The organism is Polaribacter batillariae (assembly GCF_017498485.1).
GTDB lineage: Bacteria > Bacteroidota > Bacteroidia > Flavobacteriales > Flavobacteriaceae > Polaribacter > Polaribacter batillariae.
The window spans coordinates 403701-460974 of record NZ_CP071795.1 but is presented as its reverse complement, the minus strand read 5'-3'; the positions used below and the strand labels follow the sequence as shown (position 1 = coordinate 460974).

Here is a 57274-nt window from a genome sequence, read left to right as displayed (position 1 = left end):
TGGGTCTTTCAGAATAGGTAAAAACATGTAAATAAGAAATGTCTAAGTTGTTTAAATAATTATAAGTTTCTAGAAAAAGTTCGTCTGTTTCACCAGGAAAACCTACAATTACATCTACGCCAATACACGCATTTGGCATAACTTCTTTAATCTTAGCAACTCTATCTGTATAAGTTTTACGCAAATATCTTCGTTTCATTTTCTTTAACAACTCGTCGCTTCCAGACTGCAATGGAATATGAAAATGTGGTACAAAAGAATTCGATTTCGAAACAAAATCTATGGTTTCGTCTTTTAATAAATTGGGTTCTATTGATGATATTCTAAGTCTATGAATTCCATTGACTTTATCTAATGCTTTTACCAACTCTAAAAAGGTGTGTTCGTGTTTTTTGTTACCAAATTCGCCTTTTCCGTAATCGCCAATATTTACACCTGTTAAAACAATTTCTTTAATTCCTTTGGATGCTATTTCTTTGGCATTGGTAATTACATTTTCTAAAGTATCGCTTCTAGAAATTCCTCTTGCCAATGGAATGGTACAATAGGTGCATTTGTAATCGCAACCATCTTGTACTTTTAAAAATGCGCGAGTTCTGTCGCCAATAGAGTAGGAGCCTACGTAAAAATCGGCATTAGAAATTTCGCAAGAATAGACTTCGCCAACATCATTTTTTGTTAAATCGTTAATATAGCTGGTCACGTTAAATTTTTCTGTAGCTCCTAAAACCAAGTCAACACCATTTACATTAGCTAATTCTTCTGGTTTTAATTGCGCATAACAACCCACAGCAATTAAAAATGCTTCATCGTTTTTCTTTATAGCGTTTTTTACAATCGATTTAAAACGCTTGTCTGCATTATCTGTAACAGAACAGGTATTTATCACGTAAACATCTGCTTTTGTATCGAAATTTACACGTTCGAAACCTTCGTTTACAAAATTACGAGCAATGGTAGAAGTTTCCGAAAAATTTAATTTGCATCCTAAAGTGTAAAAAGCAACTTTTTTTTTTGCATTCATTCTTGTACATTTAGCACTGACAAAAGTACGATTTTATTCATGATTTTTGAAACAGAAAGGTTAATTGTTAGAAAGCTAATTATTGATGATTTAGAAGGCTTTCACGAGTTAGAAAGCAATTCTAATGTATTAAAATATGCTACAGGAGAAGTAAAAAACTTTCTTGATAATAAAAAAGAACTTAACGATTTGCTTAAAAAGTACGATAAAAAAAATAACAATTTTTGGATTTATGCAGTCGAAAACAAACTTCGTAAAGAATTTGTAGGTACAGTTGCTTTGGTAAAAGATGGAGCAGATGATGAAATTGGTTATCGTTTTTTAGAAAAATATTGGAATAATGGTTTTGGGTTAGAAATTTGCAAAGGTTTGATCTCTTATTGTAAAAAATTAAAAAAACCTAAAATAATTGGTTATGTGGTTGATAACAATATAGCATCTGCAAAAATCTTAAAGAAATGTAATTTTATAGTTGTTGATGAGTTTGTGAACGATAACAATTTAAAAGAAACAAAATACCAATTAATTTTATGATGGTAAACCACTTAACTCCAACTTATTATGCTGTAATTTTCTCAACTATTTTAACTGAAGATATTTCTGGATATGTGGAAATGTCTAAGAAAATGGAACTTTTAGCAAAACAGCAAAAAGGGTATTTAGGACTAGAATCTGCAAGAAACGAAATAGGAATTACAGTTTCTTACTGGCAAACTTTAGAAGATATTGTCGCATGGAAAAACAACATCGAACACACAGAAGCTAGAGGTTTAGGAAGAGAAAAATGGTACAAAAAATACCAGCTACGAATTTGTAAAGTAGAACGAGAATATGGGTTTGAAAAGAACTTAGAGGTTTAATTTTTTACCATGTTTATACCAGTTATTGTTTGAAATTATTGGAAAAGAAATTGATGATTTTTTTCTTTCTAACGTGAGTTCGATATAACATTCGTAATATCTATTTAAAAACCAGTATATTATCATTTCGAACGAAACGCAGTGTAGTTGAGAAATCTTATGCTTAGTCTAAGATTTCTCCATGAGGTCGAAATGGTCGTTTTTTTAAAGAAGAAAAGCCATAACTATTTGATAAACAGTGTTTTTTAAATCGAACTCACGTTTATATAAAGAAGAAAAAGAAAGCATAGCCTTAGCTACGGTTTTTTTTATTTTGAAATAGAAACCTGAGTTCGATTAAAATTTAGGCATTTTTTTCTAGTAAAAAAGATAGATTTTCAGTAAATTAAAGTATTGAATTTCAATTTATTAATCTAAAAATCTATCTATGATAATCTACTCTAAAATTACTGAAATTTTCTGTCTTGTTGATGAATTTTGTAAAGAATATGACCAAATAGTCAGTAAACACCTTTTAGGCAATCCATCAAAACGTCCCAGTGTTATGTCAAATAGCGAGGTAATTACCATTACCATTTTGTTTCAGCTTAGTGGTTTTAGGACCTTTAAACACTTTTACGTGTATTACTTGCAAAAGCATATGCAAGATGATTTCCCAGCTACAGTTTCATACAATAGATTTACAGAACTCATGCAGCAAAACCTCATGCCAATGACTTTATTTTTAAAGACATGTTGTTTAGGTAATTCTACGGGTATTTCTTTTGTAGATTCTACACCTGTTAGAGTTTGCAGCCCCAAACGAATTAAGAATAATAAAGTATTTAAAGGCATTGCAACCACTGGAAAATCCACTATAGGATGGTTCCATGGCTTTAAATTGCATATCGTTATAAATGATAAAGGTGAAATCCTAAACTTCTGCATAACCCAAGCTAATGTTGATGATAGAACGCCATTAAAAAAGAAGTCTTTTTTAGATAAAATTTATGGTAAGTTATATGCGGACAAAGGTTATGTTGGAAAAGATTTAATGCAGTTACTTTTTGCTGATGGATTGCATTTAATTACTCATATTAAAAACAATATGAAGAATTCTTTAATGACAATGAGTGATAAAATTTTACTGCGTAAACGCTCTGTTATTGAAACCGTAAATGACGAACTCAAAAATATTTGTCAAATTGAACATTCTAGACATAGAAGTTTTACTAATTTCTTGTCAAACATAATCGCAGGTCTTATTGCATATAGCTTTTTACCAAAAAAACCTGCTATAAAATATCAGACTGTAAAGTCTAATCAGTTGACAATTTATTAATCGAACTCAGGTTAGAAAGGAAAAAAAGGCGATTTATTACAGGATTTTCAAATGGTAAATGGTATAATTATTTCCAATTAATTTTTGCTTGAATAGGAAAGTGGTCAGAAAATTTTTCGGAAAAAGATTTAAATTGATTTACAATCGCATTTTCGTCCGTTAAAATAAAATCGATTCTCATAGGAAACCAATAATTAAATGTTTTCCCTAAACCTTGGCCTGCCTCTGTAAAGGCATCTTTTTTACTCTTTGTAATTTGGTTGTACACCCAAGAATAAGCAGTGTTGTTAAAATCGCCACAAATAATTTTTTTGCCTTTCCATTGTTGTTCGTGCGTTAAAAATAAGTTGGTTTGTTCGACTTGTTTTTTAAAAGAATTGGTTACTCTTTTTAGTAATTTCTCAGAATTTTCTTGTCCAAAATTTTCTTCATTCGGTTTAATTCTTAACGACTCTAAATGCAAATTATACACACGAATGGTGTCTTTTTGCTTTACAACATCAGCATAAATAATATTATTAGAGGTGTTTTTAAAATCTAAAGATCCAGAGTTTACAATTTTATATTTCGAATAAATTGCCATTCCGAATTTTCCTTTGTCGTTTTTTCTTTTGATAAATTTATAAGGATAAGAAAGAAGTATTTTTGTAGATTGATAATATTCTTGAATTGCTAAAATATCGGGGTCTTTATCTTTAATGAAAGTAAAACCAGTATTTTCGGTTTCGGCATCATTTTTTTTGTTGGTAAATAAATCAAATGCTTTTACATTGTAACTCATTACTTTTACATCGCTGTTTAAAGACGAGCTTCTACTTGAAATTTTATAAAAAGGTGGTGAAGAAAACCAGCCAATTATTAAAACAAATGCAGATAAAAAGGCTTGTTTTTTCAATTTAATTAACCAATAAACAAAGAAAACAAGGTTTATAATAATTAAAACAGGCACAAAAAGACTTAAAACTGCAAAAAACGGAATTGTACTTGGAGAAATAAAGGGCAACAAATAAGATAGTAACAATAAAGTTGCTAGCAGCGAATTTAATAAATAGAAAATCTTGTCTATAAAGGATAAGTTTTTCATGTTATCTTTTGCCTTGTTTAAATAAAAATTCTTTTTCAGATTTGGTTAACGTGTCGTAACCAGATTTGCTAATCTTATCTAAAATTGCATCAATTTGTTGTTGGTTTGGGGTATTATTTTTTGATTTTTGTTGTTTTTTATTTCCAGATTTATGAACCGTTTTTAAAGGCTTTTCTTTCTTTTCGAACCAAGAAGAAATGCTACCCCAAAGATTTAGTTCTTTATTACTTGCTTTATAAACGTATAAAAAACCAAACAAACTGCCACCTAAATGCGCAAAATTACCACCAGCATTGTCGCCAATTAAACCTAAAATATCGAAACCCACCCAAATTGCTGCCAAATGCCAAACCTTTATAAAACCGATTAAAGGAATTTTTAATTGATAATTAGGCATATAAGTAGCAATTCCTATAAAAATGGCTGAAATTCCTGCGGAAGCTCCAACTAAATAAGAAGATTTTCCTTCGAAAATCGGAAAATAATTTTGACTAAAAACATACAATATTCCGCCAGAAAGAGTTCCTAATAAATAGAAATTTAACAATTGTTTTTGTGTAAAATATTGGATAAATAAATTACCGATAAAATAAAGCGCTATTAAATTAAATAAAATATGAATAAAACCTCCGTGCAAAAAACCATAAGAAATAATGGTCCAAGGTTTTATAAATAAAGTGTTGTAGTCGTCATCTAAAGAAAACCATTCTACAATAAAATTACCTTCATTATTATACAATCCTTGTAAAATACTAATTAGTAATGTGATAACAAAAACAGCAATATTAATATAGATAAGTTTTTCTACAATATTGCCACCTTTATAACGCGATTTTATGTCGTTTATAATACTCATTAATTTATTTTAAATTGATTTTTTTTCCAATACCAAGCGATTAAACCTCCAACAATAGCACCACCTAAGTGTGCAAAGTGAGCTACATTAATACCAAAAACAGAAGACCAACCAAAAATTCCAGATAACATTTCATAACCTAATAGAACAGGAATAAAATATTTTGCAGCAATAGGAATTGGTAGAAAAATTAAGGCAAGTTTAGAGTCAGGAAAATTAATTCCAAAAGCAGCTAATAATCCCATAATAGCACCAGAAGCCCCAACACTTTTAGTATAAAATATTGTTGTTAGTGTATCTAAACCTTGAGATGATAATATATTTTCCCAACCTGTGTTGTATTTTCCCTCATTTAAAATTGATAAAACTTCTAATTTATTAAACCCATTAGCAACTAATTTTTCAACTAAAGAATTAAATTGATAAAAATCGATAGCCCATGGTAATAATACAGCGCCTAGACCTGCAGAAAAATAGAAAAACAAGAATTTTTTCTTTCCCCATTTTTGTTCTAAAGGAGTACCAAACATCCACAAACCAAACATATTCATTATAATATGTAAATAAAAAGTAGGATGATGCATAAACATATGAGTAAATACTTGCCAAACTTTAAAATGATCGTTTTCTGGAAACCAAATTGCCAATTGGTCATAAAGGTTTAACCCAACTACTTTTACAGCAATAAAGAAAATAACATTAATTATTATTAGATGTTTAATTGTATCTGTAATTCTGTTATTCATTTTTAACTATTAAATAAATGATCAATTTCGTGTAATGTTAATGTTTTAAATGTTGCTTTTCCAAAAGGCGAAATGGTTGGTTCTTTACAAGAAAACAAGTCGTTAACCAAACCTTCTTGCTCTTTTTCCGATAATAATGTACCTGTTTTTATAGATAATGTTTTGGCAAACGATTTCGCCATCACATCAAAATGACTAAAACTGGCATCTGGAACTTCTAAATCGATGTCGTTTAACAATTCTTCTAAAATGATGGTAATTTTACTTTCGGTTACTGAAACCGGAATTCCTTTGATGGTTACACTCTCTTTTGTAAATTCATCAAACGAAAAACCTGCATTTTCTAACTCGTTTTTAATGGTATAAATCATTTCTATTTCTGCCGAAGAAAATGCAATTTTTACAGGAAACAATAATTGCTGGCTATTGGCCTCTTTAATGGTAATACTTTCTAAAAATTGTTCGTACAACACACGTTGATGCGCCAAAGTCTGGTTGATTAAAACCACACCAGATTTTATAGAACTCAACACATATTTACGCTGTATTTGAAATGTTTTTTGCGTTTTTGCTTCCTCTTGATGTTCGAATAAATTTTCTTGAGGTGTTTTTTCTTCAGTTTCTACAGATGTATATAAAGATTGCCAACTTTGGTTTGTTTTTTCTTTTTTGTACGGAAAGCGAATACCTTCCTGTTTTTCTTCTTTAAAAGGATTAAAATCGGGATCTACAGAAATTTTAGGAACACTGGCTGTTTTTCCATTCGATTTAAAATGGTAGGGTACATCTAAATTCGCATCTCTATTAAAATCTAAAACAGGTGCTACGTTATACTGACCTAAACTGTGTTTTACAGTCGCTCTTAACATGGCATACAAAGCTTTTTCGTTATCGAACTTAATTTCTGTTTTTGTAGGATGAATGTTAATATCTATAGAACTTGTAGGAACGGTTAAATATAAAAAATAGGAGGGATGTGAGCCTTGTTCTAACAAACCATCGAATGCATTTACAACAGCGTGGTTTAAATAAGAACTTTTTATAAATCGATCGTTTACGAAGAAAAATTGTTCTCCGCGTTTTCGTTTAGAAAACTCTGGTTTTGCTACAAAACCATCAATTTTAAGAATGTCTGTATTTTCGTTAATAGGAACTAGTTTTTCGTTCATTTTGGCACCAAAAACGGCTACAATTCTTTTTCTTAGGTTGCTATTTTTTAGATGATATATTTCATTATTATTATGGTGTAACAAAAAAGTAATATTTGGGTGTGCCAAAGCAACTCTTTGAAATTCGTCGATAATATGCCGGGTTTCTACGGTATCTGATTTTAAAAAATTACGTCTTGCAGGAATGTTATAAAACAGATTTTTAACGGCTAAACTTGTGCCTTCACTTGTAGAAATAAAATCTTGAGAAACAACTTTGCTTCCTTCAATTTTAATACATGTGCCTAATTCTTCGTTTTTCTGTTTTGTTTTTAACTCTACATGTGCAATGGCTGCAATAGAAGCTAATGCTTCTCCACGAAAGCCTTTGGTGCATAAGTTAAATAAATCTTCTGCTTTTTGGATTTTAGAGGTTGCATGTCTTTCAAAACACATTCTAGCATCTGTGGCACTCATTCCTTTACCATTGTCTATTACTTGAATTAACGTTTTGCCAGCATCTTTAAGTAATAATGTAATGTTTGTTGCACCAGCATCTATGGCATTTTCTAACAATTCTTTTACAACAGAAGCTGGGCGTTGTACGACTTCTCCTGCAGCAATTTGGTTGGCAACATGGTCTGGTAAAAGTTGAATAATGTCTGACATTAATTTCTTTTAAATATAGATAAATCGAAATCGATGATGTATAAAAAAATGAATACTAAAACTGCAATAATTATTAAAAGTGTTTTGTTTACGCTTTTGTCAGAATTTTTTAAATCTTCCATAGCATCACTAAACTTGCCTTTAATTCCTTTATTTTTACCTGCAGTTTTTCTAAATCGATCTAGTTTATGCTCGATTTTAAAAGGGTTTCCTTCTCCTTTATAATAACGAGGTTGATAATCAAATTTTTTGTTTGTACGTTTTAAAAATCCCATAGTTTTAGAAATAATTGGTGAATATAGATTTTCTGATAAATCAATTTTTGTACCAATTTTAAAGCATTTCAAATTTAAAGAAATTAAAGGAATTTCTCAAAGAATGAAGCCAAAAGTATTCTTAAATTATTTGTGACGATTTAAATGCAAAGGCACTAAGTTTTTTCGCAGAGTTGGCAAAGCAATATTTTATAGAACCCCCTTCTGCAAGGTTTTTTTTAACCTTGTAGGTATCAATAAAAACCAAATAACACCTATAAGGTTAGAAAAAACTTGCAGGAGAGTAAAATTTAAAAACCGATGTTTTCTTTACTTCTTCCTATGTTTCTTAGAGCCGCCATTTTTACTGCTGCAACAGCACATTCAATTCCTTTATTACCTAATTTACCACCAGATCTTTCTAGAGATTGCTGTTTGGTATTGTCTGTTAAGACACAAAAAATAACAGGAACGTCGTATTTGATATTTAAATCTACAATACCTTGTGTTACACCTTCACAAACAAAATCGAAATGTTTGGTTTCTCCTTGAATAACATTTCCAATGGCAATAATGGCATCTACTTGTTGCGATAGAATCATTTTTTTGCAACCAAAAACCAATTCGAAACTTCCAGGAACGTTCCAAGAAATTATATTTTCTTTTAAAGCACCACAGTCTATTAAAGTTTCAATTGCACCTTTTTGAAGGTTTTTTGTGATTTCTGGATTCCATTCAGAAACAACCATCCCAAATCGAAAAGAATTCGCATTTGGGATGGTTGCTTTATCGTAATAAGATAAATTGGTTGTAGCCATAATTTTTAGTTTTCAGTTTTCAGTTGCAGTTTACAGTAAGTTTACTGCTTACTGAGACTGTACACTGCATACTATTTACCAGCGTATTTTGCTGCGTAAATAAATTTCTCTACGTCTCTACCTTGGTCGGAATTTGGGTAGTTTTCTTTAATTTTTGTGAATAAAGATTCAGCTTTATCGAACTTCTTTAACTGCATTGCTGTTTGACCCGCTTTGTATAAATATAAAGGTGTTGTAAATGCGTTTTCTTTTTTATTGGCTGCTTTTTCGTAATAATCTAAAGCATCTTCTAGTTGATCGATATCTGCAAAAGCATCTCCAATAGCTCCTAAAGATACTGGGCCTAATAAGGCATCATCTGAATCGAATTTATTTAAATATTCAATTGCTTTTTCGTAGTTTTTCATTTGTAAATACGAAACACCAGCATAGTAGTTGGCTAAGTTTCCTGCATCAGTTCCACTATATTTTTGAGCGATGTCTAAAAAACCATATTTACCATCTACACCTTCTAAACCTAAATTTAATAGAGAATCGATTCCAGAACCTGCAGTTGCAGCTTCGTCGAAATATTTTCTTGGAAATGCCAATTCGTTAGAAGCTTCTAACTCGTTTGGTTCTACAATGTATTTATTATATCCTAAATAAGCTAAGAAAATAACAACAACAGCAACTAAAGAGTAAAACAACGGTTTGCTGTTTTTTTCTATCCATTGCTCGGATTTCGACGCAGTTTCATCTAAAGTATTAAATACTTCTGCAGTTGTACTCTCCATATTGTCAACATTTTGTTGCTCTTTTTTTCCTTCTGGTTTATATTTCTTCTTGTATGTTGCCATATTTACTTAAAAAATTAGTGGCGACAAAAATAGTTTTTTTAATTGGATTTTAAAAGGCAATAATTCGCAAAATTTTCAATAATTTGCAATTCGTTTTTAAGAACATTTTTTATTTATGTATTTACAGAAACTTTCTTTAGTGAATTTTAAAAATATCGAGTCGCAATCTTTTGATTTTCAACAGAAAATTAATTGTTTTGTGGGTAATAATGGTGTTGGCAAAACCAATGTTTTAGATGCCATTTATTACCTTTCTTTTGCGAAAAGCTACTTTAATTCGGTCGCAATTCAAAATATTAGACATGGAGAAGGTTTTTTTATGATAGAAGGAGATTATCTTTTAAACGATAGAAACGAGAAAATTGTTTGTAGCTTAAAAAAAGGACAAAAGAAAGTGCTCAAACGAAACGGAAAAAGTTACGACAAATTTTCGGAGCACATAGGGCAATTACCATTGGTTATTATTTCTCCAGCAGATAGAGATTTGGTAACAGAAGGTAGTGATACGAGAAGAAAGTTTATAGATGGTGTAATTTCTCAACAAAATAAAAAATATTTACAAGATTTAATTGCTTATAATAAAGTGTTAAGTCAGCGAAATGCGTTGTTAAAATATTTTGCAGCCAATAGAACATTCGATGCTTTAAATTTAAGTGTTTACGATACGCAATTGGCAGACTATGGTTCTAGAATTTACGAAGTTAGAAAAGCTTTCTTAGAAGAATTTATACCTATTTTTAATGAAAAATATCAAATTATTTCTGCGGATAAAGAACGTGTGAATTTGATTTATAAGAGCCAGTTACACGATTTTTCGATGCAAGATTTAATGCAAAAATCTTTAGAAAAAGATAAAATTTTACAATACACAACATCAGGCATTCATAAAGACGATTTAAGTTTTGAAATAGGAGCGTATCCAATTAAAAAATTTGGTTCACAAGGGCAACAAAAGTCGTATTTAATTGCACTCAAGTTGGCTCAGTTCGAGTTTATAAAGCAACAGTCGAATGTAATACCTATTTTGTTGTTGGACGATATTTTTGATAAATTAGATGAAAATAGGGTGTTGCAAATTATAGAATTGGTAAATAACGACGAATTCGGACAAATTTTTATTACAGATACACATGCAGAAAGAACAGAAAATATTGTAAAACAGAGTAACAAACCGTATCAAATTTTTAAACTTTAGTTAAAAGTTAGAGGTTTTTTCTCACAAAGTTCTAAGGCAATTTTATACTCAATACTCAATACTCAATACTCAGTACTAAAAACTAATTCATGTCAAAAAGAGAGAACGATTCTTTTTCGGTAAAAGATTTAATGCAGCATTTTATTAAAGAGAATAATTTAAGCAAAGGAATGCAAAAAATTAGAGTAGAAGAAGCTTGGACAAAAATGATGGGACCAGGAGTTGCCATCCATACTACCTCTGTAAAACTGCAAAATAAAACGTTAATAATTAGTTTAACGTCTTCTGTTTTACGAGAAGAATTAGGCTATGGAAAAGAAAAAATTATAAAATTGATGAATGAAGAATTGGGAGATGAACTTGTAGAAAAATTATTGCTGGTTTAGGTAATTTTATCAAAAAATAGTTTGGTAAAAATAATCGGGAGTATTCTTATAATAATTGTTGGACAATATAAAAGAACGAAAATATAGTTCTATAATAAGTGGAACTTTTTTACTGTATTTGCAGTAAATTATTTGAACTTTAAATTTACTAAACAAAAGAAAGCTTTTAAAACTTGAAAAAAAGAATCAAGGAAATAAAAAGCTGTCTGAAGCAATTAAGAAACTAATTGAAGATATTGAAAAGGCAGAATGGAAAAATCCTCTTGAAATAAAAGAAGCTAGACCTGACGCTGATAATGTTCATTCGGAAGGCTTCTATTTCTTTAACATTAGTATTCACAGGACAATGATTTTAATCGTATTTGACGATTTAGAAGCTACAATTGTTTGGACAGGAAATCATCAAGAATATGATAAAACATTTAAAGGAAATAAAAAAACAGTAGAAAAATGGTTGAAAAACCACAATTTGATTTAATTATGGAAAAATTTTCAATTCAAAATATAGAAAAAATTAGCTCTTTGAATAGTGAGTTAGAAGTTGAAAAAGCAACCAATTTATTCCTAAAATTGAGAGTTTTAGCTAAAGAAAATAAATCTTATCAAGTTTTGAGAAAACACTTATCAAAATTAATAAAAGATTATGAAGATAAGAATTGGCCAAGCAGTGAGAATATTACTAATGAACAAATTAAGGAAAGTGATTTAGCAGAACAAATTGTACAAGCGGAAAGTAATTTTTACTCTAAAAGAAAGGAGATTATTCGTAAAAAACTAAAAGAAAGCGGTTTAAACCAAACTGACTTGGCGAAAATTTTAGGTCATAGAAAAGGCTATGTTTCTGAATTAATAAACGGAATAAGACCATTTTCGAAAGAAGATTTGATAATTATAAATCGTTTATTCAAAATTGAACTTGAAAATTTAATTCCAACTTTTATAAAAGAAGAAAAAGTTTTACACATAAGAAAAACTTTAAAATCAATTCCAAAAAACCGAATTAAATTAACGAAAAAGGATTTAAATTTAGAAAATTATATTGCCCAACAAAGCCGTGTATAATGCTAGTTCAAGCCTACTTACGAAAATTCTTACGGATTTTCTATTCGGTTTATATTTGCTAAATTAGGTGCTTAAAACACGCCACTAATCATACACAAATTCGTTGTTATTAATACAAAAAAACTTTGCGAATTAAATAGTTCGTAACAACTTTGTAATTACAAATATAGAGTTGTGGAAACAGCAATTATTAAAATCAAAAATTCTAAAGGTCTGCGTTTAAGCAAGACTATTTTTGGAAAAATATAATATAAAAGTAATTGCTTTTCTGCTATCCTTATTAATAAATTAAAAAATTGAAAGTCATAGCATTTTTATCCTGCTGTTTTCCATACATAAAGACGTTGCCAATAAGCTAAAAAACATTACCGATTGAAAAATATTGAATATAAAAATGAAAAATTTGTATCTTTGATAAAATATTTAAATATATGGATATTCAAACGCGAAAAATAGAGTTTATACAAGATTTTCTTAAAGTTAAAAGTGAGGATTTAATTTCTAGACTTGAAGCCATATTAAGAAAAGAAGATTACTCATCAAATCCAGATGAATTTAAACCAATGACTGTTGAGGAGTTCAATAATCGAATTGATAAGTCTATGGAAGACTCTGAAAACGGAAGATTAATAAGTGCTGGTGACTTAAAATCCAAAATCGAAGAATGGAATTAACTATTTTTTGGACTGAATTTAGCGAAAAAGAGTTAGAAAATATTTTTAAATATTACAAGAAAAAAGCGAGCGTTACCGTTGCAAAAAAAATTGTTAATGCAATTTACGAAGAAACTCTGAAGTTAAAACAACAACCAAAAATTGGACAAACTGAAGAACTTCTTAAACAACGAAAACAAGAGTTTAGGTATTTAGTTTATAAAAATTACAAAGTAATTTATTGGATAAACGAAAGTGAAAATAGGGTTGAAATTAATGACGTTTTTGATACGAGACAAAATCCTCCAAAAATAAAACGAACTAAATAAAGCCAGTTGCCAAGTCGTATATAATTTATTGTTGGTATATTAGAGAATTAGAAAAAATCCTTCAAATCTCAGCTTCTGTTTTAGTCAATAATTATCAACTTGCACCAAAAGACAAAGGGTAAAATGCTTATCTGTTTTAAAACGAAAATTACGTATTAGTAATCTATTGTTAAGGTTATTTTTCTTTCTTTTTAGGTGCTCTTTTTGCGTCTTTTAAAGCTTGCATTAGCATCCATTCTATTTGTCCGTTAGTAGAACGAAATTCATCTGAAGCCCATTTTTCAATGGCTTTTATCATATCTTCGTTAACTCGCAACGCGAAAGCTTTCTTTTTTGCCATGTTATTTTTTTACAAATTGAACAATTGTTTCAATGAGTTTTTTTGAAATAGGATATGCTGCTGAATAGTAAGACTTCATATTGTCTTCGTCTTTTTCAATTGTTTTTAAAACATGATTCATGTTTTTAATAATTACCAATTCAGCTTTTTTGTTTGCTTCATTTAAACGTTTTGCATCTTCAACACTTACTTGTAAATCTTTATCGCCATTTATAATTAATGTAGGAATTTCTATTTTTTTTATTTCTTCAATAGGATTTAACTGCATCCAAGATAATAGAAAAGGTTGATTTGGTTTTGCAAACACACTTATTAAAAATGGGTTTACAACTGAAATTTTACCATTAACCCTTAAAGAATCAAATTGTTCTTGTGCTGCTTCAGCCAAAGTTGGGTTGTTTTTACCAATTTGTTTTACAATAGTTTTATCTATAGCTTCTCCAGTACCAGCAATAGAAATGTATTTATCTACATTTTCTAAAGCGAACATTGCTATTAAAGAACCTTGGCTATGACCAACTAAAATGATTTTTGTAAAACGTTTGTCATTTTTAAAATGGTTGATTATTTCTTGAACATCAAAAACAAAATCTTTTATTTGAGTATCTTTTAAAAACTCTTTGTTTTTAGTATTGGCTGTTCTTTTATCATAACTAAAAAAAGCAATATTATTTTTATTTACAGCGTCTCTAAATTGTTTTATATAATTCGCTTTTACAGGTGTACCAGTTTGATTTCCATTTCTATCTACATTTCCAGAACCATGCACCCAAATAATTAAAGGTGTTTTTTCTTCAGAAAAAGTTAAAGTTCCAGGTAATTGAATTACTTGATTATTAATGGTAATTTCTTCGGATTTTATTTGTGCATTCGAAACAAAAACACCTAAAATGGATATCGCTAAATATGTTATAATTCTAATCATTATTTATATATTTTTTTAAAACCTGAGTTGCTTCTTCTTTTTTTTGAGTTCCAATTAATAATTTTTTTCCATTTTTTAACTCTAATTGAATGCCAATATCACCAGAAACATTTATACATTTTCCTTTTCCTTTGTTCCAAAAAGCACCACCTTTTAAGCCCCAACCACCATATTCTCCTATTGGATCGTAAATTCTTACAGTAGCTTTTTCAATTTCATTCCATTTGATAATTTTATAATTAAAATGAAAAGGTAAAAATTGATAATGAATTCCAACTTCATCAATTCTGGTTTTTAGTTTGAATAGAAAGATGAATCCTACAGAAAAAACAATTGCTAAAATGGTTACAATAAATTCTATGGAACTCATATTAGAGTTTTCATTAAAAAACTCTTTTCCCATAACGTATAAAGGAACAATTAAACTCACTGCCATTAATACAATTAGCCATGTTTGGGTAAAACGTTGCTCTTCTATAAAAACTTTCATTTTATCTGTTTTTATCTCTTTCTAGTACAAATAGTATTCCAATTGGTTGGCATTTCTTTTAAAGCCCAACCTTCTCTGGCATATTGATTTAATAAATCTTCCAATTTTTGAACTCGATTTCTAATTCTTATTTTAAGGTAACTACTTTGTATTCTTTTACTTTTTATATTTAGTATCAAATTAGAGACTTCTTCTAATGTTGAAATGACAGTTATATTTTTTATTTTTGCTAACTGCTAACTGTAATTAATGACTCAAAGTTCCAGCATTTACAACAGGTGAGGCTTCTTTGTCACCGCATAAAATAACTAATAAATTACTAACCATGGCAGCTTTACGCTCTTCATCTAACTCTACAATTTGTTTTTTATTCAATTCTTCCAAAGCCATTTCTACCATTTCTACTGCACCTTGCACAATTTTATGTCTTGCAGCAACAATTGCAGTTGCTTGCTGTCTTTTTAACATGGCAGAAGCAATTTCGTTAGCGTACGCTAAATAACCAATTCTTGCTTCTAAAACTTCAATTCCAGCGATTGTTAAACGTTCGTCAATTTCTTTTTCTAAGGCTTCAGAAACTTCGTTAACGCTAGAACGTAGTGTAATATCTTCATCATGACCTTCATCAGCAAAATTGTCATAAGGATACATACTTGCCAATTTACGAACAGCAGCATCTGTTTGTACGCGTACAAAATTCTCGTAATTATCTACATCAAAAGCGGCTTTGTAGGTATTTGTAACTCTCCAAACTAAAATGGTAGAAATCATAATTGGATTTCCTAATTTGTCGTTTACTTTTAAACGCTCGCTATCGAAATTGCTTGCTCTTAAAGAAATCGTTTTTTTTCTGTATAAAGGATTTGCCCAGTATAAACCGTTGTCTTTTATCGTTCCAACGTATTTTCCAAATAATAAAATAACTTTAGAAGTATTTGGGTTTACGAGAATAAACCCAAAGAAACCAATAAAACCGACCAAAGTAGCCAATAGATAAAGAGGGTTTTCGGTTTTAATAACCATAATTATTCCTCCAAAAAATAATACAGTAATAATTACTAACATTAAGTAACCGTTTGCAAGTTTGATAATTTTCTCTGCTTTCATGTGTAGTTGATTTAAAATGATATTAATTTGATATCATAAAGATATAAATAATTTTTTGATATTTCCAAATAATGATGTATTTATTTTTATAACTTCGCACAGAATTATAAATATTTTTACTAATGAAACTTAAAATCGCAGTTCTATTGTCTTTCCTTTTCTTTTCGAAACCAGCTACAGAAGAAACTTTCTTTTGGGGGCAAAATGGCCATAGAGCCACTGGAAAAATTGCCGAAAAATATTTAAAAAGAAGAGCAAAAAAGAAAATAGACAAATTGTTAAAAGGCGAGAGCTTGGCTTTTGTATCTACATTTGCAGATGAAATAAAGTCCGATAGAAAATACAGCGAATTTTTTCCATGGCATTATGTAAATATGGATTTAAACCAAACATATGCAGAAGCAGAGAAAAATCCGAAAGGCGATTTAGTAACCGGAATAAAAAAGTGCATTGCAGTTTTAAAGGATAAAAAAAGTTCAGATAAAGACAGAGCATTTTATTTAAAATTGTTGATTCATTTTGTAGGCGATTTACATCAGCCTATGCATATTGGGCAAAAAGAAGACAAAGGAGGAAATACCATTCAAGTTCAATGGTTTGGAAAAGGAACCAATTTGCACGCAGTTTGGGACACAAAAATGATTGAAGAATGGAATATGAGTTATTTAGAATTGGCAGACAACGCAAAAGATTTATCTAAAAAACAAATTAAAGCCATAGAAAAAGGAACTATTGAAGATTGGGTAAACGAAGTGCATGTGTTAACCAGAGAAATTTATAAATCTGTTAAAGTAGGCGAAAATTTACGTTATAGATATTCTTACGACCATTTTAAAACCGTAAGAAATCAATTACAAGTAGGGGGAATTCGATTGGCAAAAATATTGAATGATATTTTTTGCTAGATAGCACTCTTTTTAAATCCCCTTTAATTCTTATTTCGACTCTGCTCAATACAAGCTCCAGAAAAAAATACTCTACTCTGCGAATCTTTTTGTAGTTTTCTGTGAAACTTCGTGGAAAACCCACACAACACTTGTGAAGCCGTGAAATTCGTGTTTAAATCTCATCTACCACTTTATTTGTTAAGGATGCGTTAAATACTAACAACTTATTTAATTTATTCGTAATTTTAATAAATGAAGTGGAAAGTATTATTTGTAGGTCTTTTTGTAGCGATGTCTTTTTCTTGCAAGAAAGAAAGTGTGGCAAAAAAAGAAGTTGAAAAAGAAACTGTTGTACAAGAAAATAAAATAACAGTAAAATCTTACAATTATAGTGAGCTAAAACCTTTGTTAGAAAAAAAGGACGATAAAATTTACGTTATTAATTTTTGGGCAACTTGGTGTGGCCCTTGTGTAAAGGAATTGCCATACTTCGAAAAATTGGGTAAGCAATATGCAGGTAAAAATGTAGAGGTTATTTTAGTGAGTTTAGATTTTCCGAAACAAGCAGAAAAAAAACTAATTCCTTTTATTCAAAAGAAAAATTTACAATCAGAAGTAATTTTATTAGACGATGTAAACGAAGATGTTTGGATAAAAGCAATTGACAAAAACTGGTCTGGAGCCATACCAGCCACCTTAATTTATAGTAAAAATAAGAGAATGTTTTACGAACAGTCTTTTAAATACGAAACGTTAGAAAAAGAAGTACAAACCTTTTTAAATCCTTAGAAAAAATGAAATTTACAAAAGCAATAATAGTACTGTATGTATTTGCTTTAACGGCATTTACCATAAAAACTGATAAAAAAGACGGTTATAAAGTAGGAGATAAAATTGAAGATTTTCGATTAAAAAATATCGATAATAAAATGGTTTCTTTGTCAGATTACACGTCTGCAAAAGGTTTTATAATCATTTTTACCTGTAATACTTGTCCGTATTCCGTAGCAAACGAAGATAGAATTATTGCTTTAGACCAAAAATACAAAAAAGCAGGCTTTCCAGTAATTGCGATTAACCCTAATGACCCTACAGCAGTTTCTGGTGATAGTTTCGAAAAAATGAAAGAAAGAGCAACCGAAAAAGGATTTACGTTTCCGTATTTATTTGACGACGGGCAAAAAGTGTATCCAAAATTCGGAGCCACAAAAACTCCGCATGTTTACATTGTGACTAAAAAAGACATGAAAGTACAATACATTGGTGCGATTGATAACAGTTCTAGAAATCCAGATGCAGTTACAGAAAAATATGTAGAAAATGCTGTGGATGCTTTATTAGCTGGAAAAAAAGTAGAAAAAACAGAAACACGTGCTATTGGTTGTTCTATTAAGGTGCAGTAGAAAACTTTTTCAAAATAAAAAAAAATCTCAAGCTAAAACTTGAGATTTTTTTATATAATGACTTTGTATAGAGTTGGTTACGATGTTTAAGCACTAAGTTTAGAAAATAAATTAAGATAGAAAATCCGTGAGGACTTCAGTAAATTGGCAAGAACTAGCAATTAATTATGCATGTTCTCCCACCAGTTATTTTATCATTATTAAATTATATTCGTCAATTTTCTTTTTAAGAGCAGGACAAATAGGTTTGTTCATCTTCCTCTCTTTCACTCCCATTTTATTTAAAATCAATATTTCTGCTAAATCTCCTGCAACATAAGAAGCGTCGCAAACATTAGCCACTCTTGTTTGTTTACCATTAGGATGAACTTGACAAAATGAATGCACTCTTTCGTGAATTAGAGTATTTAAGATTGAATATTTGTCTCTTTTTAATTTCCACTTATTTAATTTAGTCTTTTCAACACATTTAGTTGTTACTGCTGTTGTTGAAGACCAAGGATTGAATTTACGCCATAAAAAAACAGCGTTTTTATCATAACCTCCTTTTGTTTCGTATTTATCTATTAACCAATGTGTATTAGATTGATAATCGTTTAAATCTTCTTTGATAAAGCTTGTTCTTCCTTCGCTCCAATCAATATCATTAGTAACTTCTAATTCTAATAATATTTTTTTAAAGAAAGGATTATTAATCACATCTTCTTGTAAACTAATAGCATTTTTTACAGTTTTATTTTCTATTCCTTTTGTTACTGAACAATTATATAATGTGAGCGAAAGAAGTAATAGTAATATTGCAAAAGTATTTCTCATAATTTATTTTTTGAACTCTACGTTATCTATAAAGTTAATTTCATCTTCATTTGGCAGAAGTAATTTCTCAACAAATTCAGTCTTAACTTCTGAATTGAATATATCCAGACCCTTTATTTCGGAATTTCTTAATGTAAGAAAATCATCAATATCTGCGATGTCTATTTTTGATTTAGCTATGTTTATAGATGGTTGTTTTAAAATATCTGTTTTATTAGGGATAGGAATTCTTTGATAAGAAAGTCCAAATCGCATATCTAGTGAATAGTCTTCGGTGCTTGTGTATAAATTTCCATTGACACTTAACCCATATGCTCCTCCTTTTGCTTTTACTTCAAATTTTTTATATTTCTTCCTAATTATATTTTTTTGAACCATTCCTGTTACCACAAGAAGGTGGCAGATTTCTGGATCATTAATTATATTTTCATTTTGTTGAATCCACATTCTCATACCAGTTAAATAATTAGGATCTTGAATTTTTAAAAGCCCAACAGCTTGGTCATACACAATTACACTAAATAGAGATTCGTTATCTAGTTTTGAGTTTAAAAAGTTTAGAAAACCAACTTCAAGGCTTAATTTTTTATCTACTATAAAAGATTTTGTTTTTAAAGGTTGTCTAATTTTAGAATTTTCGTTTACTGTAACGCCAGGTATTGGAAAAGCAGAAAATTCTGCATATCCATTGTTAACATTATTGTTACATTTACCATCTTTACTCCTTACTTCTATTACTCGACCTAATAAAGAATAAGGGTCTCCAATGAAAGAGTCGTCTTCAATAAAAATTTGATTTCTTTTAATTTGAAGTAATTTATTTGCTTCTTCAATTGCTGGTGGTGTTTCAGTTTTTGCAACTGATTCATTCATTACGTCATTAATATGTTTTGTAGATTTTTGTCCCATAATATTATTTTTTAACCTGAGTTCGATTAAAATTTAGGCATTTTTTTCTAGTAAAAAAGATAGATTTTCAGTAAATTAAAGTATTGAATTTCAATTTATTAATCTAAAAATCTATCTATGATAATCTACTCTAAAATTACTGAAATTTTCTGTCTTGTTGATGAATTTTGTAAAGAATATGACCAAATAGTCAGTAAACACCTTTTAGGCAATCCATCAAAACGTCCCAGTGTTATGTCAAATAGCGAGGTAATTACCATTACCATTTTGTTTCAGCTTAGTGGTTTTAGGACCTTTAAACACTTTTACGTGTATTACTTGCAAAAGCATATGCAAGATGATTTCCCAGCTACAGTTTCATACAATAGATTTACAGAACTCATGCAGCAAAACCTCATGCCAATGACTTTATTTTTAAAGACATGTTGTTTAGGTAATTCTACGGGTATTTCTTTTGTAGATTCTACACCTGTTAGAGTTTGCAGCCCCAAACGAATTAAGAATAATAAAGTATTTAAAGGCATTGCAACCACTGGAAAATCCACTATAGGATGGTTCCATGGCTTTAAATTGCATATCGTTATAAATGATAAAGGTGAAATCCTAAACTTCTGCATAACCCAAGCTAATGTTGATGATAGAACGCCATTAAAAAAGAAGTCTTTTTTAGATAAAATTTATGGTAAGTTATATGCGGACAAAGGTTATGTTGGAAAAGATTTAATGCAGTTACTTTTTGCTGATGGATTGCATTTAATTACTCATATTAAAAACAATATGAAGAATTCTTTAATGACAATGAGTGATAAAATTTTACTGCGTAAACGCTCTGTTATTGAAACCGTAAATGACGAACTCAAAAATATTTGTCAAATTGAACATTCTAGACATAGAAGTTTTACTAATTTCTTGTCAAACATAATCGCAGGTCTTATTGCATATAGCTTTTTACCAAAAAAACCTGCTATAAAATATCAGACTGTAAAGTCTAATCAGTTGACAATTTATTAATCGAACTCAGGTTTTTAGGTTTGGTTAAAGATTAGAATTTATTTTTAGTAATTCAATACCTACTATTAGGTATAATTAATGCCAACTTTATCGTTGATATGAGTTGTTTAAATGACTTATATCAGTAGCTAACTAATGTTTTTTTATTTAGAAACTCAATAGAGAAAAACACCATTACCTTTAAAACAAAAAAATCTCAAGTTTTAACTTGAGATTTTAAATGCTTTTGAGAAGAAAATCAAATTATTTTGCTCCCCATTCTTTTAAAGAATTTTCGTTCATTTTTACATAACTGTCGTTACCCGCTTTTTTAGCCAGTTCTAAAGATTGTTTTGCAGCCGCGATTGCAGTAGCTGTTTTTCCTGCTTTTGCATGTATTAAAGATTGTTGTCTTAACATCCAAAATTTAGGATCGTCTTTAGACATTTCAACGGCTTTGTCTATCCAAGTTACCGCTTTGCTAATGTCTTTATCTTCCGATTTAAAATACACAGCAGCATCGTAATAAGCTCTTGCATTTGGCGAACCTTTCATTACTTCGTCGATAGAAGCCATCACAGCAGCATCTGTAGGAACTTCAATAGGCAAGCCTACATACACATCTTCCCAAAGAATTCCTATCACTCCAGAATTGTTTGTTAAATCGTCTAATGTAATGGTAAAAGTTTCAATTTTCATTGGCATTTTTACAACGTCTGCAGTAATACTTGCTACTACTTTGGCATCATCCCATTCTTTTGGATTTCCCCAGTTGTCTGCATCTTTATACAGCATAATGTCCCAAGTTTTTTGGTTTGGTACCGTGTATAATGCATAAGTTCCTTTTTCTACATTTTTTCCGTTAACAGTAACATTTGTGCTAAAAGTTACTTTTGTGTTTACGTTGGCACCTGTTCTCCACGTTTTTCCATAAGGTACTAAATCTCCAAAAATGGTACGTCCTCTCATGCTTGGTCTAGAATACTCTATAGTAACATCGGTTAAACCTACTTTTTGTTCTAAAGTCGAAAACGGACTTGGGGCTGGAGCCGCAACTTTTGCAGCAGGAGCTTTTTTAACTTCTTCTTTTTTAATCTCCTCTTTTACAGTATTCTCTTTTGTTTCTTTCTTTTGACAATTTGTAAAGAAAACCATTGCGAAAACAGTAAGTGTACTTAAAAATTTAATTGAAATTTTTTTCATGATTCGTTATTTAGTTCGTAATAATATCAAAATTACGATTTCAAAAAACGCTAAATGTTAACAAAATCTTAAATTAAGGAAATGTATCTTTGTATTTCTTAAAATAATTCAAATTGAAAAAAATAAGTATTTTAGGCTGTGGCTGGTTAGGAAAACCCTTAGCAATTTCTTTTTTAGAGGAAGGTTTTGCAGTAAAAGGCTCTACAACTTCTAAAGAAAAAATGGCTACTTTAGCCTCTGTTGGTGTGGAACCCTATTTGGTAAACATTTCTAAATTTAAAGAGGTTAACGCTTTTTTAACTTCAGATATTTTAATTGTAGCCATTACGTCTAAAGATGTGGCTGGTTTTGAAAACTTGGTTTCTCAAATTACAAATTCGCCTATTCAGAAGGTAATTTTTATAAGTTCTACTTCTGTATATCCAAGAATTAATAAAATTATGGCAGAAGAAGATGTTCTTGACGAGAATAATCCATTGGTAAAAATTGAAAATTTATTTAGAAAAAACACCTTTTTTAAAAGCACAATAATTCGTTTTGCAGGTTTGTTTGGTGGAGAAAGACATCCTGGAAATTGGTTTAAAGGTGGGCGAAAAATTCCACAACCCAAAGGTTTTGTAAATATGATTCATAGAGAAGATTGTATAGCAATTATTCACGAAATTATTAACCAGAATTGTTGGAACGAAACTTTTAATGCCTGTGCAACACACCATCCAACAAGAGAAGAATTTTATGTAAATGCTAGAAACAGCAAAGGTTTAGAAGCACCCATTTTTGAGAAAAACGAAAAATACGAATGGAAAATAATTAGTTCAAGTAAGTTAGAGAATGTTTTGGGATATTCTTTTATTTATGATGATTTGCTTTCTATTTAAATTTCAAGGTTTTAAAGTTGTTCTCGATACAATTTTGGCGAAAAGTCAAAATCACTCGAACAGACAGTGTAGTTGGTTTGATTTTGGGCTTCGTGAAATTTTAAGTAATAATTGGTAAGAATTTATAAAATTCGTTTTTTTAATTCTTAGTGAATCTCAGAGCAAAAATTCCGTCAATATCTGTAAAAACCAGTGAAATCCGTCTCTTTTTAATTAAATCTTTGCATAATAACTCTTAAGAATATCGCTTTTTACGCAAATAATTAAAAAGAATTCCGAAACTAAATAGCAAAACCAAAGGCAAAACAACATTTAAAAATTGCCAAAAAGTACGTTCTTTAAAGGCTTTCTGCTTGTCTAGCATACGAATTTTTAACGATTTATTTCTTAGTTGCATCAAACCAACATCGTCTAATAAATAATCGATTGCATTTAATAAAAAATCTTTATTTCCAAATTGTTCGTTGGTCCATTTGTCTCTCGCTAAATCGAAAGGTTTTCCTTTTAAAATTTGATTTTTCCCAACATCACCATCCGCAATAAAAATCATTTTATTGTTTGTAGAATTTTCTTTGTAAAGTGATGTTTCAAAAGGTTTTATTCTGTTTTTATATGCCGAATTAAAATTACCTTCTAATAAAACAGCAAATAACTGGTTGCCATCATTATAATCTGCTTCCAAAACTTCTTCTGCAATAGATTGCAGCTCCACAAAAGTAGGCGTTCCTACTTTTTGGGTTCGTACAGAACTGACTAACAAAGGTGTTTTTTTAATGTTGTTTTTTAATGTATCTATTTGATTTGCAAACTGTAACCTTACAGGAGAAATATTTTTAGTAATTGAATGGTTCGGATTTCCACCAACCAAAGGATGATAATACCAATCTAAATTCTGAAATTGAGTTTGGTTGCCACTTGCGCCAGTTGCCAAAGGAATTTTAGCGGCATATAAATCTTTTATCAAAATAGAATTTATGCGAATTCCGTAAGAGAAAAATAAATCTGTTAAGTTTAAATCTCTAGGATATGCCAACATTTTTGCCCCATTAAACAAACTGTCTTGGTCTGCTTGCACATTGTCTATCATCCAAAGAGTTTTACCACCATTGGCAATAAATTGATCTAAAACAAACTTCTCGTTTTCAGAAAATCGCTGTGTAGGTTTTGCTATAATTGCCAAATCTAAACCTGTTAAATCTTGCAAAGTTTGTTGCGGATTTGTAGCCACAGAATCTAATGTAAATTTTGCCAAACGATATTTTTTAGCGACTTCGCTTAAATAACTATATTGATAAATGTCTTCTAATTCTCCATTTCCAGTAATAATTCCAATTTTTTTCTCTTTATTACGAGTCACAGAATTAATGGCATTCGAAAAACTATACTCTAAATTTTCGATTGCTTTTGCCAATTGTGCTTCTTGTGAAGCCATAATTGCGTTTGGTAACAAAGAAACAGTGGTCGTTTTTTTACGGTAAGAAATTTCTGCCCAAGGAAAAATAATGGCTTCCGAAAGTTTACCATCTTCTTCCACAGTTAATTGACTGGGCATCATTCCTCTTTTAATTAATGCTTCACGTTGTTCATCAGGATTTTCAAAATTGATTTTTATGAATGAGTTTTCAGAAGCCAATTCTTCTAAATATTGACGTGTTTCTACCTGTAATCTCTTAAATTCTGAAGGAAATTCTCCTTCTAAATAGACCGTTATAAATAAATTGCGATTTACATTAGAAAGAATGGATTTTGTAGTTTTAGAAAGTGTGTAACGTTGGTCTGCAGTTAAATCGAAACGCTTATAAAACGACTGATTTGCAATATTTAAAACCACCAAACCAACAATTAAAATTGCGATATGTTTTATGTTTTTATTCATAATCTAATCGTGTTTTAGTGATGAATAAAAAGAAAACAGTTACACTTAAAAAATAAATAATATCTCTTGTGTCAATTACACCACGTGAAATGCTTTTAAAATGTTCGTTAATTCCTAATTTTTTAATGGTTAAAGAATCGTTTTCAAACGAATTAGAAATCGCATCAAAGCCATAAAACAATAAAAAAGTAATTAAAACACCTAAAATAAAAGCCACAATTTGGTTTTTAGAAATTGAGGAGGTAAACAAACCAATGGCTGTATAGGTAGATGCTAAAAAAAACAAGCCAATATAAGAACCTATTGTGCTTCCAAAATCGAGATTTCCAACAGGATTTCCTAGTTGATAAATCGTATAAATGTAGGTTAAAGTAGGTATTAAAGCAATAAGAACTAATAGGAGTGAAGCCCAAAATTTGCCCATTACAATTTGCCAATCAGATAATGGTTTTGTTTTTAAAAGTTCGATGGTTCCATTGTTAAATTCCTCTGCAAAACTTTTCATGGTAATGGCAGGTATTAAAAATAAAAACACCCAAGGAGCTAAATAAAAAAACGGATTTACATCTGCAAAACCAGCGTTTAAAATATTAAAATCGTCTTTAAAAACCCAAAGAAACAAACCATTGATTAGTAAAAAAACACCAATAACCAAATAGGCAATTGGCGAAGCAAAAAACGAGTTGAATTCTTTTTTTAGTATGGCAAACATTTGCTTTAATTTGGAGTTACAGAAAGTATTTTATAGGTATTTCTGTTAAATTTTATGGTATATAAAATGTTATTCGAATACTTTAAACCTTCATTTATAAAAGCCAAAGAAATATTTTTTAACGAATCTTCTTTATAAAACGAATCTTTTAAAATACTGATGGAAATTTCAGCATCAATACCTTCACTTTTTAAAGAATCGATTCTTTTTTCGGCAATTTTAAATTCGTTTAATTTTTCAATTTCTTTAAAAAACTGAATTTTTTCATGATTTTTTACCTTGGTACTTTTGCTTGTACAAGAAGTAAAAATTGAACTAAAAAAAACGAAAATTATAATTTTAAAAAAGCTTAATCTCATAGTTTTCTAACTTCTAACTTCTAACTTCTAACTTCTAACTTCCAACTTCTAACTTCTAACCTCCAATTTACCTATTTACTCCTTGTTTGTTTAACCATCTGTGGTATTTTTCGGCATTTCTATTATGTTGTGCCAAAGATTTTGCAAAAGCATGGTAGCCTAATTTATCTACATTTACACACATGTAAAAGTACTCATGATCTTCTGCATTTAAAACAGCATCAATAGCACTTACATCTGGCATTGAAATTAATGTAGGAGGCAAACCTGTATTTTTATAGGTGTTGTATGGCGAGTTTATTTCTAAATCTACAGTTAACACTCTTTTTACTACATAATCTTGCCCTTTTAACTGTTTAATGGCGTAAATTATTGTAGGATCTGCTTGTAAAGGCCAATTTTTTTCGAGTCTGTTTAAATACAAGCCAGCAACAGTTGGTCTTTCGGAATTTTGTGCGGTTTCTTTTTGAACAATAGAAGCCAATGTAATTACTTGGTCTTTTGTTAAACCTAATTTTTGTGCTTTTTTCAACCGGTTTTCGTTCCAAAATCGCTTGTAAGCAACCCACATTTTTGTTCTGAACTTTTCAGGAGAAACGGTCCAGTAAAATTCGTAAGTATCTGGTATAAATATTTGAAGTACAGATTTTTCCGTTAAATTGTTTTTCGATAAAAATTCTCGATCTCTAAAAGTTTCTAATAAAGCAATTGAATCGGCTTGAATTTGTTCGGCAATTCTTCCAGCGAGTTTTTCTAAGGTATCTTGGTTGTTAAAAGAAATTTTTAGCGGAGTTTGTCTTCCACTTCGTAACATATTTACCAAATCGTTGTTCGACATTCCTTCTTTTACAAGATAGCGTCCGGCTTTTGGTTTTTCGAAGTTTTTTTTCGAAGCTACCCAAAGAAATGTTTCTGGACTTCTCGAAAAATCTTCAAGCTTTTTTTTCACATCTATTAAGCTATCAGAAGAATTTACGAATAGTTCAATATCTTTTGTAATGGCTTTTCCGAAAATTTTTTGATAGTAATTGTAAGCTAAAATTCCACCTAATAAAAGGAAAAAAGCTAAAATGTAAATAATTTTTTTGTTCAATGGTTTTGTTTTTAAAAGATTGCAAAGTTACTCTTTTATCAACTGAAATAAAATTTCGTCTTTATATTTTCCTTCGGATAAAATCCAATCTTTTTTTATACCTACTTTTTTGAAGTGATATTTTTTAAATAAAGAGATGCTTTTGGCATTATCGACTGTAATATTTGCATATAATTGATGCAAGTTTAAGTGTAAAAAAGCATAATTAATTAAGAGAGATAAGGCTTCTGAAGCAAAGCCTTTTTTTTGAAAATCGGGATGAATTAAAATGCCAATTCCTGCTCTTTTATGTTGCGGATTAAAATCGAAAAGATCGATGGTTCCAATTGCTTTTTTGGAAGCATTTTCTTCGATAATTAATCGTAGTTGTTTGGCTTGATAAATATCTAAATGTGCATTTTCTAAATATTGTTTTAATATATATTTAGAAAACGGTGTTTGTGTATGGCTTATTTCCCAAAAAGATTCGTTGTTTTCTATTTGAAATAAAAAGTCTAAATCTTCGGGTTCTAAGGCTCTAAGTTTTATTTTTTTACTTTTTAACAGCATAATTGTATTTTTACTGTGACTATTTTACCACATAGAGACATAGAAAACATAGGTTTTGTATAAGATTAGTTGCGTGGTTTAGGTACTAAATTTAGTAAATAAATCGTAGATAGTAAGTCCGTGAGGACTTTTGTAAAGCAGTCTAGAAGCAAGCAATTAATTTTATACGTGTTGGCAACTGACTTTATTTTGTCCGTTTCATTTTAGGTGGATTTTGTCGAGTATCAAAAACATCCGAAATTTTTATAAATCTGTTTTCTTCGTCAACTGAATATATTACTTTATAGTTTTTGAAAACCAAGTAGCGATATTTAATTTTTCTATCTTTAAGCGATTTTTCTTCTTGACCTATAAAAGAAGCTTTTATCAATTTCTCCAATTCTTTAATTATTCCAATAACAATTTTAGTACCAACTCTTGTATTTACTTCCTTTTCATATATATTCATAAATTTCGTCAAGTTGAGTTTCGGAAAAGCCAGACCAAATGATTTTAAAATTCATTATCCATATTTGGCTAAAAGTTCAGAACTTGTTTTAAATCGATTGTTTTTAAAATCTGATTCCGATTTGTCAATACGTTTATTTAATTCCTCGATGGTCATTGGATTAAAAACCTTTTCGTTGGAAGTGATTTTTTCCTTTTTCAATATTTTTTCCAGCTTAGAAATTGCCTCTTCGCTTTGAAGTTTTAAGAATTCTTTAATAAATTCTATTTTTCGAGCTTCTATATTCATTTCAGTTTTCTTTTTATCAAAGATACTAAATTATCAAATTCAATCAATAAATTTGTTGGTTTAAGGAATTTTTCAGCTTGTGTTGCCAACAACTAATAACAGCGTAAGATAATTCATTTAAATATTGTTTCGTTATTATCTAATTATTTTTCTACACTATAAATAAAATCTATACCTCAATCGTACCTTTAAAAACAAAAGTCGCTGGTCCTTTTAAAAATACGTTTTTATAGCATCCGTTTTCTTCTGTAAAAGAAACTGCTAAATTGCCACCTTCAACAGGCAAAGAAATAGTGTTGCTGTTCGTTTTATTTGTTTTGTGCATGGCAATGGCAACAGCAGTAACGCCAGTTCCACAAGCCAATGTTTCGTTTTCTACCCCTTTTTCGTAAGTTCTTACTCGAAAAGTATTGTTATTTATTTGCTGAACAAAATTTACATTGCTTCCAGGGTTTTCGTACGAATATCTTATTTTTTTTCCATTTTCAAAAACAGGATAATTGTCTAAATTATCGACCAATTCTACATGATGTTGTGTTCCTGTGTAAGCAAAAACAGCATTTTCTTTTATCTGAATATCTTCAACATCAATCATTTGAAGAGAAACAATGTCGTTATTTATTTCTGCATAATGTTCTCCATCAAAGGCAAGAAAAGTGGTTTTGTTTTTAATTAGCTGTAGCTGTTTGGCAAAAGCTACAGCGCATCTACCTCCATTTCCGCAGAAGGTTTCACTTCCATCTGCATTAAAATAAATCATTTTAAAATCGTAATTGGTGTCTTTTTCGATTAGAATAATTCCGTCTGCACCAACCCCAAAATGTCTGTCACAAATTTGTGAAATTTTGTCAGTATTTTGTTTTGGAAAGGTTTTTGTTCTGTTATCTACCATCACAAAATCGTTTCCAGTTCCTTGATATTTAAAAAAAGTTAGTTTCATAAGACAAATATAGGAATTTTCAGTAGGAAAAAGGGCTTGTTAAAAAGTGGTTAAAGTGCGTTAAAAACAAGTTAAACAGATTTTGTTGATTTGTTAAAATTGTATCTTTGAGTAAATAAAAATTTAAAATTATGAAAAAATTTTTTGGTTTTTTAGGAATGGCACTTCTAGGAGGTGCAATTACATTAGGTGGCTACAAAATGTTATTCGACCAAGAGGTTATTGTAAACAGAACAATTTCGCAACCTATACAAACAGTAACAGCAAGTTATAACCCTGCATTAGATAGGGCAAGCACGATTGCAAATTCGATAGATTTTACAACAGCAGCAGAAAATAGCGTTCATGCAGTTGTACATGTTAAAAATACAGCTATTAGAACACAAACCAATCCTTGGGCAGAACTTTTTTATGGAAGTGGAAGTGGTACAAGAAGGTACGAGCAAGTGGGTACTGGAAGTGGAGTAATAATATCTGCAGATGGTTATATTGTTACCAACAATCATGTGATTGATGGTGCAACTGATTTAGAAATTACTTTAAACAACAAAAAAAAATATAAAGCAGAATTAATAGGAACAGATGCAGAGAATGATATTGCATTGTTAAAAATTGATGCAGATATGGATTTGCCATACATTCCTTTCGCAAATTCTGACAATATAAAAATTGGAGAATGGGTTTTAGCTGTGGGAAATCCTTACAATTTAACCTCTACAGTAACTGCAGGAATTGTTTCTGCAAAAGGTAGAGATTTAGAGGGAAATAGAAATATAGAGTCTTTTATTCAAACAGATGCTGCAGTAAATCGAGGAAATAGTGGAGGAGCTTTGGTAAACACACGTGGAGAATTGGTAGGAATAAATACAGCTATTTCTTCTAGAACAGGTTCTTTTATTGGATATTCTTTTGCAGTGCCTTCTAATATTGCTAAAAAAATTATCGACGATATTTTAGAGTATGGTGCTGTACAAGAAGCCATTTTAGGAATTAATATAGATCCAGAAACTTCTGATATCGATGGTGTAAAAATTGCTTCGACTACAGATGGAGGTGGTGCACAAAGTGCGGGTTTAAAATCGGGCGATATTATTACAAAAGTAAACAATGTTAAAATTTCTAAGTTTTCTGAATTAAGAGGACAATTAACGGCTAAAAGACCCGGAGAATCTGTAAATATTACGGTTGATAGAGATGGAGAAATCGTCACAAAAGAAGTGAAATTAAGTAAAAAAGATTCTTTTATATCTAGTGAATTTAAGTTGGTTTTAAAAGATTTATCTAAAGAAGAAAAGAAAAAATACGATATTTCTTATGGAGCAAAAATTATCCAAAATGCAAATAAAAGCTTAGATTATTATGGAGTAAAAGAAGGTTTTATAATTACAAAAATTAATAAAAAACCTGTTAAAAATGCGGCAGATGCTTCAAAAAGATTAGATTTTTCTTCTAGCAAAGGATCTCCAATTATTATCGAAGTGATTAATTTAGAAGGAGAAACAGAGCGTTATGCGTTTAGGTAGAAAAATATAAATGGTATAATTTATAACAAGAGGCTGTCTCGAAAGTATTAAAGTTTGTCATTTTAAGCATTACTAAAATCAAAATATATTTTGATTGAAAGTAGCTAACGAAGTTATCGAAAAATCTAAAATATTGAAATTCAATAAATAAGATTTCTCCATTACAGTCGAAATGACAGTTAAATTTGCTTTTGTGACAGCCTCTTTGTTATGTATTAAGATTCCTTGGAATTTGCTTTAAAATTGCTAGCATCGCTTTTTTTATTGTTTTCATACTACAAAAAAAGTTTATTGAAACCAATTTCAATAAACTTCTAACTTAATCAATAATAGAAAGGGATACAGAGAATTTTACCAACCATTTTTTGACACCAATAAGCCCATGCTCGTGAAAACGGAATGTAACCAGTATATTGTCATTTTGAACGAAACGCAGTGTAGTTGAGAAATCTTATATTTAGCCTAAATTTTTCCATGAGATCGAAATGACAGTTAAATTTACTTTTGTGACAGCCTCTTTGTTATGTATTAAGATTCCATGGAATTTGCTTTAAAATTGCTAGCATCGCTTTTTTTACTGTTTTCATACTACAAAAAAAGTTTATTGAAACCAATTTCAATAAACTTCTAATTTAATCAATAATAGAAAGGGATACAGAGAATTTTACCAACCATTTTTTGACACCAATAAGCCCATGCTCGTGAAAACGGAATGTAACCAGTATATTGTCATTTCGAACGAAACGCAGTGTAGTTGAGAAATCTTATATTTAGCCTAAATTTTTCCATGAGATCGAAATGACAGTTAAATTTGCTTTTGTGACAGCCTCTTTGTTATGTATTAACTGAAAAGAATTCCTTTAAATTCCTTGGAATTTGCTTTAAAATTGCTAGCATCGCTTTTTTTATTGTTTTCATATTACAAAAAAAGTTTATTGAAACCAATTTCAATAAACTTCTAATTTAATCAATAATAGAAAGGGATACAGAGAATTTTACCAACCATTTTTTGACACCAATAAGCCCATGCTCGTGAAAACGGAATGTAACCAGTATATTGTCATTTCGAACGAAACGCAGTGTAGTTGAGAAATCTTATATTTAGCCTAAGATTTTTCCATGAAGTCGAAACGACAGTTGTTTTAAAAAAGAAAAACATAACTATTTGATAAACAGTGTTTTTTTTAATCGAACTTGCCTTTTTAGTAGTAAAAATACCTCACAATCTAATTAAAGAATATGAGGTGTTTTTACTAATTGTAATCAACAATAAAATAAATTACTCTTGTGTTTGTTTAGGAATTGCTATTCCAAGTTTTGTAATCACTAATTTTGTGATATCGAATTGCTCATCAATATAAGCAAACTCATTACCAGAGGTTGTTAAAATTTGGGTGTATCCATTAGCTTTCGCAACTTCTGTAATTGCATCACTTAATTTTTTATAAAGCGGACGCATTAATTCTTCTCTCTTTAATTGCATTAACGCAGTTCCGTTTTTTTGATATTTTTGAATATCTTTATCTAAAGCCATCAATTCTTTTTGAGTCGTTTTCTTTAACAACTCGCCCATTTCTTTTTCTTTTGCTTTATAATCTTCTATTTTTGCTTTATAATCTTGTAGTTTTACGTTAAAAGAAGAATCTAATTTTGCACCATAAGCTTGTGTCATTTCTACCACTGTTTTGGCTTCTGGCATAATATTAATTATATAATCGCTATTAATAGTGCCTACTTTAGTTTGTGCAACTGTAACGATGCTTGAAAAAGCAATTAAAAAAAGTATAATTTTAAATTTCATTATAATGTTGTTTTTTTGTGAGACAAAGATATAAAAGCGTGTGATTTAGCCAAATATCAATCGTATTAAAAAAGTTAAATTTTAATTAGAAGTATATTCTTTTAGTTTTTTAAAATCGCTTTCGTTGGCAATTTCTCTTTTTGCGTCTGTTAATAAGAGTGCTATTTCATTATCAATAGATTGTTTATAAGAATTTAAAATGGCTTTCTTTTTTAAATTTTCTAGCAATGCTAATAATTTTCTAACAATAATAACGTCGTGAGCACAATAGGTTCTTAATGGTGCCATTACATTGTAAATTAAATCTTTAAAATTTACTGAATTTAATATGATTAAAATAGCGTCTTTTTCTTGTACCAAATCTACATCTTGTTTTTGTACGCGCAAAATAAATAGTTGAGACAGGTAATCGATTGCATTTATGGCAGTTCCAGGATCGTTTATTCCAGGAGACATCGATTTTACAGCAACTTCGGTAATTTGTTTAAAAGCGAGTAAGTAGTTATCGTCAATTAATTCGCTTTTAGAAAAATTAAAATTCGAGTAAATTTTTTTAATAATTCGGTCATCTACTTTTTTGTCTATTTTAAAAAGTACTGCATCTTCATTACAATAAGAACCTTTATTCGAAACGATTTCTATTTTAATATTGTTTTCTTTAGCAATATGAAGCAATGTTTCTGTAGAAATGGTATTAAAATAGCCAGAAGATTTTGCGTTGTAGGTTGTCCAATTTTCTGAATTTGGTTTAGAAGCATTTATTTGTTTTTCCTTTTCAATAATTTTTTTCAGTCTATTTTTAGAAGAAGAAAAAATATTTGAAAGTATGTTGTTAATTTGAATTTCTTGTGAGATGGAATGAATAAAATAGATAAATGCTGCTAAAGAATTTACCATAAAGACAATAGAAAGCAAAACAGAAAAACCCGGTAATTGGTATTTTTTTCCTGTAGGTTCTATAAAAACCAATATAAAAATACAATAGATAATGGTAAATAAATAAATGCCCAATATAATTTGATGCCTTCTGTTGGAAATTAAACCGGGTAATAAACGTGGCGAAAAATTGCTAGAAGCTTGGTTTAGTAAAATCATTACCATAGAAAAACTAAAAACCATTATAGAGATTAATCCTCCAATAAAAGTGGTTAAAATAGCTCTTGCGGTTTCGGTGTTGTTAATTACCAATTCTGGTAGAAATTCGAGAATGTATTTAGAGATTCCTTTATTTTCTAAATACATCATTATATAAGCGAAAATAGCTCCTGCAATGGCAATTATCGAAGGAAAAAAAGCGATTTTATCTTTTAAATCGTAAATTTTATAAAGTAAGCTTAGCAATTTATCTTTCATTATTTTTTATCTTTTTCTTTATTTCTTCAATAATTTTATTCGCATCAATTTTATAATCGAACCAAATGGTGTTTTTGTCTTTTTTAAACCAAGTGAATTGTCTTTTGGCAAAGCGTCTGGTGTTTTTTTTGATTTCTGAAATGGCAAAATCTTTTGTAAAAGTACCATCAAAATAAGAAAATAATTCTCTGTAACCAACTGTTTGCAAGGCATTCAGTTTTTTATGAGGGTATAGTTTTTTGGCTTCTTCTAACAAACCATTTGCTAGCATTATATCTACACGTTGGTTTATTCTGTTATATATAATTTCTCTATCTGCTTTTAAACCAATTTTTATTGTATTAAAATTTCTTGTTTTTTTGGGTTTGTTTTTAAAAGTAGAGTAGGGCAATCCCGAACCAATGCAAACCTCTAAAGCTCGCATTAAACGGTGTGGATTTTCAATAGCAATTGAATTGTAGGTTTTTATATCTAGTTCTTTTAGTTTTTGTTGCAATGGCTCAATTCCTTTTTCTTCTAATTCTTTTGTTAGGTTTTCTCTTATTTTAGGATCTACTTCAGGGAAATAATCCAAACCTTTTAAAACAGCATCTACATACAAACCACTGCCACCCACCATTATTTGTACTGGGTTTTGTTGAAATAATTCTTCTAATTTAGATAACGCATCTCTTTCAAATTCACCCACATTATAATCTTCGAAAATACTTCTGTTTTGTATAAAATGGTGTTTTGCTGCAGCCAATTCATTTGCATCTGGTACTGCAGTTCCAATGGTCATTTCTTTATAAAATTGCCTAGAATCGCACGAAATAATATCGGCATTAAAAGCTTTTGCTAACTTTATACTTAGTGCTGTTTTTCCTATTGCTGTTGGGCCAACAATGGTTATTAAAGTGTTTGTAGGTTTTTGAATCATGGATTTAGAATGCTTCCACAATTATAACAAAATGTAGCCTTTGCTTTGTGTTTATCTTTTAAACAATTTGGGCAAGATTGTGTATTTAAGTCGGGTTTTGCGTTGGCACTTGTAATTTCAGAACTTACGATTCCTGTAGGAATTGCAATAATCGAGTATCCTAAAATCATAATAATACTCGAAATAAATTGCCCTAAAGCAGTTTGTGGTGCAATATCTCCAAAACCAACCGTTGTTAAGGTAACAATTGCCCAATAAATGCTAACAGGAATGTTGGTATAGCCATTTTCTTCGCCTTCTACCATATACATTACTGTTCCTAAAATAACGCATACAATTACAACAAAGAATAAAAACACAGCAATTTTGGCTCTACTTGCTTTTAAAGCGAGCATTAAGTTGTTTGAAGCACCAATATATCTTCCTAATTTTAAAATTCTAAAAACACGAAGCAATCTTAAAGCTCTTAAAGCCACTAAACTGTGCGTTCCTATAAGTATAAAAGACAGGTATTTTGGTATGGTAGATAAAAAATCTATAATGCCATAAAAGCTAAAAATGTATTTAAAAGGTTTTTTTATAGATATAATTCTTAGAATATATTCGATGGAGAAAAGAATTGTAATTACCCATTCGCTTATATTTAAAAAATTATGGTATTTGGCATCGAAACTTTTTACACTTTCTAAGATAACAAACAAAATACTTGCAATAATGGCAATAAGCAAAATTACATCAAACAGTTTGCCTTCTTTGGTATCTGCTTCATAAATAATTTCGTGAAGTTTCTCTTTCCAAGATGTATTTTTCTCTGATTTATTCAATTTTACATTTTTTTCTTCTACAATACTACAATTATTTACTGAATTTAAAAATAATTTCGATTAATTTTCTTTGTGTTTACAAGGGTTTTCAAAATAAATAAAAAAAAAGCACTTTTTTAAAAACCGTACTTACAATTTCCTCGTAAGTATAAGTGAGATTCAATTAAATATTAACTTAAAAACTCACACAATGAAAAAAAGTAAAATTTTATTAGGAACCGTTGTTATTGCAATAATTGGTTTAATTACAGTGGTTGCAGCCGATCATATCGATGCGCCAGCAGCTAAAGGAACAACAGCAGACATTACAGATTTCTATGCTTTTCAAGGAGAAGACACTAGTAATTTGGTATTTGTAGCAAACATACAAGGTTTATTAGCGCCCACTGCAACTGCAGCAGCATCTTTTGATGAAAATGTTTTGGTAGAATTTAATATTGATACGAATAACGACAACGTAGAAGATTTAGTAATTCAAGCAATTCCTAGAGATGGTAAAATGTATTTCTTTGGGCCAGTTGCGCCAAATTCTCCAGGATTAACAAGTAGTATAAATTTTGCTTCTTTACAATCTGATGTCGAAATTACTAAATACGGTGCAGAGGCTATCGTTAAAAATGCAAATGGAATGAAAATGTTTGCAGGTCCTAGAGACGACCCTTTCTTTATGGACTTTGCTAGATATGGCGAAATTGTTGGCGGAAATGCAGCTGCTTTTAACAATCCTGGTACAGATACTTTTAAGGGTACAAACGTATTATCTATTGTTGTAGAGGTTCCAAAATCTAGAATCGGTGGAAGTGGCACAATTAATACTTGGGTAGAAACGAAAGTGAAACAATAATTAAACAACTAAAAAAACAAAATATCATGAAATTTAATTTTATAAAATACACAGCAGCAATAGTTGTAACCTCTTTAATTTTAGTGGGTTGTAGCAAAGACGATAATGATACACAAATTTTAGTGCCAGATTTTTCTGGAACTTATATGCAGAAAGATCAAATGGGAAGACCAGCAGTAAATACAGTATTTGTTTCTGCCGATAAAAAAGATGAGTTTAATGTAACAGTACCCTCTCAACAAAGTGCAAAATTCCAATCGATGTTCGAAACAAATTTAAAAGCACTAAGTCCTGCTTTTGCAAATACTGGAGATAAAAATGCTTTAGGACAAGATGCAGCAGCTTTTACAGGATTATTAGCAACCGACGTTTTAAATGTTTCTTTAGATGGTAAAACAACTTTTTACGACGGTACAAATGTGTTAACAGGAAGAGCTTTGGCAGACGATGTAATTACAGTAGAACTGTTATTAATCTTTGGAGGCGAAGATTTTACAGAAAACCCTACTTTATCTGACGATAATGTTAGTGCAAACGATAAAGACTTCTTAACAAGTTTCCCTTATTTAGCTGCTCCTTGGTAGAAGTAGCAATACATAAAAGTCGAGAATAAAATTCTCAACTTCCATACTAGCACATGTTTGGGGGAATGTGTGCTAGTTTTTTTAACCATTAAAATACAAAAAATGAAATATATCCAACTAATTTTATTATTTGTAACTTTTTCATTAGCAATTAGTTGCAATAAAAAAACAAACCAAAAGATTACAAATCCAATAGATTATAATGCTTACTTAAATGTAGAAAAGAATGTGTCTTTAGAAAACAGTACTTTAGAATATAATTTTTGGAAAAACAAACTAGAAGAAACACCCAACCAATACCCTTACAATGCAAAATTGGCTACTGCTAATTCTACAATTTTTCAATTAACAGGAAATATTAAGGCTTTAAAAGAAGCAGAACAAAACTTACTTCTTGCAAACGAAAAAACGAATTATAATAATGCAGGTTATTTAAGAAGTTTGGCAAGAAATTATATTTCTCAACATCGATTTAAAGAGGCTTTAGAATTGCTTAAAAAAGCAGCAACAAATGGAGAGAAATTACAAGCAACACAATATATGCTAATTGATGTAAACCTAGAATTAGGGAATTTAGAAACAGTAGAAAAATATTTAACAAAAGTTAGAAATTTTAAAGATTTCGATTACCTAATTAGGCTATCTAAATACAACGATCATATTGGAAATTTAAACAAAGCAATCGAATATTTAGAAGCATCTCTAGAGATTGCCAAATCTTCTAATAATAAAGAATTACTTCAATGGAACTTTACAAATTTAGCAGATTATTATGGGCATGCAAGTAGAATTACAGATTCTTACAATGCGTATTTAAAAGCCTTAGAATTAAATTCGAACAATAGTTATGCAAAAAAAGGAATTGCTTGGATTGTGTATTCTTACGAAAGAAATCCAGAGGAAGCTTTGCGAATTTTAGAATCTGTAACCAAAGAACATGCAGCACCAGATTATCATCTATTAAAAGCAGAAATTGCCGAATTTATGGGTAAAAATAAAACGAAAAAAGAAGAAATAGCCTTGTATTTGTCTAAAGTAAAAGATACAAATTATGGTGCAATGTATCATAAATACGATATTTTGTTATATGCAGAAGATGCCAAAAACAAAGTAAAAGCATTAACAATTGCACAACAAGAAATTAAAGAAAGACCTACAGCACAATCTTACGATTTATTGGCATGGTCTTTATACAAAAATGGCGAAAAAGAAAAAGCTTTAGAAATATCAGAAAATTATGTAATCCATAAAACTTTCGAGCCAGAAGCAATGTTACATACAGCTTATATTTTAAAAGCAAATGGTAAAGTAGAAGAGGCTTCAAAAATAAAACAAGAATTACTTGGAGCTGTTTACGAATTAGGCCCATTAATTGAAAAAGAACTTAAAAGTATATAAATTCGCAAAAAAATTAAAAAATTAAAAATGAAGAATCAATTAATCATATTTTTTTCGGTTGTTTTTTGCATCAATACTTTTAGTCAACAATTAAAAGGCAAAGTTTTAGATGCATTTAACGAACCTATCGAAAACGCTTACGTATATAATGTAAATTCCAATTCGCATACACATACAGATTTAAATGGGCGTTTTACTTTAGACAATACATTTGTTGGAAATAGAATTCAAATAGGAATTTTAGGATTTCAAAAACAAGAAATAATACTAACAAAAGAGAATTTTACAAACTTTAGCATTCAGTTACAAACCAAAGTTTTTCAACTAGAAGAAATGGTTTTAAGAAAAGAAATAAATGCTTTGCAAACCATTGCAAAGGTAGATTTGAGTGTGAATCCTGTAAATTCGTCGCAAGAAATTCTTAGAAAAGTACCCGGTTTAATTATTGGACAACATGCTGGTGGTGGAAAAGCAGAACAAATATTTTTACGTGGTTTCGATGTAGATCATGGAACAGATGTAGCACTTTCTGTGGACGGAATGCCCATAAATATGGTGTCTCATGCACACGGGCAAGGGTATAGCGATTTACACTTTATAATTCCAGAAACCATTAAAAACATCAATTTTGGTAAAGGTCCCTATTATGCAAATAAAGGTGATTTTAACACAGCAGGCTATGTAGATTTCTCTACTAAAAACGCCATTGCTAAAAATATAATCTCTTTAGAAGCTGGGCAGTTTAATTCGCAAAGAACCTTAGGAATGTTTAACCTTTTAGAGTCTAAAAAAGATAAAAATGCCTATGTTGCCATAGAATATATTGCAACAGATGGACCTTTCGAATCGCCTCAAAACTTTAATAGATTAAATATTTTTGGAAAATATAGTGCTTTTTTAAAAGGAAAAGATAGAGTAACATTAACGGCTTCTCATTTTACAAGTAGCTGGGATGCTTCCGGACAAATTCCAGAAAGAGAAGTTGCAAACGGAAATATTACAAGGTTTGGTGCGATTGACGACACCGAAGGTGGAAATACTTCTAGAACAAATTTTAATGTTCAGTTTAACAAAACATTATCGAACGAAGCGATTTTAAAAAGCAACGTTTTTTATTCGAAATATACTTTCGAATTGTATTCTAATTTTACTTTCTTTTTAGAAGATCCAGTAAATGGCGATCAAATAAAGCAGTTCGAAAATAGAGATGTATTTGGTGCCAATGCTCAAATAATTTCCAATAAAAATTTTGGAGATTTTGAAGCAAAATTTACAAAAGGAGCAGGTTTGCGTTACGATTTAATAAACGATGTAGAGCTTTCAAGAACAAAAAACAGAAAAGAAGTTTTAGAAAGAATTCAATTAGGAGATGTAAGACAAACAAATATGTACGCATTTTTTAATTCGGAATTTGAAATTGGAAAATTTAAAATCTCTCCAGCTGTTCGTTTAGATTATTTTAAATTTCTTTATAATGATGCTTTAAACCCAACATACGAAACATTAACAAAAACGAAGACAATTATCAATCCGAAATTGAACTTTTTATACACTCAGAACGATAATTTACAATGGTTTTTAAAATCGGGAATTGGTTTTCATTCTAACGACACAAGAGTTGTTTTACAGCAAAATGCAGATAAAGTTTTGCCGCGAGCATATGGTTTAGATTTTGGAAATATTTGGAAACCCACAAAAAAATTAGTACTAAACACTGCTGCTTGGTATTTATTTTCAGAAGAAGAATTTGTGTATGTTGGAGATGCTGGAATTGTAGAACCGTCTGGAAAATCGGAACGTTTTGGATTGGATTTAGGTCTTCGTTACCAATTTACAGACTGGTTGTATTTAGATACAGATGCCACTTTTACAAAAGCAAGAAGTTTAGAGAATGTTAGTGGAGAAGATTACATTCCTTTAGCACCCGATTTTACAATGGCAGGCGGCTTGTCTTTTAATAATTTAGGAAATTTTTCAGGAGGTTTACGTTATAGATACATAGACGATAGGCCCGCAAACGAAGATAATTCTATAGTTGCAGATGGCTATTTTGTTACAGATTTTAACATTAATTACAAGATAATAAAAGACCTTACCTTAGGTTTGGCTATTGAAAATATTTTCGATGTAGATTGGAATGAAACGCAGTTTGCAACCGAATCTCGATTACAAAACGAAACGACGTCTGTAGAAGAGATTCATTTTACACCAGGAACACCCTTTTTTGCAAAAGCATCTATTGTGTACCGATTTTAATCGAAAAGAATTCCTCGATAATCTGACTCGGGTTTTCATTGAAAATGTTATTCCTGTAAAAACGGAAATCTAAATACAGCATTTTGTTTTTTAACCTTTTAGGTAAAAATGCAACCAACAAAATACCTCTTTGGTTCTGGCTACAGGATAGTTGGTTTTAAGAAATTCTTTTTGAATGCTTAAAATTTAACCATGTTTGTTTGGTTGATTTTAGTTGGATGAAGTGTCTGTTACTTAATTGTAGCAGGCATTTTTTATTTTAAAACAGGGGTGTTTTTTGATGGAAACCATCGAATTTTATAGTTAATGGGTAACCTTAAAAATTGAAATAAAATAAAAATTAGACAATTAAACAGAAACTATTTTTGCAAATGGCATAAAATAATCTTCAAAACGCCTTAAAGCAGGGCTCATTTTTTGAGCATACATTACAAACTGACATTTAGAAATGCTCTGTGTAATGGACAAAACGTCGGCCGAATATATTTTTTGAGTAAGAAAATCGGCATCATCAATGCTAAAAATTTTAACTTGTGTTGTATTCACACCTTCTAATAGTAGCAATTTGTGCATGGTTTTAGGAGTAGCAATTAAAACATCTACACCTTCGAAAATCTCTGACTTTAACAAATCGATATGTTCTCTTTCATTTGCGACATATACACGCACAGAAGAAGATTTGGAGTATTTTAAAAACACATCGTATAAATTTAATGCTTTGTCGTTGTTTTCTGCCAAAACAATGGCTCTTGGTGCTGTACCAACTTCTTCACATTTTAATTTGTTTAAAGTTGTAAGTATTAAAGTTGTTGTTTTTCCACTATTTTCTAGTGCTGTACAAAAAACATTCGCGCCACTTTTAATGGTAGGAATCGCCAATTTTTGAAATGGAGTAGGGGTTTCTATTTCAAATTCTGCTAACTTTTCTTTTAAATGTGGATGTAATTTTTTAAAAGGCATAAAAAATATGATGATGATTTACTTTAATAACGCTGGCAAAGATACAATTAAATTAAAATTTTACTTTTAAGAGGTATAAATTATACCTAAAAAATATAAAAAGTAAATTATTAGGTAAAATTTATTTATACTGTTAAATTTGTTTCGAAAACAGATTTTTTAGAATCAAAAAAACAGTAGTTTTAATTAGAATAAAGCAAAATAAAATGAAAATGTATAAATTAGTTTTAGCAGTGTTTCTTTTTTTAATAGGAATAACCAGTTGCCAAAAAGAAAAAGAAATTGTTGTAAGTAAAACTTATAAAGAAGCACAAGACCCTTCTCCAGTAAGCTCAGAAGATTGGTCTTCGGTCTCTAAAGGCCTACAAGCTTCCATTGCTTCTACAGATATTCGTTTTGTAAAAAGTGTGATTCCAAAAATTAAAACACAAACTTCTTGGAATGGAACAGCTTGGAAAGGAGAAAGAACTTCTGTTCAATTGGTACTTTGGAGTAACGATTCCATTAATTATGTAAGAGCGAATATTTCCGATTTTAAATCGAATTCAGGAGCTTCATTACCATCGACAATTGCGAATACACATTTTGTAAAATATGTAATTACAGATGAATTTGCAGGTGGTTGTGGCTATAGAAAACCAGAAAATTTCGCATCTTCTTTAGCAGCAGATGCTTTTGAAAACATAAATTCTTATGCTGTAAAAGCACAAGCAACAAGACCAATATGGGTTACAATAGACGTTCCTGAAAATTCGGAGGCAACAACTTATCAAAGTAAAATTACCTTAGATATTCAAGGACAAAAAAGTAAAACATTTACGCTTAATTTAAAAGTAATCGATAAAACATTGCCAAAATCAAAAGATTGGAAATTTCATTTAGATTTATGGCAAAATCCTTATGCAGTTGCAAGATATCATCACGTAGAACCTTGGTCTAAAGAACATTGGGCTTTACTAGAACCTTTAATGAAAAGACTGGCCAATGCAGGGCAAAAAGTAATTACAGTTTCTCTAAATAAACGACCTTGGGGAGGTCAAACCTACGATCCGTTTGAAGCTATGATAATTTGGAAAAAGATGGCTGATGGCTCATGGGAATACGATTTTACTGTTTTTGACAATTGGGTGCAATTTATGATGGATTTAGGAGTGAAAAAGCAAATTAGTTGCTACTCTATGGTACCTTGGGGTAACGAGTTTTATTATTTTGATGAAAGCCAAAACAAAGAAATTAAGATAAAAGCAGCTCCTGGATCCAAAGAATATGAAGATTTATGGATTCCGTTTTTAACCAAATTCAAAGCACATTTAATAGAAAAAGGGTGGAATAAAATTACTAGAATTGCCATGGATGAAAGAGGACCAAAAGAAATGAAGCAAATGTTAAAATTATTAAATAAATACGCTCCAGAATTTGGCGTTTCTTTTGCAGACAACCATAAAAGTTATAAATTATATCCTAACGAATTAAAAGACATGTCTTTAGCTTTTGGAAGTCCAGTAGATAAAGAAGATTTGGTCGTAAGAAGAGAAAATAATTATGTAAGCACGCATTATGTTTGTTGTTCAGATGGTTTTCCAAACACATTTACCTTTTCTCCACCAGCAGAAGGCGTTTTTATTGGATGGTACACCATGGCTGCCGATTTTGATGGTTTTTTACGATGGGCATACAATAGTTGGGTAGAAAATCCATTGCAAGATTCTAGATTTAGAGCTTGGCCAGCTGGAGATACCTATTTAGTGTATCCTGGTAATAGAAGTTCTATTCGTTTCGAAACGTTGCGTGATGGTATAGAAGATGCAGAAAAAATTAGAATTTTAAGAGAAGAATTTCAGCAAAAGGAAATGAAAAACGAATTAAAACAACTAAATGAACTCGTTGCTAAATTCAATATTACAGAAAAACCAGATAACTTAGAGCAAATGCTTGCAGATGCTAAAGAGAAGCTAAACAATTTAGCAGAGAAATAGATTTTTAAATGCCGTTTTTACACGAGAAACAAATTTGTATCTATTTTATAGGTGTGTTACATTTTTATAAAAACTTAAAACCCAACAAAACTATACCCTATACCAACAAAAAACCGTATTCTACTAATATCATTTACAAAAGAAGCATCAATATTTATAGGTCCTAAAATAGAATTGTAAGAAGCTGTAAGGCCTGTAGAAAAGATAAGGCCTGTTTGGTTTATGTTTATATTGTTCCAGTTAGAACTGGTTTTTGTAAAGTTTTGTAAATAATTAGAAAACGTGTCATTACCAAAAATAACAAGATCCATATGTGGAGTTATAAATATTTTTTTTTGAAGTGCGTACTGAAAAGAAACGTCTGCTTTTAAAAACTGGCTCGCTAAAACTTCGCCATCTTTTAACCCAGGAACTATAAAGCTACCACCTCTGGCAATGGACGCATTTCCGCCTAGGAAAAAGGAAGTTCCCACACCGTAATCTGCAAAAGAATTTTCGTTTTCTTTTAGGGCATCTTCAAAAATAAACCCTCCAGTAATTCCTGTTATAAGAGTAGATTTTGGCGAAACAGAAAATCTGTTAGATGCTAAAACAGAAAATTTATGATACTTGGCAAGAGAACCATTAAGATTAATATCCTCTGGACTATCAGACGAAAAAAAATCTATATTTAGGGTATTATCTAAAGATCTTTTATAATTTACAGCAATAGAAGTACCTTTAGTTGCAAAATATTGTTTGTTTATGGTATTGTAATGAAATCTTAAGGTGGCTAAATAATTTTGATATCTGTATCTATTAATACCCTCTCCTTCTTCAAAAGAAACTTCTAAGGGTACTAGCGGTTTTAAAACTGTGTTTTCGTATTCGATACCTATGCCTACATAACTTTTTAAAGAGCTTAGGTTTCGATTTAAGTGACTTTTTACTTGCTGAAATCGATATTTATAATCTTCTGTTCTAAAACCATCTGTAAAAAGACCTTGTACGTAATTATTGATATATAATTCCGTTCGCATCCACCAGTTTTTATTTTTTCCGAAGATATTTTGATGTTGCAATCTAACTTTTGGGTTCTTTGCCAAATCTATTGTAATTAAAGATCGGGAAGATTTTCCTATTAAATTTCGTCCTGTGTAATTTAAAATGAGTCCAGCACCTAATTCATTATTATAATGCACAGCTCCTTTAATTTGATGGCTTGCAATTTCTGAAGCATTTAAATAAAGTGTTGTTTTGTTTTCTTTATCCAAAAGACCATATTCAATTTGCTGAAACAAAGCTGTACCCATAGCTGTGTTGATTCCTTTTACAATATCTAATTTTGTATGTTTTGCACCCTTTTTAAAGTTTGTTCGTGCTTTAATATGGTTTAAATGATCTTTAGAAATTCCTTTATATATAATATTATCTAAAGTAATAGAATCTCTTTCTTTGGGCAAACTTTTTGTTGCTTGTTTAAATTGTTTAAGTTTTTTAGAAATTTTAATTAATTTAGGAAGTTCTTGAGACAAAGCAATTTTCCCTTGTTGGTAAATGTTTAAAATTTGTCCGAAATCGCCAGTCCCATAAGTAATATTTTTTCCATGACTAAGTAAAATATCGCACAATTTTCTATTTGCAGGGTTTTTAAGGTTACTGGCAATCATACCAGATTGAAACAATAAAGATTGTAAATTATCTAAGCGTTCTTTAGGTAACATTCCATTACCAACATCGCTTCCAATAATAAAATCTGCCCCCATTCTTTTTGCAACATCTGTAGGAAAATTATTAAGAACACCACCATCAATTAATAGGGTGTTTTTATAAGGCACAGCAGAAAAAATGCCAGGGATAGACATGCTAGAACGCATTGCCAATGCCAAAGAACCACTATCTAAAACCACTTCTTTTCCTGCAACAATATCGGTTGCAATTGCACGAAAAGGAATGGGAAGCGAATCGAAATCTGAAATATGATAAACAGGATGGGTAACAGAAATTAAAAAATTTCTTAAGTTTTGGTCGCTTAAAATAAACGGGTTTATTTTAACTTTACCTTTAACAATTGCTGCACTAATTAAATATTGATTGAATTCACTCTTTTCTTCGTTACTTACGTTATCTAAAGAAAGACTTCCGCCAATTAAATTGTTCCATTTTATGTGCTTCGCTAAATCTGCAATTTCGTTTCCAGAATACCCCATTGCATACAAACCACCTACAATGCTTCCCATACTATTGCCCACAATTAAATCTGGAACAATACCAAGAGAATCCATTTTTTGTAATAATGGAATGTGCGCAACTCCTTTTGCACCACCACCACTTAAAACCAATGCTACTTTAGGTTTCTTATCTTGAGCAATAAGGGTAGAGCAAGAGAGTAAAAAAGCAATTAAAACTGTGTAATATTTAAGCATATGCAAATATAGAGAATTGTTTTTTTGGTGTAGGTTATTTTTTTATAAACCAATTGCTAGTCTTTGGAAAAAGCAATAATCATCATTTTTATTTGCGAAGTTTTCTTTAAAAAATTTCTTTTTATAAGTTAACGCAACTCTTTTTAAACGACGATGTAAGTGAGAAGCATAATTTGTGTGAATGTTATTTAAATAGAAATGCTTACATTAGATTTTAAAACCTTAACATTAATATGGTGTCTTTTGATTGGTCTTCTTTAATTCTATTTAGCGGTATTATTAATGCTATTATTGCAATTGTGTTTTTAGTTATAAATAGTAGTGATTATAAGTGTAAATATGCATTATGGGTCAATGTATTTCTGCTTTGCATCATATTAATTCTAGTTGAACGAATCATTCGGTTTTCAAATCTGGAAATGGATTATCCTCAATTACTATTTATAACAAGCCCTTTATTCTTCTTTATTCTTCCTTTGGTTTATGTTTTTCAAAATCGGTTGAATGTAAAGTCCAAGTATTGGTTTATGCATTTTGTATTTCCGATATTAATGCTTATTTTATTTATCCCGACCATTCTAATGAATGACAATGATAAGTTGAGCATGTATCATGCGGATGGAATAAACGACCCGATTTGGTTGGTACTGTTGTATCTCTTATTTTCTATTTATTATTCTATCAAAACGTTTATTGCCAATAAAGAACATAAAGCTCTTTTGCTAAATACATCAGCTAATAATGATATTGAGTTACAATTGTTTTCGAATAAATTAATTTTTTTAGCAAGCGTCTGTATCATTATTATTCCAATTTCATTGCTTATACAATATTTGGATTTTAATACGAAAGTTGTAGACAAATTTTTGTTCATCATTTTTTCCTTAATTCCACATTTTATAGTGATTTCTATATCCAACATAAAAACTTTTGAAAACAGTAATGAAATACGAATTGAAGAAAGGCAAACCAGCGTTGTTGAACATGAAAATTTAGATACTATCAAATCCGAACTCACAGGTTTTATGATGAAATGCAAACCTTACTTAAGACAAGATTTGAACTTGCAAACATTGGCTAATTTGGTTAGTTGGAACAGGTCAAAGCTTTCTATGGTTATAAACAAAGGTTTTGGTAAAAACTTCTATGATTACGTTAATGAGTATCGTCTCGAAGCTGTTGTTGAGAAATTAAATAGTGGTAAGCATAAAGATTACTCATTAGATTACATTGTTAGCGAGTGTGGTTTTAAAAGTTATGTGTCGTTTTATAGAATCTTCAAAAGAGTAAAGAAAAAGTCGCCAAAGGACTATTTAAGACATTTAAAAAGTCAATAAATATATTACAGTGTATCTTCTGTAATGTTTAAAATTCTTTAAAGATAATTAGTGATAATAGATTTGTGTTTTGAAAAGAGTAAAACCCCAAGGCATATGCGCGCACTTATTTTAAGTTTATTTCTAATAGTCAATTCTAATAGTATTTTTTCTCAAAATGCTAATCAGAATATTTTAGATGAAATCAAAGTAAAAGCAAAAGAAACACATTCTGACGCTGTTATTATAATAAAAGATGGTAAAACAATATATGAGGATTATTTCGAAAAAGAAAATAAACCAATTTATATTGCTTCAGCTGGAAAGTCTTTGGTTAATCTGGCCATAGGGAAACTTATAGACACCAAGCAATTAAATTCATTAGACCAACCCGTTTACACGTTGTTTCCAGAATGGAAGCAGGGAAAGAAAAAGGATGTCACCATTCGTATGCTCTTAAACCATACATCTGGTATTCAAAATTATCAAAATGCAGGTATCGAATTAGAACCAGCACCGAATTACAAAGTGAAAAATATTATTGATTTGGCACTTTCTGCCGAGCTTTCGAGTGTGCCAGGAGAAAAATTTGACTATAATAACAAAGCCGTTGCCTTATTAGGAGGTATCGTTGAAAAAGCATCAGGAAAACGTTTTGATTATTTTTTTGTAGATGAATTCTACAAACCAATGGGGATAGCAAACTATAATTGGGTACAGGATGATGATGGCAATCCAACAACACATGGTGCATTTTATATAAAAGCATCAGACCTTGTAAAGTTCGGGGAATTACTCTTAAATAAAGGAATTTACAATAACCAGCGGATAATTAGCGAATCATGGATTGAAGAATCGTTTAAAGCAGGCCAAAAATTCGACCCAAGATTTGGGTTGCTCTGGTGGCGAAAACCTGCTTTTGAAAAGCGAATAATTGATGATGAAATCTGGAAAACATGGAAAGACGCCAATATTGATAAGGCATTTTTGAAAAAAATGAAGCCTTTAAAAAATAAACTCTATGAAAACAAAAATGACTTATTTAGTGATTTAAAAATAATATTTGGGGATGATTGGAGCAACACTTTAAATGATAATCTAGGTAAAGACTTAAAGTCAAGTAAAAGAATTTATAGCAACGAAATTGTTGCTTATTATGCTGATGGATACAGAGGAAATTATTTAGTAATTATTCCCCAAAAAAATATTGTGGCAGTAAGATGTGCAGACCATGAAGGCTTCAATTATCAAACCGATTTTTTTAGGGATTTTGTCGAATTAATAATGCAACTATCTGAATCGCAATAGTTAGATTTAATAGGTTTAGTTTTTTTAGAAAGATAAAAAGTTGGGTTTTTGTCCAAATTACCATGTAACAAAAATGTTGTTAAATCGTCTTTTTAAAAATATACCACCTTATGGAAAAAGCTATAGATTATTTAAAAAGCAAAAAGCCATTCGTTCTATTATATTGGGTCACACGAATTCTAATGGCTTTAGGATTTATCTTGTCTGGTATTAGAAAATTACCAGGGATAAAATTTACGATTCTAGATGCATCAAATCCTGTTGGAGCCTATTTTCAAGCAATGTATGATACTGGTTTTTATTGGAACTTTATTGGCTACTTCCAAATACTAGTGGGTGTATTACTGCTTTTTAATCGATTTAAAATATTAGCTCCTGTCCTAATGATGCCAGTAACTATAAACATTTGGTTACTATCTATCGCTTTGAATATGCGTGGTACACCTATAATTACCAGTTTAATGGTTTTAGGTAATATTTTTTTAATGGTATGGCATTACAGGTATTATTTACCTCTTCTTAAAAAACCTAAACAGTTAAAAAGAGAAGAATCAAACAGCTATTAAAATCAAGGTCATTTTTCTCTTTTCAATCAGTTCGAATTTTAGGGGAAGTTTACATTGTATGAAATGACCAATGATAAGTTTATACAATTTTTAATGTCTAATCCGTAGCCGTTTTTAGTGAGTTTTAGATATCAAGCAATTAATGAGGCGCTACAAAATAATATCATAGTCATTGCAATGCTAAAATTATTTATTAAATTTTGCGCTAATGAAAATATTAGATTTATTAGATATCACACAGCTGACCTTAATTCTAAATTTAAGCGTTGCTTTAGTATTAAATTTAACCACTAGAAAAGCTCAGAATTATCTTATCGCTTACTTCGTAGCCATAGTGCTTTTCGTCCTTATTGCAGATGCATTCTACCCAGAAATAAAAAATTATGAAGGCATTGACTTTATAAAGCCTCTGTTTACGCATCTTTTATACGGCCCTCTTCTCTATTTATACATCTCGTGCGTATTTGAAGGTATATTGAAATGGAGAAAAGTGCTTCTACATACATTGCCCTTTATACTCATTGCTTTTATATATTTTGTAACGGTTAGGCCAAATCTTGGGCAAAACTTAATTCTCGGTAAAATAACATACGGAATCATCGGTAATTTGTCGATTATTATTTATTTTCTTTTAGGGCGAAGGTTAATAAAGCACGAGAAAGCCTCAGGTCGATTTAACATTAATGATCGATACATAAAATTTTATTATGGATTCAATTATTATCTTCTTCTTTCGGCACTCATATCTATTATTACAGACCTCAGCTTTGTTTCAATTAATTCTGTAAAGCTGGTCAGCGAGGCGATTGTCTCCGTTTACTATTCTTACTTTCTTTACCCTATATGGATTATTTTCTGTTTGAGCCTGTTGTTCTATTCAATTACTGAAGTGGTTTGGTTAAAACAATTCTTTGTAACAAATAACAGGTCTAAAAAAAGAGTAGATCCTACAAAAGAAATTCTTAAAAGGATCAACCATGATTTATTGAATAACAAGAGCTACCTCTCTTCAAGTCTTAAAATATTAGACTATGCAAAACATCTTGGTATTACTACTGATGATATAAAAGGATATTTGACACAACAAGGTTTTCATAGCTTCGTAGAACTCTTAAATTATTACAGGATCCAAGAATTTAAGAAGAGAATCGTTGATGAAAACTATAAAAACTATACACTTCAAGGAATTGCTCAGGACTGTGGCATAAATTCCAAGACCAGCTTATACAGGCTCTTTCATCGGTATGAAGGAACCACACCAAAAGAATACTTGGATATCCAGACCAAGAATCATTATACACATTAGTGAGGTTTCGAATAGATTTTCTATTTAAAAAGAATCAAACCTTTCATATACGACCTTTTTTCAAGTTCCAAATTTAAAATATGGGATATTTTAAGGTATTACTTATTTGTTCTAAGTAGGTAAAATACTTTCTTTTGAATGAGCAAATCACATATCACTTTATTGATTAACAAAAAGGAAGAATTAGATATGTAAGTAGCTGTAAAAAATGATAAAAATTTTAAAAAACAAATAACAAAATAAAACAACAATCATGAAAGAATACCTATTTATTATCAAAACAGAAGGAAGCGTTTGGACAGACCTGTCGCCAGAACAACTACAAAAGCACATGGAGCATGGTAGCGCCTATATTGGAAACCTGATGAAGCATGGGAAATTAAAAGGAGCAAGTCCTATTGAAAAATCAGGAAGTAGGATCGTTACAAAAAGTAATGGAACACTTAAAGATGGGCCTTTTAATGAAACTAAAGAAGTGGTTGCCGGATTTTTCCACATCACCGCCAAAGACATGGATGAAGCTATGGAAATTGCCAAATCCAATCCAATATTCAACGATATTCCCACAAAAATAGAAGTCCATCCATTGATGCCGATAGGAGGTAATTAATTCATTGGTTTTAAATTACCTAGTATAAAAAAGGGAAGCCTTGATATAAAGCTAGGCAACCATTTCTAAGTATGTTGCGTCTATATACGTAAAGGGATAAATTATAATAGGCCTTACTAGAAGACATTCGTAATTGATTGAATATGCATGGAAGTGGAAAATTGATTTTGAATTTAGAAAACACGATAATCTGTGGCTAAAAACTCATATAACTCATGCTTATGTTGAGAACGTATTTTTATAGCAAACAACCTCGGATCAAGCCTGCGAGACATTCGAAAAAGAAAAGACTTTAGCGTGTTTAGGCAAGCTGGAGCATTCAAATCTCTATTATCGAGTAAACACTAATCGTTAATTTAACTTGAATAGGAAAAACATGAAATCAAAAGGCACTACCAGTCATCATCTAGAAAAAATCGGAGCAATATCTGGTATTCTTTCAATAATATTTTACTTATCTGCTGCTGTTCTACCATTTTTGCCAGATTACATAAGTAGGTTACTAGCGTTCACTTTTCCCTTATTATGGACTGTCGCATTTATGGGGCTATATAGTTTCTTAAAAAAAGAGTCCCACACACCTACTCTTGAAATTGCTTATTTATTTGGAATAATTGGTGCTGCCATTGCATGTTCATTTATCGTGGTTCAACAAGCAAATTTTATATGGCATGATACTGCTATGGAAGCAACGAAATCTGAAGAAGCAAAATCATTGTTAAGAGCATCTTTCAAAGGTGCAAACAGGGTGCAATCGGGATTGGATGTTGCTTTTGATATTTTTATAACCATATCATGGTTTTTATTTGGAATCAATATTGCAAAAAGTCCCAATTTCAATAAGCTATTGGGATGGATCGGTTGCCTCATTTCAGCAGGACTTTTGATATTAAACATGTGGACTTTCCCTACACCGCCAGCCGATAATGGCTTAATAGACCTAGGGCCATTCTTAGGCCTATGGACTCTCATCGTCTTCGTATGGTTTACGCGAATCGTGTTTAAGGATAAGAGTATTATAGAAGAATAAAACTAAAATATGAACACAAAACAAATTGTACAGAATTACCTGGATATTTTTTTTGGAGAAAAATTTAATCCAGAAAAATTGACACCGTTATTAACCGAAGATTTTCACTTTCAAGGCCCTATGATGACAGCAAACTCATTAAAAGAATTCATAACTAATCTCAAAACTTTTGGCTCTGAAATAAAGATGGATTCAGAGATTTTTAGACTCGTAGCTGAGAAAAATACGGTAGTGGCGCATTATGATTTTTTGTTGCCAAATGGACGTAGAGTTCCTGCAAGTGAATGGTACGAAATTGAGGGTGAAAAAATATCAAAGATGTTTCTCTTCTGTGACTCTAAATTGTTTTTTGATAATGAATAACAAACAGCTTAAATCCAAAGGATAAGATTGCTAACAACTAAAGTTTTCAAAAGTGAAAAAATATACAAAAGAATTAAGCCTATCCATACCTAACACTTTAGGCTTTGTTGAAGAAGAATTGTATTGCGTGAAATTATATCACTATACCATAAACTAAAATAATTAAAATCGGTTGATTAATGAAAAACGAAAAAATCAATAAACTTTTAGTAATCCTAAACTTAGCATTGGTGTGCTCTATAGTTCTGTATCACTATTCATTAAAAAATCGAGAAAGGGATTTTTCTAATGATGTACTCAAAGTGCGCGGAATTGTTATAGTGGATTCATTAGGTGTTGAACGGGCAATTTTGGCCGCTCATTTACCTGAAGCGCAAAGAGATGGGGGCAGGATGTTTTCTTCTCGAAGCCAGACATCAGTTTCGGGGTTGATGCTATATGATAGTGAAGGGATGGAACGAGGAGGTTTTGTTACCGATGATGATTATGGCAATATTTTTATGACACTCGATCCCAAGGGTGATCAAACAGCTTTGTTTTTGGCAGAACCTCAGGGTGCTACGACTATGAGTATATGGTCAAGATCGGGAAATAAAGCATCCTTTACAGCATCGGAAAGCGAACTTGCTATTGATCTGGTTGAAAATGGTAAGAAATTTAAAATTAAAAACAATGATTAATATGAGGCAGTTTTTGGTAATCATTGTAACAGTAATTACAATTTATTCCTGTAATGAAAATTATAAAAATAGATCAAGACTAACTGGTATCAATACGTTGTCCTATACAGATGTCGAATACATCGGGATTAGAGACAGTGCAATAGTTTCTACATACTCTGGCAGAATAGGCAAGATTATAAACGGTATTGAAAAAGAAGAATTATTTGCACAAATCGATGATGAAATCTATTCATTGGCCTATTCAAAAGAGCGAAATGAAATAATGGCAAGTACAATGGACTCTGGGATTCTAGTACTTAATGCCACTAATGGAAAAATTATAAAGAAATTAAAAACTGGGGCATCATGGATAAATGATATTTCGATTTCATCCGATGGCAAGTATTTAATGGGCTTTAACGGACATCACGAAAATTTTGTTTGGGATGTTACAAAGAACTATAAACCTATTGATTATCCTAAAGATTTCCCTAATGCGGTAGTTAGGTTGGGAAAAGAAAATATCATCTATCATACAGGTGGTGGAAAATTGATTTTATGGTATCCAGAAACAGGTCAAGTAAAGGTAACAAAGAGTGAAAGGGGTAAACTTGTGGACGTTAACAGCAATGGTGATTTACTTTATTTAAACCACGATGAATTAATTATCTGTACCCTAAAGGACACCATACGAATAACTATAAAAAAGAAACATCCAGATTGGCCCTATTATCTAGCAAGTAGAGATTCTATCTTTAGAATACCATTACAAATGAAATTAACTACTGCTCAGATAACCAAGAATACCGTTTTTACTGGAGGTATTGATCGTTCTATACGGTATTGGGACGTGGCGACAGGACATTTAAAAGATGAATTATTAAAACATGGAGCCACCATAAGTAGTATTAAAATATCAAAAGATCTATCCCAAATGGTCTCTGTTGATTTAAAGGGTGGAATACATTATACAAATTTACAATAACATTAAAAATTTAATAATAGTTATGTGTCATTTTGAAAAACAAAACTGTAACATTTCCAAAATTTCATTGTCTTTACTTAAAAAAATTATTAGATGAAATGCATATTGAAATTCACTCTGTTGCTATTAGGATTAAATCTATCCGCTCAAACAACTGACCTAAATACGGATTTATTTAAAAGTAAAATATCAGAACTAGCTATACAAGAGTTAGAGAACTCAAGAGCACCATCATTACAAATAGCAATAAGCTTAGAAGATAGTCTAATATTTAATGAAGCCTTTGGATTGGCTGATATAGAGAATAATGTTCCTGCAACCAATAAAACGAAATACAGAACTGCTTCAGTTTCAAAATTATGGACATCTACAGTTGCAATGATGTTAGTGGATAAAGGATTATTAAACTTGGATGAACCCATACGAAATTATTGCCCTAATTTTCCTAAAAAAGAACACGTCATTACGACTAGACAACTACTTACGCACACGAGCGGAATACGTTCCTACATGGATTTAGAAGAAGAATTAAAAAACGCTGAAAATAGTCAAGATAGTCTTGATATTAAAAATCGATATAGACAAGAAATGCTAGGTGAATTCACCAGATATACCGAAATAATAAAAGCGCTTGATAATTTCAAGAATGACCCTCTTATTTTCGAACCTGGGACCGATTGGCACTACTCTTCTCAAGCATATAGGGTACTAGGCTGTGTACTTGAAGGAGCTTCTAATTTGACCTATCAACAACTTACTAAACAATATATTTTTGAACCAACTTCAATGAATAACACTTTGGAAGATGATGCTTGGGCGATCATCCCTAATCGTGCTTCTGGTTACAGAATAAATGGAGAAAAACCTATTCGTAGAGCAGATATGCGTGATGTAAGTGAAAACCTGCCGGCTGGAGGACATTTGACAACAGCATCTGATTTGATTCTATTTGCTAATTCATTTCTAAATGAAGAGTATTTTTCATCTGGTAAAATCAAGCTAATGTCCGAGAATTATATAAAAAGCGTAGAAAGCAATAACAAGAAAATACCTTTATGGCGTTATGCAATTCCTAACAAAGAGAATTATGGCTATGGAATAATGATTTTTCCTTCAGAAGATACAAAAAGGTTTGGGCATACTGGCAGACAGGCAGGTGGTTCAGCGATTCTAATTATGATTCCTGAAAAAAAATTATCAATCGCAGTCTTAACGAATGTAAAAGGATGGAATGGTTATATAAGCTTCCCAAAAAAAATTGAAGAAGTTATATCCCAAATGTAAATACATAATAAAAGAACACACAACAATGACTAAAACAATAGGTATATGTGCGCATAGTTACGAAGGCGGTGCTTTAAGTTTTTTAGCTGCTTGTAGACAGGGAGCAAAACTGATGGGGCAACACATGCATCCAAATATCATATTAAGTGCTATACCCATGGGTTTAAGTATGAAAGGGTGGGAATCCGGTAATCATGATGAAGTCGCTAAACATTTAAAAGCCGGAATCCATCAAATTTCGAAAAGTGGCGCTGATTTTTTTATCTGTCCAGATAATACGGCACATATTGTTTTGGAAAATATTATTGAGGAGGTTCCCATTCCCGGGTTGCACATAGCCAATGTTGTGTGCGAAGAAATAAAGAAAAATAATTGGAAAAAGGTTGGGCTTCTAGGTACTAAATGGACGATGGATGGAAAGGTTTACCCAAATATACTTAATGCCAATAATCTTTCGGTTTTAACACCAATTGAAGCTGTTAAAAAGAAAATTAACGATGCCATTTTTGATGAACTGTGCCAAGGTGTTTTTAAAAGAGAAACAACAGAGTTATTTATAAAAGCAATTAATGGTTTAAAACAGGATGGTGCAGAATGCGTTGTACTTGGCTGTACAGAAATACCATTGATAATTAATTCTAACAATTCACCTCTGCCTATTTTGGATTCAACCAGATTGCTCTCAAAATATGCTGTGAAACTGGCTCTTTTAAATAAAGAAATACCCATTAAGGGTTGGATAAATGCAACGAATAAGGAACTATTTTGATAGAACTGCCAATTAAATTCATAAGCTTAAAATCGTTAGGTGCCTTTCTATTTTCAACTTTGAAACCCTTGCTTGCAGAAAGAAAATAAAAAGAACCTAATAATGCCTCTAGAAGTCGTAAAATATACCTTTGAGAATCAACAGGTATTGGCGATGAATGAGATTTGCTCAAGTTAAAAAGGTAATGTGTGTTCCAGGTTAATTGATTCAATCGTTTTATCGACAGCGCATGCTAAAGACGTAAGACATTTAGCTTTGGAAGAATTTAGGAATTAAAAAACACATATTAGAAGATCATGAAACTCACACTGAAAATTCTACTTGCGATAATACTATTTTTTCTATTCGTATTAGTGCTCTTCTCCTGTAATGTAATATGGAAGTCCCCAGACCATTATAAGGTAAGTAATGCCAAAGTGATTACCGTCCCGATAATGGATATGAAATCTTACAACCAAATTGTGAACGAGCACAGAAGGCCTTATTGTTACTCAATAAATTCTGCAACTGGAGGAAGCGTGTACGTGGTAGGGGTAGAACATGTTCGTGATGTCAATAATCCGCAATTAGACACTATAAAGCAGATATGGAATTTGGCCAAGCCTACTGTCGCCCTTGTAGAAGGACGACTGGGCTTTTTGTTTACATGGTTTCAAAATCCTATAAAAAATATGGTGAGAGTGGTTTGGTATCTAAACTTGCTAAATCAGAAGGTGTTGATCTTTATACCTGGGAGCCCACAAGAAATGATCAAATCGAAATGCTTTTAAAGAAA

At 30.6% G+C, this 57274-nt stretch carries 61 protein-coding genes and 1 pseudogene (2 of these 62 only partly in view); 33 read left to right on the top strand and 29 right to left on the bottom strand.

Features of this window, described 5'->3' with window-relative positions; all coding sequences use genetic code 11:
• A protein-coding gene (gene mtaB, locus JL193_RS02155; protein ID WP_207972271.1) for a tRNA (N(6)-L-threonylcarbamoyladenosine(37)-C(2))-methylthiotransferase MtaB crosses the window boundary here: on the bottom strand, positions 1-1024 show its 5' portion. It extends 311 nt beyond the left edge of the window; only the first 1024 of its 1335 coding nucleotides appear in the window; its start codon is at positions 1022-1024; its stop codon lies off the left edge, out of view.
• A 39-nt stretch (positions 1025-1063) separates the two neighbouring features.
• On the opposite strand from mtaB, the gene JL193_RS02150 reads away from it, so the two are divergent.
• The 3 genes from JL193_RS02150 (at position 1064) to JL193_RS02140 (ending at position 3205) form a co-directional block, all read left to right on the top strand.
• On the top strand, positions 1064-1558 hold the full coding sequence (locus tag JL193_RS02150; RefSeq protein WP_207972270.1) for a GNAT family N-acetyltransferase: 495 nt from the start codon (positions 1064-1066) through the stop codon (positions 1556-1558).
• Positions 1555-1884 (top strand): antibiotic biosynthesis monooxygenase family protein, encoded by a 330-nt coding sequence (locus JL193_RS02145; protein WP_207972269.1) that lies wholly within the window; start codon positions 1555-1557, stop codon positions 1882-1884. Before JL193_RS02150 ends, JL193_RS02145 begins: the two co-directional genes overlap by 4 nt.
• A gap of 427 nt (positions 1885-2311) precedes the next feature.
• Entirely contained in the window at positions 2312-3205 is an 894-nt protein-coding gene (locus JL193_RS02140) for an IS982 family transposase (protein ID WP_207970412.1), read from the top strand.
• A 67-nt stretch (positions 3206-3272) separates the two neighbouring features.
• Here the strand turns inward: JL193_RS02140 and JL193_RS02135 are convergent, their stop codons facing one another.
• The 7 genes from JL193_RS02135 to JL193_RS02105 all read right to left on the bottom strand — a co-directional run bounded on the left by JL193_RS02135 (position 3273) and on the right by JL193_RS02105 (position 9619).
• On the bottom strand, positions 3273-4289 hold the full coding sequence (locus JL193_RS02135) for an endonuclease/exonuclease/phosphatase family protein (RefSeq protein WP_207972268.1): 1017 nt from the start codon (positions 4287-4289) through the stop codon (positions 3273-3275).
• A gap of 1 nt (position 4290) precedes the next feature.
• A complete protein-coding gene (locus JL193_RS02130; RefSeq protein ID WP_207972267.1) occupies positions 4291-5145 on the bottom strand; it encodes a rhomboid family protein in 855 nt (284 codons plus the stop codon).
• Complete coding sequence (locus JL193_RS02125; RefSeq protein WP_207972266.1) at positions 5145-5891, bottom strand: rhomboid family intramembrane serine protease; 747 nt, start codon at positions 5889-5891, stop codon at positions 5145-5147. The genes JL193_RS02130 and JL193_RS02125 overlap by 1 nt, the downstream gene beginning before the upstream one ends.
• Before the next feature lie 2 nt (positions 5892-5893).
• On the bottom strand, positions 5894-7708 hold the full coding sequence (gene mutL / locus JL193_RS02120; protein WP_207972265.1) for a DNA mismatch repair endonuclease MutL: 1815 nt from the start codon (positions 7706-7708) through the stop codon (positions 5894-5896).
• Positions 7708-7983: a riboflavin synthase subunit beta gene (locus tag JL193_RS02115; protein ID WP_207972264.1), complete on the bottom strand. Its 276-nt coding sequence runs from the start codon at positions 7981-7983 to the stop codon at positions 7708-7710. Before JL193_RS02115 ends, mutL begins: the two co-directional genes overlap by 1 nt.
• 290 nt (positions 7984-8273) lie before the next feature.
• Complete coding sequence (ribH, locus tag JL193_RS02110; RefSeq protein WP_207972263.1) at positions 8274-8780, bottom strand: 6,7-dimethyl-8-ribityllumazine synthase; 507 nt, start codon at positions 8778-8780, stop codon at positions 8274-8276.
• A 71-nt stretch (positions 8781-8851) separates the two neighbouring features.
• Positions 8852-9619, bottom strand: a complete 768-nt coding sequence (locus tag JL193_RS02105; protein WP_207972262.1) for a tetratricopeptide repeat protein — start codon at positions 9617-9619, stop codon at positions 8852-8854.
• 115 nt (positions 9620-9734) lie between these two features.
• Here JL193_RS02105 and recF point away from each other — a divergent pair, with 115 nt between their 5' ends.
• The 7 genes and pseudogenes from recF (at position 9735) to JL193_RS02075 (ending at position 13244) form a co-directional block, all read left to right on the top strand.
• Positions 9735-10814 (top strand): DNA replication/repair protein RecF, encoded by a 1080-nt coding sequence (gene recF / locus JL193_RS02100; protein ID WP_207972261.1) that lies wholly within the window; start codon positions 9735-9737, stop codon positions 10812-10814.
• A gap of 89 nt (positions 10815-10903) precedes the next feature.
• On the top strand, positions 10904-11200 hold the full coding sequence (locus JL193_RS02095) for a DciA family protein (protein ID WP_207972260.1): 297 nt from the start codon (positions 10904-10906) through the stop codon (positions 11198-11200).
• A gap of 202 nt (positions 11201-11402) precedes the next feature.
• Positions 11403-11678 (top strand): type II toxin-antitoxin system HigB family toxin, encoded by a 276-nt coding sequence (locus JL193_RS17050; protein ID WP_367890039.1) that lies wholly within the window; start codon positions 11403-11405, stop codon positions 11676-11678.
• Entirely contained in the window at positions 11651-12262 is a 612-nt protein-coding gene (locus JL193_RS02085; RefSeq protein ID WP_207972259.1) for a helix-turn-helix domain-containing protein, read from the top strand. Before JL193_RS17050 ends, JL193_RS02085 begins: the two co-directional genes overlap by 28 nt.
• A 174-nt stretch (positions 12263-12436) precedes the next feature.
• Positions 12437-12518: pseudogene (locus JL193_RS17540) on the top strand (AbrB/MazE/SpoVT family DNA-binding domain-containing protein); the annotation flags it as partial.
• A gap of 175 nt (positions 12519-12693) precedes the next feature.
• The gene (locus JL193_RS02080) at positions 12694-12936 is read left to right on the top strand and encodes a hypothetical protein (protein WP_207972258.1); all 243 of its coding nucleotides are present in this window, start codon (positions 12694-12696) and stop codon (positions 12934-12936) included.
• The gene (locus JL193_RS02075; RefSeq protein WP_207972257.1) at positions 12927-13244 is read left to right on the top strand and encodes a type II toxin-antitoxin system RelE/ParE family toxin; all 318 of its coding nucleotides are present in this window, start codon (positions 12927-12929) and stop codon (positions 13242-13244) included. Before JL193_RS02080 ends, JL193_RS02075 begins: the two co-directional genes overlap by 10 nt.
• A 175-nt stretch (positions 13245-13419) precedes the next feature.
• Here JL193_RS02075 and JL193_RS02070 read toward each other — a convergent pair whose 3' ends face one another.
• The 4 genes from JL193_RS02070 to JL193_RS02055 form a co-directional block, all read right to left on the bottom strand.
• Positions 13420-13584 carry a type II toxin-antitoxin system antitoxin gene (locus JL193_RS02070; RefSeq protein ID WP_207972256.1) on the bottom strand — a complete coding sequence of 55 codons (165 nt, stop codon included), beginning with the start codon at positions 13582-13584 and terminating at the stop codon, positions 13420-13422.
• A 1-nt stretch (position 13585) separates the two neighbouring features.
• The gene (locus JL193_RS02065) at positions 13586-14509 is read right to left on the bottom strand and encodes an alpha/beta hydrolase (protein WP_207972255.1); all 924 of its coding nucleotides are present in this window, start codon (positions 14507-14509) and stop codon (positions 13586-13588) included.
• A complete protein-coding gene (locus JL193_RS02060; RefSeq protein WP_207972254.1) occupies positions 14502-14999 on the bottom strand; it encodes a hypothetical protein in 498 nt (165 codons plus the stop codon). Before JL193_RS02060 ends, JL193_RS02065 begins: the two co-directional genes overlap by 8 nt.
• A 246-nt stretch (positions 15000-15245) precedes the next feature.
• A complete protein-coding gene (locus JL193_RS02055; RefSeq protein WP_207972253.1) occupies positions 15246-16106 on the bottom strand; it encodes an SPFH domain-containing protein in 861 nt (286 codons plus the stop codon).
• 122 nt (positions 16107-16228) lie between these two features.
• Between JL193_RS02055 and JL193_RS02050 the strand changes: the two genes are divergently transcribed.
• The 3 genes from JL193_RS02050 (at position 16229) to JL193_RS02040 (ending at position 18396) form a co-directional block, all read left to right on the top strand.
• A complete protein-coding gene (locus JL193_RS02050) occupies positions 16229-17011 on the top strand; it encodes a S1/P1 nuclease (RefSeq protein WP_207972252.1) in 783 nt (260 codons plus the stop codon).
• A 234-nt stretch (positions 17012-17245) separates the two neighbouring features.
• On the top strand, positions 17246-17782 hold the full coding sequence (locus tag JL193_RS02045) for a TlpA disulfide reductase family protein (RefSeq protein ID WP_207972251.1): 537 nt from the start codon (positions 17246-17248) through the stop codon (positions 17780-17782).
• 5 nt (positions 17783-17787) lie between these two features.
• The gene (locus JL193_RS02040; RefSeq protein ID WP_207972250.1) at positions 17788-18396 is read left to right on the top strand and encodes a thioredoxin family protein; all 609 of its coding nucleotides are present in this window, start codon (positions 17788-17790) and stop codon (positions 18394-18396) included.
• Between the two features lie 186 nt (positions 18397-18582).
• Here JL193_RS02040 and JL193_RS02035 read toward each other — a convergent pair whose 3' ends face one another.
• A complete protein-coding gene (locus tag JL193_RS02035) occupies positions 18583-19212 on the bottom strand; it encodes a hypothetical protein (RefSeq protein ID WP_207972249.1) in 630 nt (209 codons plus the stop codon).
• A 3-nt stretch (positions 19213-19215) separates the two neighbouring features.
• Positions 19216-20121, bottom strand: coding sequence for a hypothetical protein (locus tag JL193_RS02030; protein WP_207972248.1), 906 nt, complete (start codon positions 20119-20121; stop codon positions 19216-19218).
• Between the two features lie 117 nt (positions 20122-20238).
• On the opposite strand from JL193_RS02030, the gene JL193_RS02025 reads away from it, so the two are divergent.
• Positions 20239-21132, top strand: a complete 894-nt coding sequence (locus tag JL193_RS02025; RefSeq protein WP_207970412.1) for an IS982 family transposase — start codon at positions 20239-20241, stop codon at positions 21130-21132.
• A gap of 243 nt (positions 21133-21375) precedes the next feature.
• Here the strand turns inward: JL193_RS02025 and JL193_RS02020 are convergent, their stop codons facing one another.
• Complete coding sequence (locus tag JL193_RS02020; protein ID WP_243456808.1) at positions 21376-22314, bottom strand: DUF2911 domain-containing protein; 939 nt, start codon at positions 22312-22314, stop codon at positions 21376-21378.
• Positions 22315-22427: 113 nt separating this feature from the next.
• Here JL193_RS02020 and JL193_RS02015 point away from each other — a divergent pair, with 113 nt between their 5' ends.
• Positions 22428-23192, top strand: coding sequence for an NAD(P)-binding domain-containing protein (locus JL193_RS02015; protein ID WP_207972247.1), 765 nt, complete (start codon positions 22428-22430; stop codon positions 23190-23192).
• A 235-nt stretch (positions 23193-23427) separates the two neighbouring features.
• Here JL193_RS02015 and gldG read toward each other — a convergent pair whose 3' ends face one another.
• The 8 genes from gldG to dapF form a co-directional block, all read right to left on the bottom strand.
• Positions 23428-25068: a gliding motility-associated ABC transporter substrate-binding protein GldG gene (gene gldG / locus JL193_RS02010; RefSeq protein ID WP_207972246.1), complete on the bottom strand. Its 1641-nt coding sequence runs from the start codon at positions 25066-25068 to the stop codon at positions 23428-23430.
• Complete coding sequence (gldF, locus tag JL193_RS02005; RefSeq protein WP_207972245.1) at positions 25061-25780, bottom strand: gliding motility-associated ABC transporter permease subunit GldF; 720 nt, start codon at positions 25778-25780, stop codon at positions 25061-25063. Before gldF ends, gldG begins: the two co-directional genes overlap by 8 nt.
• A gap of 5 nt (positions 25781-25785) precedes the next feature.
• Positions 25786-26139 (bottom strand): hypothetical protein, encoded by a 354-nt coding sequence (locus JL193_RS02000; RefSeq protein ID WP_207972244.1) that lies wholly within the window; start codon positions 26137-26139, stop codon positions 25786-25788.
• 67 nt (positions 26140-26206) lie between these two features.
• Positions 26207-27232 (bottom strand): endolytic transglycosylase MltG, encoded by a 1026-nt coding sequence (gene mltG, locus JL193_RS01995; protein ID WP_207972243.1) that lies wholly within the window; start codon positions 27230-27232, stop codon positions 26207-26209.
• Positions 27233-27259: 27 nt separating this feature from the next.
• Positions 27260-27781 (bottom strand): GNAT family N-acetyltransferase, encoded by a 522-nt coding sequence (locus JL193_RS01990; protein WP_207972242.1) that lies wholly within the window; start codon positions 27779-27781, stop codon positions 27260-27262.
• Between the two features lie 184 nt (positions 27782-27965).
• A complete protein-coding gene (locus tag JL193_RS01985) occupies positions 27966-28229 on the bottom strand; it encodes a type II toxin-antitoxin system RelE/ParE family toxin (protein ID WP_243456807.1) in 264 nt (87 codons plus the stop codon).
• 54 nt (positions 28230-28283) lie between these two features.
• Entirely contained in the window at positions 28284-28517 is a 234-nt protein-coding gene (locus JL193_RS01980) for a hypothetical protein (protein ID WP_207972241.1), read from the bottom strand.
• 169 nt (positions 28518-28686) lie between these two features.
• The gene (gene dapF, locus JL193_RS01975) at positions 28687-29457 is read right to left on the bottom strand and encodes a diaminopimelate epimerase (RefSeq protein ID WP_207972240.1); all 771 of its coding nucleotides are present in this window, start codon (positions 29455-29457) and stop codon (positions 28687-28689) included.
• Positions 29458-29588: 131 nt separating this feature from the next.
• Here dapF and JL193_RS01970 point away from each other — a divergent pair, with 131 nt between their 5' ends.
• Positions 29589-30980 (top strand): trypsin-like peptidase domain-containing protein, encoded by a 1392-nt coding sequence (locus tag JL193_RS01970; protein ID WP_207972239.1) that lies wholly within the window; start codon positions 29589-29591, stop codon positions 30978-30980.
• Between the two features lie 1279 nt (positions 30981-32259).
• On the opposite strand, the gene JL193_RS01965 is transcribed toward JL193_RS01970, so the two are convergent.
• From JL193_RS01965 to JL193_RS01950, 4 genes are all read right to left on the bottom strand, one after another.
• On the bottom strand, positions 32260-32781 hold the full coding sequence (locus JL193_RS01965) for an OmpH/Skp family outer membrane protein (RefSeq protein ID WP_207972238.1): 522 nt from the start codon (positions 32779-32781) through the stop codon (positions 32260-32262).
• An 81-nt stretch (positions 32782-32862) separates the two neighbouring features.
• Complete coding sequence (locus JL193_RS01960) at positions 32863-34134, bottom strand: DUF2254 domain-containing protein (RefSeq protein WP_207972237.1); 1272 nt, start codon at positions 34132-34134, stop codon at positions 32863-32865.
• Positions 34124-35053 (bottom strand): tRNA (adenosine(37)-N6)-dimethylallyltransferase MiaA, encoded by a 930-nt coding sequence (miaA, locus tag JL193_RS01955; RefSeq protein WP_207972236.1) that lies wholly within the window; start codon positions 35051-35053, stop codon positions 34124-34126. The genes JL193_RS01960 and miaA overlap by 11 nt, the downstream gene beginning before the upstream one ends.
• Positions 35050-35877, bottom strand: coding sequence for an ion transporter (locus tag JL193_RS01950; protein ID WP_207972235.1), 828 nt, complete (start codon positions 35875-35877; stop codon positions 35050-35052). Before JL193_RS01950 ends, miaA begins: the two co-directional genes overlap by 4 nt.
• Positions 35878-36067: 190 nt before the next feature.
• Between JL193_RS01950 and JL193_RS17345 the strand changes: the two genes are divergently transcribed.
• From JL193_RS17345 to JL193_RS01930, 4 genes are all read left to right on the top strand, one after another.
• A complete protein-coding gene (locus tag JL193_RS17345; protein ID WP_207972234.1) occupies positions 36068-36721 on the top strand; it encodes a DUF4331 family protein in 654 nt (217 codons plus the stop codon).
• Between the two features lie 26 nt (positions 36722-36747).
• Positions 36748-37305, top strand: coding sequence for a DUF4331 family protein (locus tag JL193_RS17340; protein WP_207972233.1), 558 nt, complete (start codon positions 36748-36750; stop codon positions 37303-37305).
• A gap of 102 nt (positions 37306-37407) precedes the next feature.
• Complete coding sequence (locus JL193_RS01935) at positions 37408-38703, top strand: tetratricopeptide repeat protein (protein ID WP_207972232.1); 1296 nt, start codon at positions 37408-37410, stop codon at positions 38701-38703.
• A 27-nt stretch (positions 38704-38730) separates the two neighbouring features.
• Complete coding sequence (locus JL193_RS01930; RefSeq protein WP_207972231.1) at positions 38731-40959, top strand: TonB-dependent receptor; 2229 nt, start codon at positions 38731-38733, stop codon at positions 40957-40959.
• A 348-nt stretch (positions 40960-41307) separates the two neighbouring features.
• On the opposite strand, the gene JL193_RS01925 is transcribed toward JL193_RS01930, so the two are convergent.
• Positions 41308-41919: a DEAD/DEAH box helicase gene (locus JL193_RS01925; protein WP_207972230.1), complete on the bottom strand. Its 612-nt coding sequence runs from the start codon at positions 41917-41919 to the stop codon at positions 41308-41310.
• A gap of 206 nt (positions 41920-42125) precedes the next feature.
• On the opposite strand from JL193_RS01925, the gene JL193_RS01920 reads away from it, so the two are divergent.
• Positions 42126-43895, top strand: a complete 1770-nt coding sequence (locus JL193_RS01920; RefSeq protein WP_207972229.1) for a DUF4091 domain-containing protein — start codon at positions 42126-42128, stop codon at positions 43893-43895.
• A gap of 74 nt (positions 43896-43969) precedes the next feature.
• Here JL193_RS01920 and JL193_RS01915 read toward each other — a convergent pair whose 3' ends face one another.
• Positions 43970-46300, bottom strand: a complete 2331-nt coding sequence (locus JL193_RS01915) for a patatin-like phospholipase family protein (RefSeq protein WP_207972228.1) — start codon at positions 46298-46300, stop codon at positions 43970-43972.
• A gap of 419 nt (positions 46301-46719) precedes the next feature.
• Here JL193_RS01915 and JL193_RS01910 point away from each other — a divergent pair, with 419 nt between their 5' ends.
• The 12 genes from JL193_RS01910 to JL193_RS01855 all read left to right on the top strand — a co-directional run.
• The gene (locus tag JL193_RS01910) at positions 46720-47637 is read left to right on the top strand and encodes a helix-turn-helix domain-containing protein (RefSeq protein ID WP_207972227.1); all 918 of its coding nucleotides are present in this window, start codon (positions 46720-46722) and stop codon (positions 47635-47637) included.
• 96 nt (positions 47638-47733) lie between these two features.
• Positions 47734-48924: a serine hydrolase domain-containing protein gene (locus tag JL193_RS01905; protein ID WP_207972226.1), complete on the top strand. Its 1191-nt coding sequence runs from the start codon at positions 47734-47736 to the stop codon at positions 48922-48924.
• 110 nt (positions 48925-49034) lie between these two features.
• Positions 49035-49490: a DoxX family membrane protein gene (locus JL193_RS01900; protein WP_207972225.1), complete on the top strand. Its 456-nt coding sequence runs from the start codon at positions 49035-49037 to the stop codon at positions 49488-49490.
• Positions 49491-49698: 208 nt separating this feature from the next.
• Positions 49699-50796 (top strand): helix-turn-helix transcriptional regulator, encoded by a 1098-nt coding sequence (locus JL193_RS01895; protein WP_207972224.1) that lies wholly within the window; start codon positions 49699-49701, stop codon positions 50794-50796.
• 253 nt (positions 50797-51049) lie between these two features.
• Positions 51050-51406: a YciI family protein gene (locus tag JL193_RS01890; RefSeq protein WP_207972223.1), complete on the top strand. Its 357-nt coding sequence runs from the start codon at positions 51050-51052 to the stop codon at positions 51404-51406.
• A 376-nt stretch (positions 51407-51782) separates the two neighbouring features.
• The gene (locus JL193_RS01885; protein WP_207972222.1) at positions 51783-52436 is read left to right on the top strand and encodes a DUF4386 family protein; all 654 of its coding nucleotides are present in this window, start codon (positions 51783-51785) and stop codon (positions 52434-52436) included.
• A gap of 9 nt (positions 52437-52445) precedes the next feature.
• Entirely contained in the window at positions 52446-52799 is a 354-nt protein-coding gene (locus JL193_RS01880; RefSeq protein ID WP_207972221.1) for a nuclear transport factor 2 family protein, read from the top strand.
• Positions 52800-52978: 179 nt separating this feature from the next.
• Positions 52979-53479: a hypothetical protein gene (locus JL193_RS01875; protein ID WP_207972220.1), complete on the top strand. Its 501-nt coding sequence runs from the start codon at positions 52979-52981 to the stop codon at positions 53477-53479.
• Positions 53445-54446 (top strand): WD40 repeat domain-containing protein, encoded by a 1002-nt coding sequence (locus JL193_RS01870; protein WP_207972219.1) that lies wholly within the window; start codon positions 53445-53447, stop codon positions 54444-54446. The genes JL193_RS01875 and JL193_RS01870 overlap by 35 nt, the downstream gene beginning before the upstream one ends.
• A 93-nt stretch (positions 54447-54539) precedes the next feature.
• Positions 54540-55730 (top strand): serine hydrolase domain-containing protein, encoded by a 1191-nt coding sequence (locus JL193_RS01865; protein WP_207972218.1) that lies wholly within the window; start codon positions 54540-54542, stop codon positions 55728-55730.
• Positions 55731-55755: 25 nt separating this feature from the next.
• Positions 55756-56499 (top strand): aspartate/glutamate racemase family protein, encoded by a 744-nt coding sequence (locus JL193_RS01860; RefSeq protein ID WP_207972217.1) that lies wholly within the window; start codon positions 55756-55758, stop codon positions 56497-56499.
• 586 nt (positions 56500-57085) lie between these two features.
• On the top strand, positions 57086-57274 hold the 5' end (the start) of the coding sequence (locus JL193_RS01855; RefSeq protein WP_207972216.1) for a hypothetical protein. The gene runs 396 nt beyond the window's last position; only the first 189 of its 585 coding nucleotides appear in the window; it begins with the start codon at positions 57086-57088; its stop codon lies off the right edge, out of view.

What these genes read in the sequence shown, in the direction of transcription:
- JL193_RS02150 (WP_207972270.1), top strand. Translation starts at nt 1,064, where the DNA reads ATGATTTTTGAAACAGAAAGGTTAATTGTTAGAAAGCTAATTATTGAT.
- JL193_RS02145 (WP_207972269.1), top strand. Translation starts at nt 1,555, where the DNA reads ATGATGGTAAACCACTTAACTCCAACTTATTATGCTGTAATTTTCTCA.
- JL193_RS02140 (WP_207970412.1), top strand. Translation starts at nt 2,312, where the DNA reads ATGATAATCTACTCTAAAATTACTGAAATTTTCTGTCTTGTTGATGAA.
- JL193_RS02135 (WP_207972268.1), bottom strand. Translation starts at nt 4,289, where the DNA reads ATGAAAAACTTATCCTTTATAGACAAGATTTTCTATTTATTAAATTCG.
- JL193_RS02130 (WP_207972267.1), bottom strand. Translation starts at nt 5,145, where the DNA reads ATGAGTATTATAAACGACATAAAATCGCGTTATAAAGGTGGCAATATT.
- JL193_RS02125 (WP_207972266.1), bottom strand. Translation starts at nt 5,891, where the DNA reads ATGAATAACAGAATTACAGATACAATTAAACATCTAATAATAATTAAT.
- mutL (WP_207972265.1), bottom strand. Translation starts at nt 7,708, where the DNA reads ATGTCAGACATTATTCAACTTTTACCAGACCATGTTGCCAACCAAATT.
- JL193_RS02115 (WP_207972264.1), bottom strand. Translation starts at nt 7,983, where the DNA reads ATGGGATTTTTAAAACGTACAAACAAAAAATTTGATTATCAACCTCGT.
- ribH (WP_207972263.1), bottom strand. Translation starts at nt 8,780, where the DNA reads ATGGCTACAACCAATTTATCTTATTACGATAAAGCAACCATCCCAAAT.
- JL193_RS02105 (WP_207972262.1), bottom strand. Translation starts at nt 9,619, where the DNA reads ATGGCAACATACAAGAAGAAATATAAACCAGAAGGAAAAAAAGAGCAA.
- recF (WP_207972261.1), top strand. Translation starts at nt 9,735, where the DNA reads ATGTATTTACAGAAACTTTCTTTAGTGAATTTTAAAAATATCGAGTCG.
- JL193_RS02095 (WP_207972260.1), top strand. Translation starts at nt 10,904, where the DNA reads ATGTCAAAAAGAGAGAACGATTCTTTTTCGGTAAAAGATTTAATGCAG.
- JL193_RS02085 (WP_207972259.1), top strand. Translation starts at nt 11,651, where the DNA reads ATGGTTGAAAAACCACAATTTGATTTAATTATGGAAAAATTTTCAATT.
- JL193_RS02080 (WP_207972258.1), top strand. Translation starts at nt 12,694, where the DNA reads ATGGATATTCAAACGCGAAAAATAGAGTTTATACAAGATTTTCTTAAA.
- JL193_RS02075 (WP_207972257.1), top strand. Translation starts at nt 12,927, where the DNA reads ATGGAATTAACTATTTTTTGGACTGAATTTAGCGAAAAAGAGTTAGAA.
- JL193_RS02070 (WP_207972256.1), bottom strand. Translation starts at nt 13,584, where the DNA reads ATGGCAAAAAAGAAAGCTTTCGCGTTGCGAGTTAACGAAGATATGATA.
- JL193_RS02065 (WP_207972255.1), bottom strand. Translation starts at nt 14,509, where the DNA reads ATGATTAGAATTATAACATATTTAGCGATATCCATTTTAGGTGTTTTT.
- JL193_RS02060 (WP_207972254.1), bottom strand. Translation starts at nt 14,999, where the DNA reads ATGAAAGTTTTTATAGAAGAGCAACGTTTTACCCAAACATGGCTAATT.
- JL193_RS02055 (WP_207972253.1), bottom strand. Translation starts at nt 16,106, where the DNA reads ATGAAAGCAGAGAAAATTATCAAACTTGCAAACGGTTACTTAATGTTA.
- JL193_RS02050 (WP_207972252.1), top strand. Translation starts at nt 16,229, where the DNA reads ATGAAACTTAAAATCGCAGTTCTATTGTCTTTCCTTTTCTTTTCGAAA.
- JL193_RS02045 (WP_207972251.1), top strand. Translation starts at nt 17,246, where the DNA reads ATGAAGTGGAAAGTATTATTTGTAGGTCTTTTTGTAGCGATGTCTTTT.
- JL193_RS02040 (WP_207972250.1), top strand. Translation starts at nt 17,788, where the DNA reads ATGAAATTTACAAAAGCAATAATAGTACTGTATGTATTTGCTTTAACG.
- JL193_RS02035 (WP_207972249.1), bottom strand. Translation starts at nt 19,212, where the DNA reads ATGAGAAATACTTTTGCAATATTACTATTACTTCTTTCGCTCACATTA.
- JL193_RS02030 (WP_207972248.1), bottom strand. Translation starts at nt 20,121, where the DNA reads ATGGGACAAAAATCTACAAAACATATTAATGACGTAATGAATGAATCA.
- JL193_RS02025 (WP_207970412.1), top strand. Translation starts at nt 20,239, where the DNA reads ATGATAATCTACTCTAAAATTACTGAAATTTTCTGTCTTGTTGATGAA.
- JL193_RS02020 (WP_243456808.1), bottom strand. Translation starts at nt 22,314, where the DNA reads ATGAAAAAAATTTCAATTAAATTTTTAAGTACACTTACTGTTTTCGCA.
- gldG (WP_207972246.1), bottom strand. Translation starts at nt 25,068, where the DNA reads ATGAATAAAAACATAAAACATATCGCAATTTTAATTGTTGGTTTGGTG.
- gldF (WP_207972245.1), bottom strand. Translation starts at nt 25,780, where the DNA reads ATGTTTGCCATACTAAAAAAAGAATTCAACTCGTTTTTTGCTTCGCCA.
- JL193_RS02000 (WP_207972244.1), bottom strand. Translation starts at nt 26,139, where the DNA reads ATGAGATTAAGCTTTTTTAAAATTATAATTTTCGTTTTTTTTAGTTCA.
- JL193_RS01990 (WP_207972242.1), bottom strand. Translation starts at nt 27,781, where the DNA reads ATGCTGTTAAAAAGTAAAAAAATAAAACTTAGAGCCTTAGAACCCGAA.
- JL193_RS01985 (WP_243456807.1), bottom strand. Translation starts at nt 28,229, where the DNA reads ATGAATATATATGAAAAGGAAGTAAATACAAGAGTTGGTACTAAAATT.
- JL193_RS01980 (WP_207972241.1), bottom strand. Translation starts at nt 28,517, where the DNA reads ATGAATATAGAAGCTCGAAAAATAGAATTTATTAAAGAATTCTTAAAA.
- dapF (WP_207972240.1), bottom strand. Translation starts at nt 29,457, where the DNA reads ATGAAACTAACTTTTTTTAAATATCAAGGAACTGGAAACGATTTTGTG.
- JL193_RS01970 (WP_207972239.1), top strand. Translation starts at nt 29,589, where the DNA reads ATGAAAAAATTTTTTGGTTTTTTAGGAATGGCACTTCTAGGAGGTGCA.
- JL193_RS01965 (WP_207972238.1), bottom strand. Translation starts at nt 32,781, where the DNA reads ATGAAATTTAAAATTATACTTTTTTTAATTGCTTTTTCAAGCATCGTT.
- JL193_RS01960 (WP_207972237.1), bottom strand. Translation starts at nt 34,134, where the DNA reads ATGAAAGATAAATTGCTAAGCTTACTTTATAAAATTTACGATTTAAAA.
- miaA (WP_207972236.1), bottom strand. Translation starts at nt 35,053, where the DNA reads ATGATTCAAAAACCTACAAACACTTTAATAACCATTGTTGGCCCAACA.
- JL193_RS17345 (WP_207972234.1), top strand. Translation starts at nt 36,068, where the DNA reads ATGAAAAAAAGTAAAATTTTATTAGGAACCGTTGTTATTGCAATAATT.
- JL193_RS17340 (WP_207972233.1), top strand. Translation starts at nt 36,748, where the DNA reads ATGAAATTTAATTTTATAAAATACACAGCAGCAATAGTTGTAACCTCT.
- JL193_RS01935 (WP_207972232.1), top strand. Translation starts at nt 37,408, where the DNA reads ATGAAATATATCCAACTAATTTTATTATTTGTAACTTTTTCATTAGCA.
- JL193_RS01930 (WP_207972231.1), top strand. Translation starts at nt 38,731, where the DNA reads ATGAAGAATCAATTAATCATATTTTTTTCGGTTGTTTTTTGCATCAAT.
- JL193_RS01925 (WP_207972230.1), bottom strand. Translation starts at nt 41,919, where the DNA reads ATGCCTTTTAAAAAATTACATCCACATTTAAAAGAAAAGTTAGCAGAA.
- JL193_RS01920 (WP_207972229.1), top strand. Translation starts at nt 42,126, where the DNA reads ATGAAAATGTATAAATTAGTTTTAGCAGTGTTTCTTTTTTTAATAGGA.
- JL193_RS01915 (WP_207972228.1), bottom strand. Translation starts at nt 46,300, where the DNA reads ATGCTTAAATATTACACAGTTTTAATTGCTTTTTTACTCTCTTGCTCT.
- JL193_RS01910 (WP_207972227.1), top strand. Translation starts at nt 46,720, where the DNA reads ATGGATTATCCTCAATTACTATTTATAACAAGCCCTTTATTCTTCTTT.
- JL193_RS01905 (WP_207972226.1), top strand. Translation starts at nt 47,734, where the DNA reads ATGCGCGCACTTATTTTAAGTTTATTTCTAATAGTCAATTCTAATAGT.
- JL193_RS01900 (WP_207972225.1), top strand. Translation starts at nt 49,035, where the DNA reads ATGGAAAAAGCTATAGATTATTTAAAAAGCAAAAAGCCATTCGTTCTA.
- JL193_RS01895 (WP_207972224.1), top strand. Translation starts at nt 49,699, where the DNA reads ATGAAAATATTAGATTTATTAGATATCACACAGCTGACCTTAATTCTA.
- JL193_RS01890 (WP_207972223.1), top strand. Translation starts at nt 51,050, where the DNA reads ATGAAAGAATACCTATTTATTATCAAAACAGAAGGAAGCGTTTGGACA.
- JL193_RS01885 (WP_207972222.1), top strand. Translation starts at nt 51,783, where the DNA reads ATGAAATCAAAAGGCACTACCAGTCATCATCTAGAAAAAATCGGAGCA.
- JL193_RS01880 (WP_207972221.1), top strand. Translation starts at nt 52,446, where the DNA reads ATGAACACAAAACAAATTGTACAGAATTACCTGGATATTTTTTTTGGA.
- JL193_RS01875 (WP_207972220.1), top strand. Translation starts at nt 52,979, where the DNA reads ATGAAAAACGAAAAAATCAATAAACTTTTAGTAATCCTAAACTTAGCA.
- JL193_RS01870 (WP_207972219.1), top strand. Translation starts at nt 53,445, where the DNA reads ATGGTAAGAAATTTAAAATTAAAAACAATGATTAATATGAGGCAGTTT.
- JL193_RS01865 (WP_207972218.1), top strand. Translation starts at nt 54,540, where the DNA reads ATGAAATGCATATTGAAATTCACTCTGTTGCTATTAGGATTAAATCTA.
- JL193_RS01860 (WP_207972217.1), top strand. Translation starts at nt 55,756, where the DNA reads ATGACTAAAACAATAGGTATATGTGCGCATAGTTACGAAGGCGGTGCT.